Source organism: Streptomyces sp. NPDC014907, from assembly GCF_055562975.1.
Map to the genome: position 1 here is coordinate 1 of NZ_JBVHEG010000005.1, position 50140 is coordinate 50140.

At 75.0% G+C, this 50140-nt stretch carries 24 protein-coding genes and 2 pseudogenes; 8 read left to right on the plus strand and 18 right to left on the minus strand.

Annotated elements, in window-relative coordinates:
• Positions 1-687, plus strand: a pseudogene (locus tag ACZ3IL_RS15375) (hypothetical protein); the annotation flags it as partial.
• A gap of 47 nt (positions 688-734) precedes the next feature.
• On the plus strand, positions 735-1241 hold the full coding sequence (locus ACZ3IL_RS15380) for a hypothetical protein (RefSeq protein WP_467390505.1): 507 nt from the start codon (positions 735-737) through the stop codon (positions 1239-1241).
• 54 nt (positions 1242-1295) lie between these two features.
• Here ACZ3IL_RS15380 and ACZ3IL_RS15385 read toward each other — a convergent pair whose 3' ends face one another.
• The gene (locus ACZ3IL_RS15385) at positions 1296-2822 is read right to left on the minus strand and encodes an NHL domain-containing protein (protein WP_467390507.1); all 1527 of its coding nucleotides are present in this window, start codon (positions 2820-2822) and stop codon (positions 1296-1298) included.
• A 769-nt stretch (positions 2823-3591) separates the two neighbouring features.
• On the opposite strand from ACZ3IL_RS15385, the gene ACZ3IL_RS15390 reads away from it, so the two are divergent.
• Both ACZ3IL_RS15390 and ACZ3IL_RS15395 read left to right on the plus strand, forming a co-directional pair.
• Positions 3592-5043, plus strand: a complete 1452-nt coding sequence (locus tag ACZ3IL_RS15390) for an alpha/beta hydrolase family protein (RefSeq protein ID WP_467390509.1) — start codon at positions 3592-3594, stop codon at positions 5041-5043.
• A gap of 653 nt (positions 5044-5696) precedes the next feature.
• Entirely contained in the window at positions 5697-6791 is a 1095-nt protein-coding gene (locus tag ACZ3IL_RS15395) for a M23 family metallopeptidase (protein ID WP_467390511.1), read from the plus strand.
• A gap of 107 nt (positions 6792-6898) precedes the next feature.
• Here the strand turns inward: ACZ3IL_RS15395 and ACZ3IL_RS15400 are convergent, their stop codons facing one another.
• The 15 genes and pseudogenes from ACZ3IL_RS15400 to ACZ3IL_RS15470 form a co-directional block, all read right to left on the minus strand.
• The gene (locus ACZ3IL_RS15400; RefSeq protein WP_467390513.1) at positions 6899-7717 is read right to left on the minus strand and encodes a 4'-phosphopantetheinyl transferase family protein; all 819 of its coding nucleotides are present in this window, start codon (positions 7715-7717) and stop codon (positions 6899-6901) included.
• A gap of 7 nt (positions 7718-7724) precedes the next feature.
• The gene (locus ACZ3IL_RS15405; protein WP_467390515.1) at positions 7725-9014 is read right to left on the minus strand and encodes an MFS transporter; all 1290 of its coding nucleotides are present in this window, start codon (positions 9012-9014) and stop codon (positions 7725-7727) included.
• A gap of 341 nt (positions 9015-9355) precedes the next feature.
• A complete protein-coding gene (locus tag ACZ3IL_RS15410; protein WP_467390517.1) occupies positions 9356-9736 on the minus strand; it encodes a hypothetical protein in 381 nt (126 codons plus the stop codon).
• Positions 9733-11070, minus strand: a complete 1338-nt coding sequence (locus ACZ3IL_RS15415) for a glutamate synthase-related protein (protein ID WP_467390519.1) — start codon at positions 11068-11070, stop codon at positions 9733-9735. Before ACZ3IL_RS15415 ends, ACZ3IL_RS15410 begins: the two co-directional genes overlap by 4 nt.
• Positions 11067-12080 (minus strand): asparagine synthetase A, encoded by a 1014-nt coding sequence (locus tag ACZ3IL_RS15420; RefSeq protein WP_467390521.1) that lies wholly within the window; start codon positions 12078-12080, stop codon positions 11067-11069. Before ACZ3IL_RS15420 ends, ACZ3IL_RS15415 begins: the two co-directional genes overlap by 4 nt.
• A gap of 142 nt (positions 12081-12222) precedes the next feature.
• Positions 12223-13569: a methylaspartate mutase gene (locus ACZ3IL_RS15425; protein ID WP_467390522.1), complete on the minus strand. Its 1347-nt coding sequence runs from the start codon at positions 13567-13569 to the stop codon at positions 12223-12225.
• 170 nt (positions 13570-13739) lie between these two features.
• Positions 13740-14141, minus strand: a pseudogene (locus ACZ3IL_RS15430) (cobalamin B12-binding domain-containing protein); the annotation flags it as partial.
• Between the two features lie 174 nt (positions 14142-14315).
• A complete protein-coding gene (locus ACZ3IL_RS15435; protein WP_467390524.1) occupies positions 14316-14531 on the minus strand; it encodes an MbtH family protein in 216 nt (71 codons plus the stop codon).
• Positions 14528-21685 carry an amino acid adenylation domain-containing protein gene (locus ACZ3IL_RS15440; RefSeq protein ID WP_467390526.1) on the minus strand — a complete coding sequence of 2386 codons (7158 nt, stop codon included), beginning with the start codon at positions 21683-21685 and terminating at the stop codon, positions 14528-14530. Before ACZ3IL_RS15440 ends, ACZ3IL_RS15435 begins: the two co-directional genes overlap by 4 nt.
• A 286-nt stretch (positions 21686-21971) precedes the next feature.
• Positions 21972-25895 carry a condensation domain-containing protein gene (locus ACZ3IL_RS15445; RefSeq protein ID WP_467390528.1) on the minus strand — a complete coding sequence of 1308 codons (3924 nt, stop codon included), beginning with the start codon at positions 25893-25895 and terminating at the stop codon, positions 21972-21974.
• Positions 25896-25964: 69 nt separating this feature from the next.
• Complete coding sequence (locus ACZ3IL_RS15450) at positions 25965-27833, minus strand: non-ribosomal peptide synthetase (protein ID WP_467390530.1); 1869 nt, start codon at positions 27831-27833, stop codon at positions 25965-25967.
• A gap of 8 nt (positions 27834-27841) precedes the next feature.
• Complete coding sequence (locus tag ACZ3IL_RS15455; RefSeq protein WP_467390532.1) at positions 27842-28876, minus strand: TauD/TfdA family dioxygenase; 1035 nt, start codon at positions 28874-28876, stop codon at positions 27842-27844.
• Positions 28877-28965: 89 nt separating this feature from the next.
• On the minus strand, positions 28966-29751 hold the full coding sequence (locus tag ACZ3IL_RS15460) for a thioesterase II family protein (RefSeq protein ID WP_467390534.1): 786 nt from the start codon (positions 29749-29751) through the stop codon (positions 28966-28968).
• Positions 29748-39293 (minus strand): non-ribosomal peptide synthetase, encoded by a 9546-nt coding sequence (locus tag ACZ3IL_RS15465; RefSeq protein ID WP_467390536.1) that lies wholly within the window; start codon positions 39291-39293, stop codon positions 29748-29750. The genes ACZ3IL_RS15460 and ACZ3IL_RS15465 overlap by 4 nt, the downstream gene beginning before the upstream one ends.
• Positions 39294-39418: 125 nt before the next feature.
• Entirely contained in the window at positions 39419-40801 is a 1383-nt protein-coding gene (locus ACZ3IL_RS15470) for a helix-turn-helix domain-containing protein (RefSeq protein WP_467390538.1), read from the minus strand.
• A 310-nt stretch (positions 40802-41111) separates the two neighbouring features.
• On the opposite strand from ACZ3IL_RS15470, the gene ACZ3IL_RS15475 reads away from it, so the two are divergent.
• Positions 41112-41447: a hypothetical protein gene (locus ACZ3IL_RS15475; RefSeq protein WP_467390540.1), complete on the plus strand. Its 336-nt coding sequence runs from the start codon at positions 41112-41114 to the stop codon at positions 41445-41447.
• Positions 41448-41569: 122 nt separating this feature from the next.
• Here ACZ3IL_RS15475 and ACZ3IL_RS15480 read toward each other — a convergent pair whose 3' ends face one another.
• A complete protein-coding gene (locus tag ACZ3IL_RS15480) occupies positions 41570-44779 on the minus strand; it encodes an AfsR/SARP family transcriptional regulator (RefSeq protein WP_467391329.1) in 3210 nt (1069 codons plus the stop codon).
• A gap of 196 nt (positions 44780-44975) precedes the next feature.
• Here ACZ3IL_RS15480 and ACZ3IL_RS15485 point away from each other — a divergent pair, with 196 nt between their 5' ends.
• On the plus strand, positions 44976-45377 hold the full coding sequence (locus ACZ3IL_RS15485) for a nuclear transport factor 2 family protein (protein WP_467390542.1): 402 nt from the start codon (positions 44976-44978) through the stop codon (positions 45375-45377).
• 106 nt (positions 45378-45483) lie between these two features.
• On the opposite strand, the gene ACZ3IL_RS15490 is transcribed toward ACZ3IL_RS15485, so the two are convergent.
• Entirely contained in the window at positions 45484-46290 is an 807-nt protein-coding gene (locus ACZ3IL_RS15490; protein WP_467390544.1) for a S1 family peptidase, read from the minus strand.
• Between the two features lie 281 nt (positions 46291-46571).
• Here ACZ3IL_RS15490 and ACZ3IL_RS15495 point away from each other — a divergent pair, with 281 nt between their 5' ends.
• Both ACZ3IL_RS15495 and ACZ3IL_RS15500 read left to right on the plus strand, forming a co-directional pair.
• Complete coding sequence (locus ACZ3IL_RS15495) at positions 46572-47774, plus strand: alpha/beta hydrolase family protein (protein ID WP_467390546.1); 1203 nt, start codon at positions 46572-46574, stop codon at positions 47772-47774.
• Between the two features lie 284 nt (positions 47775-48058).
• Positions 48059-49972 carry a CASTOR/POLLUX-related putative ion channel gene (locus ACZ3IL_RS15500; RefSeq protein WP_467390548.1) on the plus strand — a complete coding sequence of 638 codons (1914 nt, stop codon included), beginning with the start codon at positions 48059-48061 and terminating at the stop codon, positions 49970-49972.
• The last annotated feature ends 168 nt before the right edge of the window (positions 49973-50140 follow it).

The window sequence follows — 50140 nt, forward strand, 5'->3', positions numbered from 1 at the left end:
TTCGGCGGCAGCGTCGGCGCGTCGCTCCAGCTCCAGCTCCAGAACCAGCTCCGGCTGGACCTGCAGTCGCAGCTCGCGGCGTCGTGCCAGAACGGAACGGCGAACAAGAGCGCGAACACGGTGACCAACAAGAACAGCAAGGACAGCGTCGGGGTCGACAACGCCAACACCACCGAGACGTCCGCGAGCAGCTCCGCGACGAACTCCTCGTCGAACACGATGACCAACTCGGTGGGGTTCACCACCACGGGCAGCGCCACCGGCAACGCCTCGCTCAACGCCCAGCTGGCCCTGGGCATCGCGGCCACCGTCGGCGGCTCGCTCACCACCAGCTGGGCCTCGAAGTCGCAGATCTCCGGCAAGGTGCCGCCGAACTCCCGCGTGCAGACACTCGTCACCCAGCGGCGCGCCCGCAAGCAGTACACCTACGAGATCCCGGTGACCTTCTCCGGGCTGATCGCGGTGCGGTACGCCGTCCCGGTGGCGGTCCTTGCTCCCCCGCAGCCCGGAACCTACCCCGGCCTCGACCACACGGTCGCCCGCGACATCAACGACCTCGACCTGACCCCCGGCGGCTTCCACATGCACGGGCTCGCCGAGGTCGTCTCCGCCCTGGACGTGTACCACACCCTGCTCGACATCGAGGCCCTGACCGTCAGCCAGCAGACCCTGTACAAGCAGCCCTGACCGCGCGGCACCGCCGCCACGACGAAAACGACCAGAGGGGACCGACCATGGTGTTCGGCAACATCTTCAACTCCGCGGGCAGGAACGCGGGGCTCTTCTCCGTGACCACCGACGGCACGAAGCCCCGGCCGGGCGAGAACGTCGACTTCGAGGACTCCGACGACGACACGTACGACGACACGAGTCCCAGCCTGTTCAGCACCGCGATCCACGGCGCCTCCTCCCGCGCGAAGGTCGTGCAGGAGACGTCACCCGAAGCGCGGGCCGTCCTGGGCTTCCTCGGCTCCTTCATCCAGACCGCCCGGGCGTCCGCCGACGCGCAGGCCCGGTACGCCCAGGACCCCGGCTCAGTGACCGGGGCCGCGTCCGCCGGCATGAGGAAGGCGAAGGCGACGGTGGAGGAGGAGGGCGACCTGAAGAAGGACCCGGACCTGGAGAACAGGCCCGGGAAGGACGACTTCGCCAAGCCGCCCAAGACCCCGGACGCCCCCAAGGCGCCGGAGGCCCCCAAGGCGCCCCGGGCGACCGCGGAGAAGCCTTCCCGTTCCCAGTAGGACCGGGAAGGCCGGGAGGGGTGGGGGCGGGACCGCCCCCACCCCTCCCGCGCGTCACACGGGGAGCAACCGCCACCGGCGGTCCCGGTGGTCGCCCTCCGCCCCGTGCTGCCTGACCGCCGTACGGGCGTTGGTGTCCACCCGCAGCAGCAGACCGCTGTTGCGGTTGGCGATCTCGAAGACCCGCGGGGTCTCGGACGCCGAACCCATCGGGATCAGCCTCCAGTGCTGGTGGTGCGCGTCGCCCCCCTCGTAGGCGCGTTGCGCGACGACCGCTCCGGCCGTCTCCCGTGCTTCGGCGACCTCCAGGACCTTGCCGCTGCGCAGGTTCTCGATCCGGTACAGGACCTCGCCGTCGTCCTGGCCCGCCGCGACCAGCCGCCACCGCTGGTGGTCCCGGGGAGCGGCGAGGGCCTGATGGGCCTCCGCCCCGTCCTTGAGGGACTCACGGTGGACCCCCATCCGCAGCCCGCTGCGGACGTTGGCCCAGGAGACCACCGCACCCGAGTCGGGCATCCCGGCCATCTTCGCCGACGGGATCTTCCGGATCCGGTGATTGCCGTAGTCGGCGACGTAGAGGGTGTCGACGCAGTCCACCGCCAGACCGAACGGGTTGTTCAGCTGGGCCGAGGAGGCCGGTCCGCCGTCACCGCCGAAGCCCGCCGTGCCCGTGCCGGCGACCGTGCTGATCGTGCCGTCGGCCGCGACCTTCCGGACCCGGTGGTTGGCGAAGTCCGCGATGTGGAGGGCGCCGGTGCTGTCCACCGCCAGTCCGATCGGGTTGTTCAGCTGGGCCGAGACGGCCGGTCCGCCGTCACCGCCGAAGCCCGCCGTGCCCGTGCCGGCGACCGTGCTGATCGTGCCGTCGGCCGCGACCTTCCGGACCCGGTGGTTGCCGTACTCGACGATGTAGAGGACGCCCTCGTCGCCCGGCGCCACCGCGTAGGGGAGGTTCAGCCGGGCGGCGGTGGCGGGCCCGCCGTCACCGCCGAAGCCCGCCGTGCCCGTGCCGGCGACCGTGCTGATCGTTCCGTCCGCCGTGACCTTCCGGACCCGTTGGTTGTTGTATTCGGAGAGGTACACGGTGCCGGCGCCGTCCACCGTCACCGCCAACGGCCGGTTCAGCCGGGCGGCGGTGGCGGGCCCGCCGTCACCGCCGAACCCGGCGGCACCGGTGCCCACGGCCGTACTGATCGTCCCGTCGGCCGCGACCCTGCGAATCCGGTGGTTGCCGTCGTCGGCGATGTAGAGGTTGCCCGCCCCGTCCACCGCCACCCCGCGCGGGCAGTTCAGCCGGGCGGCGGCGGCGGGCCCGCCGTCACCGCCGAAACCGGCGGTTCCGTTGCCCGCGACCGTGCTGATCTTCCCGTCGGTGGTGATCTTCCGGACGCGGTGGTTGCTGTAGTCGGAGAAGTAGAGGGTGCCGTTGCCGTCCACCGCGATCCCGTACGGACGGTTCACCCGGGCCGAAGCGGCGGGCTCTCCTTCGCCCTCGAAGCCCGGGGCGCCGGTGCCCGTGACCGTGCTGACCGGAGGGGCGGAACCCCCGTCGCCCGGGGCCGCCGTCTGGGGAGTGCTCATCGTCATCCCTTCGCCGTCCACCGACCGCCCGCTACGGAAGGTCGCGTGATGGTTCCAGAAAGTCACAGGCCCGCCGGGCTGGCAAGATCACCTCCGAGTGATTCTCATGGTGCGCGTTGACGGCGACCACCGGCCCCTCCGCGCGCACCGGAGGGCTCCTTCGGCGCGGTCCCGTCCTGCGGGCCGTCGCGGAGCGACCCGGAACGGCCTCCCGGGAAACTCTCGTCGGGACGTACCGTCGCCGGGACCCGGGGGCTCCCGCCGGGGCCGTCGCCGGACGTCGGCGGCGACCGTACCGGCGGCCGCGAACGGTGCGGCGCCACCGGCCGGGTGCGCGCCGAACGGCCCGCACCTTCATCCGGTGCGGGCCGTTCGACCACCCGGAGCCCGCCGGAGGGGGAGGTCCGGCAGGGCCCCTCATATCCGGAGCGGTCCCATGCGCTCACCACCCGCCTGCCCCCCGTTCCGGCGCTCACACCTCCCGATCGGCCCTGGTTCGCGCCGGACCCGGAGGTGCCGGAATCCGGCCTCCTCGGACAGGACGGGGCAGGTGTCGCAGCGGCGGTCGCGGGGCGGCGTGCGGGCGGGGTCGCCGCGGGCGATGTCCGCCCTTCCGCGGTCCCGTCCGGACCGGTTCCGGTCGCACGGGCGGGGCGTCCGGGTGCGACTCCGGTCGTACGGGGGCGTGCCGCGCGTTACGCCTCCGGTCGCAGACGGGGGCGACCCGGGGCCGATGTGGGCGCCGTGCGTTCCGCCCGAGGATGACGGGGTGACCGAGATCATCACGGGGCCGTCCATGTCCCCTCCGGAGTTCCTCGCCCTGCTGGGCGCCGTCACGCTGGTGGCGGCGCGCTGGCTCCCTCCCGCGGCCCGCCCGCGCGTCACGATCGCGGCGGGGACGCTTCTCGTGCTGTCCGTGGCCGTGCTGGGCGTGGTGGGGGTCCGCTGGCAGATGCTGCCCGTTCTGGCGGGTGCCGCCGTCGCGTCGCCGTTCGCCGTCTCTCCCCTGCTGCGGCGGCGTGCCGGCCGGCCGGTGCGGCGGGCCCGGTGGTGGGTGGCGCTGCCGGGGTCGGTGGTCTGCGTCGCCCTGATCGCCACGGGCCCGGCGGCAGCGTGGGCCTTTCCCGTACCCGTGTTCCCCGAGCCGTCGGGCCGTTTCGCCGTCGGCACCCGTGTGACGCAGTGGACCGACCCGCACCGTCCCGAGAGCTTCACCGCCGATCCGCACGACCGGCGCACGGTCGTGGTCCAGCTCTGGTATCCCGCCCGGAAGAGCCCCGCGGGCACGCCTCGGGCCCGGTACCTCGGGCGCACGGAGGACGAGGCGCGCGTCGTCTCCGAGGCCCTCGCCCGCGGGGCCGGCCTGCCCGCCTTCCTGGTCGACGGCGTCCCGCGCGCCCGCACCCGTTCGGTCGCCGGCGCCCCCATGGCCGACGGGAGCGAGCGGTTCCCGGTCGTGCTGTTCTCTCCCGGGTCGGGCGGGGCGCGCGCCCAGAACACCGCCTGGGCGGAGGAGTTGGCCAGCCACGGCTATGTGGTCGCCGCCCTCGACCACCCCTACGACTCCTCGGCCGTCGTCCTCGCCGACGGCCGGACGATCCGCTCCGCGACCGCCTCCACCGGGGACCGCGACGAGGACGCCGGGTCGGCGGCCGGCTGGACGGCCGTCCGGGCCGCCGACCTCGGGTTCGTCCTCACCCGGCTGGAGCACCTGGACCGCGAGGGGGCCGCCGGTCTGCCGGCCGGGCGCCTGGACACCGGCCGGGTCGCGGTCACCGGCCACTCCATGGGCGGTGCCGCCGCCCTGCAGGCGGCCCGGCGGGACCGCCGGTTCGACGCCGTCGTCGATCTGGACGGCTACCCCCACGGCCCCCTCTCCCCCGCCCTCCACCAGCCGGCGCTCGCGCTCACCCAGGCAGTCGCCCCCGGGACCGACCCGCGTTACCTGCCCCGCCTCACCCGGGCCCTCGCGGCCGGTACCGCGACGAGCTACCGCCTCACCGTCCCCGGCACCACGCACCTCTCCTTCATGGACGGCCCCCTGTACCTGCCGCCCGTGCCCTCGCTGGTCGGCTCCCTGGGCCGCACCGAGAGCACGCGCGTCGTCGCCGGGGCCACCCTCGCCTTCCTGGACGCCACGCTGCGGCACGCGCCCGGCGATCCTGCCGCCGTCCTGTCGGCGTACGGCGACCTGAGCGTCCACCGCCCGGACGGCGGCTGACCGGCCGCACCGCGACGGCCCGGGGGGCCGTCACCGGGCCGAGAGGTCGTCACCGGGCCGACGGGGGAAGGGCGTACGCCCGGGTGCGGCCCACGGGGCGGGGACGACGGGCGTCCGGCGAAGGCGTCCGGGCGGGAAGCGGACGCCCGGCCGGCGGGGGCGGTGGTACGTCTGCCGGGCGGGGCGCCGGCGTGCTCGTCCCGGACCTCCGTGCTCGTCCCGGACCTCCCCGGCGTCTTCGGAACGGCATCCGGAACCGCCTCCGCCCCACCGCCATTGGGCCGACAAATGACGAGGCCCCGACGTGGTTGACGCGCGTTGACAAGGGGCGCCACACTCTCGCAGGTACATGCCAAAAGCGAGGAGGGGCCGGGTCGGCGCGCGAACGCGCTCCGCGCCCTCTCCCCCGGACCACCCGGACCGGCCACCGCCGCGCCCGGTCACCGAACCTTCCCCGGAAACCCCCGACACCGACGCGTCCCACCCCCGGTCCGGAGCGTCCGGACCTCCGGACACGGTGACCGCACCCGCACCGGACCACTGCCCCCGACTCCTTCTCCGCGCCGCCTGCCCGCCCGGCAGGCCCCTCCGTACGAGAGCCGCACGAGAGCCGCACGAGTCCCGCAGGAAACAGCAGGAAAGGGGTACCGCCCATGTTCTCCGGACTGTCCGCGAGAATCGCCGTCACCGCCCTCGCCGTCACCGGGCTGCTCGCCGTCGCGCCTTCGGCGCCGGCGAGCCCCGGGGGTTCGCCCGCGACCCCGGTGGCCGCCGGGTCACCGTACGCCGGGGTCACCGTGAAGATGCCCGCCGCCGTCGCCGACCGCCTCGGCACCGACCGCCGGGAGCTGGTGGACGCCGTCTCCGCCCGCGTCCTCTCGCGGTCCCACGACGCCAGGGGCCTCGCCCCGGAGGCCGCCGTCGACAAGCTCGCCGCCGAGGGCCGCAAGGTGGTCGTCGACGTGCGCGCCGTCTCGGGCGACTGGGCCCGCGGCGTCGCCTACGTCGAGGCGTCGCGGGCGCGGCACGGCGCGCCCGAGGGCTGGCTCTACACCGCCCACCGCGAGGACGGACGATGGGTCCCGGGCCTCGAAGGCGACCGCGCGTTCGCCGACCACGTGGCCGAGTCCCCGCTGATCGGCGCGGCGGAACGGCGGACCATGACGGCGTACGCCCAGCACAGGACGGCGGGGACGGCGGGGACGCAGCTGTCGCCGGCCGGCGCCCAGGCCAACACCAACGGGCTGCTGCTGCCCTGGATGCCCGACTACTACATGACGCTGACCGGCGGTCCGCACGCGCACGACGGCGCGACCGGCTACTGGAGCGCCCTCGACTTCGCCGGCGGCAACGCCAGCGGCCTGGTCCGCTCGTCCCGCGAGGGCACGGCGACCTCGATGTGCGGCGCCGGCGGCGGCTGGACGCGGGTGATCCACCCCGGCGGCTTCTCCACGGACTACTACCACATGCGGAACACGACCTACTACAACGGGACGGCGATCGCCCGCAGCGCCCTGCTCGGCACCATCGGCACCGACACCTGCGCCGGCGGTTCCGCGACCGGGGCCCACGTGCACTGGAGCCTGCGCACGTACGACGCGAACTACGTCGGCCAGTACACCTGGCTGAACGGCCGCACCATCGGCGGCTGGACGTGGTGGAACGGCTCCGGCCAGTACTCCGGCTGCGGCGCCCGCCTCGGCTACACCGCCTGCCCCGGCACCGCGATCTACAACCGCGTGAACTGACGACCGCACCGGGCCTTCGCGCGCGGTCCCGTCACCGCGCGCGAAGGCCCCCCGTCACGGGACCGCCCGGACGGCGGGGCGGCCCACGGCGTCACAGGCGCACGGCGTCACAGGCGCACGGCCACCGCCGCCCGGTGGCCGTCCGGGACGAGGACGTCGGCGAGGAACCACCCCGCCGGCGCGGCGGGGACCGGTCCGGCACCCACGTAGTCGGCCGACGGGTCGGCGCCGAGTCCGGTCCCGAGCCCTTTCAGATAGGCCTCCTTCCTGGTCCACACCCGGGTGAACGCCCCGGGACGGCGGGCCGGGGCGAGGGCGGCGAGCTCCGCCGACTCCGCCGGGTGGAGCACCTCGTCGGCCTCCGCGACCGTGTGCGGCGGCGGTACGCGCTCGATGTCCACCCCCACCGGGGTGGACGCGAGGGCGATCAGGCTCAGCCCCTCGCAGTGGGAGAGCGAGAAGTGCAGGCGCCCGTCGGGCAGGACGGGACGGCCGTGCGGCTCGCCGCAGCAGGGGCAGGGCGCCCGGGCCACCGACACGGCCCGGGGCGCGACCCCCAGCCGGGCCCCGAGCAGACGGCGCAGCCCCGCGTGGGCGCACAGGTAGGTGGCCCGGTCCGCGGGCCGGCGGAACTCCCCGGCACGCGCCAGTTCCGTCCCGTCCAGGATGAGGGACCCGTACCTGCCGACGCTCTCCTGGTGGACGTCGGTGGCCACCAGCCACAGTTCCGGACGCGCGGGCCGGAGTCCGGACGGCCCGGGAAGGGGCCTGGTGAGGAGCGGGAGCGCGACCGGGGCCAGCAGCCCCGCCGCGGGAGGGACGGACGGCGGGGGGACGGGCGGGGACGGAACGGGTGGGGACGGAACGGACGGGGGCCGGGCGGACGGCGGAGGGGCGGACGGGGGCGGAAGAACCAGTCGGGTCATGTCTGCCTCATACGGAAGTGGCGGTGATCTCCGGTGCGGTACGGGCACGGGCGCCGGCGCGCGACGCGGCCGGGTCCGTACCGCCGCCGCGCAGGGCGACGGCCGCGGCGACCGGGGACAGGAGGGCGAGGCCCGCGCAGAGCAGCCAGGTCCCGGTCACCCCGAGGTGCAGCGAGACGGGCGTGAAGACGGCGAGGGAGAGGGGTGCCGCGCCGATGCCGGAGAGCGTGAAGGTGGACATCGCGGCGCCCATCCGGCCTTCGGGAACGGCCTGTTGGTAGGCGGTGACGAGGGCGGGGCCGTTGAGCCCCGACAGGAGGCCGACGACGCCGGCCGTCGCCGCGAGCACCGGGGCCGTGGGGACGAGCGCCATGGCCGCCATGCCGGCCGCGAGGCCGGCCCCGGTGACCACCAGCTTGACGTGGACCGGGACGCGGTGGGCGAGGATCGCGCCGAGCGCGGCGGAGGCGAGCGCGCCGGCGCCGAAGGCGGCCAGGACCACCGCCACGGCTCCGATGCCCCAGCCCCGGTCGGTGGCGCGCAGGGGCAGGGCGACCTCGGCGGGCCACAGGAACGCCAGGTCCATGCAGAAGCAGGCGACGAACATCCACCGCAGGCGCCGGTGGGCGGCCAGGAGGCGGAAGCCGTCACCGCTCCGGGAGAGGAGGGAGGGGCCCTGCGGGGCCCGTTCGGGACGGGTCATGCCACGGGTCACGTGGGCGGCGCACCCCAGCCAGACGGCGCAGCCGACGGCGGCGGCCGTGACGGCGCCGGGAAGGCCCCCGGTGACGACGAGCCAGGCGCCGAGCGGCGACCCGGCGATGGGGGCCAGTCGCAGCACCATGGAGAAGAGGGAGTTGGCGCGGCCGAGCTGCTCCTGGGAGGCGAGGCGGGGCAGCAGGACCCCGGAGGCCGGGCCCGTGAGACCGAGCAGGACGCCGTCGACGAGGGCGACGGCGACCAGCGGCCACAGGCTCTCGGTCGTGGCGGTGACGAGCGCCCCGGCCGCGAGGACGGCGACGCGGACACCGGTCGCCCGGAGCAGGACCGCGCGGGGGCCGAGCACGTCGGTGAGGGCGCCGCCGAAGAGGAGCAGCAGGGCGCGCGGGAGCGTGGCGGCGAGGGTGACCGCCGTGACGGCACCGCGGCCGCCGAGCTGGACCGCGGTCCAGCTCATGGCGATCAGGAGGGCGAAGCTGCCCACCTGGACGGCGGCCTGCCCGACGACGAGGCTGCTGACGCGCGGCCAGTCGACGGAGGGCTCGGTGCCGGGAGGGGCGGGGGTCGTCGTTCCCATGGGGTCGGCTTTCTGTCGTCGGTCGTCGGTGGTCGGTGGTCGCGGGAGCGGGCGGGTGCGCGGAGGGGCGGGCGGGACGAACGGGCGGGGTGGGACGGTCCCGGGTCGGGCGGTCCGGGACCGGGGTCGGGGCCGGGACTGGGGTCGAGGCCGGGGTCGGAGTCGGGGGTCGGGGGTCGGAGCCGGGACCGGGGTCGAGGCCGAGGCCCGGTTGGGGGGCGGGGTCGGAGTCGGGACGAAAGGGGAAAGGCCCGGTTCGGAGCGGCCCGGTCCCGGGCCGGGGCGGGGCGGGGCGGACCCCGGTCGGAGCGAGGGGGCCCGGTCGGAGCCGGCGAGCCCGGTCAGGGCGGTCCGGGAACGGTTCGGGGTGGGGCGGTGCGGGGAGCGGCGGGCGGGCGGACGGCGACGTGGACGCCCGTGGTGTCGCCGCGCAGGCCCGCGGCGACGGCGAGTGCCACGGCGCGGTCGGCGGCCCGGCGGACCGCGCGCCGCCGGCGCGGGCCCCGGGCGGCGGTGCCCGGGGTGCGGAGTTCGACCCGGCCGCCGAGGTGGCTCCGTCCCGCCTCCGCGAGGGCGCGCTGCGCGGTGCGCCGGGCCGCGGCGGCGAGCCCGTCCGTGCCGTCGGGCCCTCCGCCGGGGGCGGTCACGGCGATGCCGGGGAGTTCCCGTACGGAGAAGCGGGCGTGGACGGTGCGGCCGCCGCGCGGTCGCCGCGCGGTCACGGCGTCGCCCCGGCGGGGCCGGGGCCGGCCGGCTCGGGCAGACCGGTGGTGTGTCCGGGCCGGAAGCCGTCCGGGTGGCCCTCGGGCCACCACACGTCCTCCGGGCCGAGCGCGGAGACCGCGTACTTGCCCAGCGCGCTGACCAGCAGCCGCAGTTCGAGGACGATGCTCTCGACGAGTCGTTCCAGACCGTGTTCGGGGTCCTCGTCGACGGCGATCAGGGCGGCCCGGCCGAGGCCGGCGGCGGTGGCGCCGAGGGCGAGGGCGCGCAGGACGCGTCCGCCCTCCCACATGCCCCCGGTGGCGAGGAGGCAGCCGGTGGGCCGGCCGACGCGGCGCAGGCACTCGGCGAGGGGCAGGCCGACCTGGTCGAGGAAGACGCCCGGGGCCCAGCCGGTGCCGCCCTCGGCCCCGTCGACGGTGACGGCGTCCGCTCCGGCGGCCCAGGCGGTGCGGGCGGCGTGGGCGATGTCGCGGCCGGGGTGGAACTTCACCCAGGCGCGGGCCCTGGGGAAGTTGTTGCGCATGAAGCGGAGTTGCTGGCGGAGGATCTCGTCGGTGAAGGTGCCGGGGGTGGCGCAGCGGAGCCGGTGTTCCCCGCCGGGGCCGAAGACCTCGCGGACGGTGAAGCGGCGGGCGAGCTGTTCGGCCTCGGCACGGCCGACGACGGTCATGCCGCCGAGTCCGGGTTTGGCGCCCTGGCCGGTCTTCAGCTCGAAGGCGAGGCGGCCGGACTCCAGGAGGGGGCGGGTGGCGGGGTCGCTGTAGAGGAGGTTCCAGACTTCGGAGTCGGCGTCCTCGGTGGACTGCTGGACGACGATGCCCCCGGTCCCGTCGGGCGCGGCGTCGAGATAGGCCTCGACGCGGGCGAGCAGGGCGGAGCGGGTGGCGTCGCCGGCCCGGCGGTAGCCGTGGACGGGGATCATGTTCTCCCCGATGACCATGGGGATGCCGAGGCGGGCGGCCTGCCGGCTCGCGTGGACGGCGAGGTCGCCGCTGCCGGCGCGGGTGGAACCGAAGGCGGAGAGGTAGAGGGGCAGCCGGGCGGTGAAGCCGCCGGTGCGGGTGGTGAGGTCGACGTCGGTGAACTCCGGTTCGCGCGCGAGGTCGATGAGCTTCTCCAGGCGCTCGGGCATGAAGACGGGCGGGACGATGCGCGCCCGGTCGAGGGCGTCGCCGGGTCCGCATCCGTGTCCGTGGCCGGAACCCGTGCCGCCCGGGCCGAAGAGCCGCGTGCCGTACGCGGCGGGGTCGGGGAAGACCTCCGCGGCGCCGCCCCGGGCCCGGGCGCGTACGGACGCCTCGGGAAAGCCGGGGGCGCCGAGGGCGGTCACGGGGCCACCGCCCCGGGGAGCTTCGGGTAGGCGCTGACCTGCCAGAGGGCGTCGAGCCCGGTGAGGAAGCGGACCAGGCGCTGGAGGCCCATGCCGAAGCCGGCGCTGGCCGGGATGCCCTCGCGGGCCTCCTTGAGGTACCAGGCGTACTTGGCGGGGTTCTCGCCGCTCTCCCGCATGCGGGTGACGATGGTGGCGTAGTCGGACTCGCGTTCGCTGCCGGAGACCAGCTCGCCGTAGCCGTGCGGGGCGATCAGGTCGAAGTTGCGCAGGACGCCGGGGCGGTCGGGGTCCTCGCGGTCGTAGAAGCCCCGGGAGCCCTTGGGGTAGTCGTCCACGAAGAAGGGGCGGTCGCTCTCCAGGGAGAGGAGCCGTTCGCCGGTCCAGTCGATCTCGCCGTCGGGGTTCTGCGGGTGGCCGGAGGCGAGGAGGCGGGCCACGGCCTCGTCGTGGGTGCGGACGTCGTACTTGCCCGCGCGGACGTCGGCGAAGTCCTCCTCCCGCCGGCCGAGGCCGGTGAGGACGTCGGGGACGGTCGTCCAGACGTGTTCGGTGACGTGGGTGAGCAGGCCGGCGGCGATCTCCTGGACGTCCTCCCGGGTCGCGCCGGCGACCTCCACGTCGATCTGGTGGAACTCGACGAGGTGGCGGCCGGTGGTGGCGGTCTCCTCGGGCTCCACACGGACGTTGGGGGCGATGTAGAAGAGCTTCGGGAAGCCGTGCAGGGACGCCTGCTTGTAGAGGATGGCGCTGGTCATCAGCTTGTAGGGGTGCCCGTAGTAGTCGACGTCCAGCGCCTTGGCGCCGCGGCCGCCGGGGTCGGTGACGGGGCCGACGAGCGGCGGCAGGAGTTCGGTGAAGCCCTGGCCGTACAGGAAGTCGCGGGCGGACCTGAGGACCTCCTGCTGGACGCGCATGGCGGACCGCAGCCGCGGTGAGCGGAGGTGCTCGCCCAGCGGGGGCGGCGCGGCCGACGCGGCCGGTGTGCCGGTGGGAAGGGGCTGGTCCATGGCGGGGCTCCTGTTCGTGGTGGGTACGGGGGTCGGGTCGGGGCGGAACGGGCGGGGGCGGGGCGGACGTTCGGGCTGCGGGCGGGGGCGGTACGGGCGGTCGCGGCGGGCGGGCCCCGGTGAGGGGCCGGGCGGCGGGCGGTCAGACGGCGAGCGGGGCGGTCCTCGGACGGCTCCGGCCGTTCCCCTCTCCCCCGTCGTCTCCCTCGTCCCGGGGCCGCCGCGGTCCGTCGTGGCGGTCGGCGACGTGGTGGAGGGAGGCGAGCAGACCGTCCGCCGTGAGGGGGACGGCGTCGGCGGCCGGGTCCGCGGGGATCGGCATGGCGCCGGTGCGGGCCCAGCGGAGCCGGCCCGCGGGGTCGATGAAGCCGCGCGAGCGGCCGGAGTTGTCGGGGTGGAGGCAGAACGGGATGTCGAGGAGTCCCCGGGCGAAGGCGGCCGGCAGGGCGCGGGACAGGTCGGGATGGAGGTCGAGGACGGCCTCGACCAGGGTGCGGGCCTCCTCGTACACCTCGCCGTACGCCCCGCCGCCCGTGTCCGTCGCGGGGCCGGGCGCCGGGGGCCCGGCGAGCGCGGCGGCCGCGGCGGCGGTCTCCAGGGCGCGGACGTTCTCCTCGACGGTGGGGATGCGGTGCGCCTCGGCGGCGGTCTTGACGATCAGCCGCCCCGCCCCGGAGCGCACGGCGAGCCGGGCGGACGCCTCCAGGAGGCGGGTGGCACCGTGTTCGGTGCGGGGGAAGACGCCCATGTACGTGTAGAGGACGACGTGGTGCTCGACGCCGGCGGGCAGGAACTCGGCGGCGAGGCGACGCAGGGCCCGTACGGCCTCCTCGTCCTGGCCGGGGTCGGTCTGCTGGGCGTAGCTCAGGGAGACGCTGCGCAGCCCGTGCCGGGCGAAGAACAGGCACTCCAGGACGCTCGTCGCGACGAGGAGGCCCGGCGGGCAGAGCTGGCCGAGCAGGCAGCCGCCGAAGCTCTCCAGATGGGGGGTGGTGCCGGGGCGGGCCGTGGTGACGAGCAGCTCGCAGGCGCGCGCCCAGGCCTCGACGGACTCCCGCAGGGGGGTGCGGCCGTAGGGCAGGCAGTACGAGACGGGCCCGCCCTCCGTGGCGGTCAGGCCGGCCGCGGTGAGGGCCCGGACGATGGCACCGGGCCGGGCGGAGCCGTGCCGGACCTGGACCGGGAAGTCCTCGTCGTGGAGTCCGTCGAGGAGGTCGCGGGTGGTGGACGGTCCGTGGGTGGCGATCGGGTAGCCGTTGAGGGGGGCGCCCTCGGCCACGGCGGCGCGGGCGGCGGCGAGGTCGCCGACGCGGGTGTAGCTGTCGACGGTCAGGGTGCCCGCGGTGTGGGCGGTGGCGGCCCGCGTCCGTTCGAGTCCGTCCCGCATCCGGCGCGGGTCGCCGAAGCCCATGCGGGGCTGGACGACGAGCCGGCCGGCGGCGGCGGAGTCCGCGACGAACGTCCCGAAGGAGGGGGCGGAGGCGGTCAAACCCGCACCTCCCCGCGTGAACCGGCGGCCTTCCGGCGCGATCCGGTGGTCTCCTGGCGCGATCCGGCCGTCTCCCGGCGCGAACCGGTGGTCTCCCGGGGCATCCCGGTCGTCTCCCGGTGCGGCCCGGTCGTCTCCCGGGGCATCCCGGTCGTCTCCCGGTGCGGCCCGGCGGCTCCTCGGCGCGATCCGGCGAGGAAACCGCGCAGGGCGTCCAGGTCCTCGCCGAGGACGGCGTCGCAGCCCGCCGCGAGCAGGCGCGTGACGTCCGCCTCCTGGGGGCGGCCGGCGACGCCGAGCTTTCCCCCGAGCGCCACGGGCAGGGTGGCGAGGGCGGGTTCCGCGCGCAGCCGGCGGACGGCGGCGAGGCCGTCGCGGTAGCCGTGCCCGTTGACGCTGCTGAGCACCACCGCGTCGGGGGCGTGCCGCAGACAGGCGGCGGCGACGAGGTCGGCGTCCGCGCAGGGCCCGAGACCGACGACCTCGTACCCCAGCTCCTCCAGGAAGAGCCCGAGGTACACGAGATTCCACGTATGGGAATCCGACGCGGTTCCGCTCAAGAGAATCTTCATGCCTGAAGAATAGAGTTCCGTGTGCCCCGGGAGGGGAAGTGGAAGCGGCAGCAAGGACCGGCACTTTCGTTTCCGCATTGCGACCCGGGGGTCCTCGCCAGAGAAAGCGAAAGGCGCCGTGCCTCGCGTGGGACGCGGGGCGCGGCGCCTTTCCGGGTCTTTCCGGCAGGGGCGTCAGGCGTACTGGGCGACGAGGCTGCGCGGCCGGATGTCGGTCCAGTGGGCGGTGATGTACTCCAGGGCCTCGTCCCGGCCGGCGGGGCCGTGGACGCTGGTCCAGCCTCCGGGGACGTCCGCGAAGGCCGGCCACAGGGAGTGCTGGCCCTCGTCGTTCACGACGACGTGGAAGGTTCCCTCGGCGTTGTCGAACGGGTTGACGGAATCACTCATGACTGGCTCCTCGTTTCTTTCTTCTGCAGGGCGGAGAGTTTCTCCGAGAGGATTCTTCCGATGTGTGCGAGTGGCTTCGGTTCGGCCATTTCGAGATGGCCGCATTCAACGGTGTGATTGTCGACGATCCCCCGGGTGAAGGGAATCCAGGTGGCGGCGAGGGCCCCTTCCGGTTCCCCCGGTCTGCGGGCGGTGAAGAACAGCACGTCGGTGTCGGCGACGCCGGGCACGTGCCGGGCCATGAGTCCGGCGTGGGTCTCGGAGGCCTGGAGCACCGCCCGCAGCTCCTCGTCGGAGAAGCCGGCGAGGACGGGGTCCTCGCGGCGGATTCGCGCCATCTCCCCGGCGGGGTCCCCGGAGGGCGCCGCCGTCCTCTCCTCCGGCGGCAGTACGGAGACGCTGCCGGGCCCGGTCCGGTGGACGTCCATCATCCCGAGGAGTTCGACGTGTTCGCCGGCCTCGTGGAGCCGGACCGCCATGGTGTGGGCGACGAGGCCGCCGTAGGACCAGCCGAGCAGCCGGTAGGGGCCCCGGGGCCGGACGCGGCGGATCAGCTCCAGGTAGTCGTCGGCCATCTCCTCCACGCTGCGCGGCCGGTGGCCGGGGTCGCTCAGGGAGCGGGCCTGGAGCGCGTACAGGGGCTGGTCGTCGCCGAAGTGGCGGGCGAGGCCCGCGTAGGCCCAGCCGACGCCGGTGCCGGGGTGGACGCAGAACAGCGGGGGGCGGGTGCCCCTGGTGCTGAGCGGCAGCAGGACGCCCAGGGCCGCGGCGCCGTCGTCCCCGTCCCCGTGTTCGCCGAGGAGGCCGGCGGGGGTGGGCAGGCGGAAGAGGTCGCGGACGGTGCGCTCCACGCCGAGGACGCCGCGCATGCGGTTGACCAGGCGGACGCCGAGCAGGGAGTGGCCGCCCAGGGAGAAGAAGTTGTCGTCGATGCCGACCCGGGGCACGTCGAGGATCTCGGCGAACAGGGCGCACAGCACCTCCTCGCGGGCGTTGCGGGGCCGCCGTCCGCCCCCGGCCGGGGAGGGCCGGTGCGGGGCGGGCAGCGCGGCGCGGTCCGGTTTGCCGTTGACGGTCAGCGGGAGGGCGTCGAGGACGACGACCGCGGAGGGCACGAGGTGTTCGGGGAGCGTCGCGCGGGCCGCGGCGAGCAGTTCGGCCCCGGTGACGGAGCCGCCGGCGCGGGGGACGGCGTAGCCGACGAGGGTCTTCTCCCCGGGCCGGTCCTCGCGGACCACGGCGAGGGCCTGGCCGACGGCGGGGTGCTCGGCGAGCGCCCGCTCGACCTCGCCGGGTTCGATCCGTACGCCGCGCAGTTTGATCTGGCCGTCCGCGCGGCCGAGGAAGCGGAGTTCGCCGCCGGGGGTCCACAGGACGCGGTCGCCGGTGCGGTACATCCGGCTGCCGTCGTTCTCGAAGGGGTCAGGGACGAAGCGTTCGGCGGTCGTGCCGGGCCGGCCGACGTAGCCGCGGGCCACGTGCGTGCCGGCGATGTACAGCTCCCCGGGGACGCCGGGCGGTACGGGCCGCAGCGCGTCGTCGAGGACGTGGCTGCGGGTGTTGTCCATCGGCCGGCCGAGGTGGACGCCGGCGCCCCGCAGGGTGCGCTGCCCGGTGGTGAACCACTGGTTGTGGGAGGCGAAGGTGGTCTCGGTGGGGCCGTAGGAGTGGACGAGGACGGTGTCGGGGCAGTGGGTGAGGACCCGCTGGACGGCGGCCGGGGAGACGGCGTCCCCGCCGGTCCACACTTCGCGCAGGGAGCGCAGGGTGTCCAGGCCCTCGTCGGCCATGACGTGGAACAGGCCCGTGGTGAAGTAGGCGCCGGTGACGCCGTGCCGGTGGACCGCGCGGGCGGTCTCGGTGAGGTCGGTGCCGTCGCCGGCGGTGATCACGAGGCTGCCGCCGCCGAGCAGCGGCACCCAGGTCTCGAAGACGGAGGCGTCGAAGCCGGTCGCGGAGTGCACCAGCATCCGCCGGGTTCCGCCCCTGGCGAGGTCGCGGTCGGCGGCGAGTTCGAGGACGTTGCGGTGGGTGACGCCGACTCCCTTGGGCCGGCCGGTCGAGCCGGAGGTGAACATCACGTACATCAGGTCGTCGCCGGTGGCGCGGGCGGCTCCGGGCTCCTCCTCCCCCGGTGCCTCGTCGTGCCCGGCGGGCGCGTCGACGGTGAGCACGGAGGCGGGGAGGCCGTCCGGGAGGGCGGTGGCGTGCGCCGTGTCGGTCGCCACGAGGCGGGCGCCGGCGTGCTCGGTCATCAGGCGGAGCCTGGCCCCGGGGAGGCGGGGGTCCAGTGGGAGATAAGCGGCGCCGCACTTGAGGACGGCGAGCGCCGTCACCACCAGGGACGTCCCCCGGCCGAGGAGGACGCCCACGGTGTCGCCGCGGCGCGCTCCGGCGGCGCGGAGGCGGGCGGCGAGCGCATCGGCGCGGGCGTCGAGTTCGCCGTACGTGACGGTCTCGTCGTCGGTGATCAGCGCGGGGGCGCCGGGGGTGCGGGCGGCCCGGCGGGCGATCCGCTCGTGGACGGTGCCGGGGCCGGCGGGCGGCACGGTGGCGGTGTCGTTGTACTCGCCGGTGAGCAGGAACCGGTCGGCGCCGGTGAGCGGGGCGATGTCCCCGATCCGCGTGCCGGGATCGGCCGCGGCGGCGCGCAGGGTCCGGTCGAGGTGGCCGGCGAGCAGGGCGGCGGTGGGGGCGTCGAACAGGTCCGTGGCGTACTCCAGGCCGCCGGTCAGGCCGCCGGGGCCTCCTTCCGCGTCCCTCCGCTCCGTGAGGGCGAAGGTCAGGTCGAACTTGGTGGAGACGGTGTCGAGGAGGGCGGGCCCGTCCTCGCGGAAGAGGCTCCGCGCGGCGGCCGTGCCGGGCGCGTCGCGGGTGTAGTCGTGGTGGAGCTGGACGACGATCTGGGCCAGCGGGTGGTGGGCGGTGGTGCGGGCGGGGTTGAGGTGTTCGACCACGCGGTCGAAGGGGAGTTCCTGGTGGGCGTAGGCGGCGAGGTCGGTCCGCCGGACCCGTTCGAGGAGTTCGGCGAAGGTGGGGTCGCCGGAGGTGTCGGTGCGCAGCACCAGGGTGTTGACGAAGAAGCCGATCAGGTCGCCGAGGTCCTCGTCGTCGCGTCCGGCGGTCATGGTGGCGAGGGGCAGGTCGGTGCCGGCGCCGTGCCGGGTGAGGACGGCGGCCAGGGCGGCCTGGAGGACCATGAGGAGGGTGGTGCCGGTGTTCCGGGCCAGGGTCTCCAGGGCGCGGTGGGTGGCGGGGTCGACGGTGACGGGGGCGTGTCCGCCGCGGTGGGAGGCCTCGGCGGGGCGGGGCCGGGCGCAGGGCAGTTCGAGCACGGGCGGTGCCCCGGCCAGGGTCTTCTCCCAGAACTCCAGATGGGTCCGGGCGGCCGGTCCGCCGGTCAGGTCCCGCTGCCAGAGGGTGTAGTCGGCGTACTGGAGGGGCAGCGGCTCCCAGTCGGGGGCGCGGCCCGCGGCGCGGGCGAGGCAGGCGGTGGTGAGGTCGGCGAGCAGCGGTCCGGTGGACCAGCCGTCGGCGGCGATGTGGTGGACGAGGACGACGAGGACCTGGCCGTTGTCGCCGGGCCGTTCCCCCCGGCCGTCGGGCAGGAGGAGCGTGGCCCGCAGCGGGGTGTCCCCGGCCAGGTCGAAAACGTGCCCGGCGGCCTCGGCGACGGCTTCGGGGAGTCGTGCGGCGGGGACGGTCCGTACGTCGAGCGGGGGGCGGACGCCGGTGAGGACCTCCTGGTGGGGTTCGCCGTCGACGGTCCGGTAGCGGGTGCGGAGCACTTCGTGGCGGTCGGAGAGGTCGGTGAGGGCGCGGGCGAGGACGTCCGGGTCGAGGGGGGTGGCCGGCCGCAGGACGAGGGGGATGTTGTAGGAGGCGCCGGGGCCTTCGAGGGCGTCGACGAACCACAGCCGGCGCTGGGCGTACGAGAGGGGGAGGCGCGCGGGCCGGTCCGGGCGCGGGACGGGCCGGGGCCGGGCGGTCCCGGCGGGGCCCGCGCCGTCGGCCTGCCGGGCGGCGATGCGGCGGGCGAGCGCGTCGGGCGTGGGGGCGAGGAGGAGGTCGCGGACCTGGACGTCGGCGCCGAGGCGGGCGCGGACGCGGTTGGCGAGGCGCACGCCGCTCATGGAGTGGCCGCCGATGGTGAAGAACCCCTCGTGCGGGCCCACGTGGTCCAGGCCGAGGACTTCGGCGAAGAGCGCGCGGAGGGCGTCGACGTGGGCCGGGGGCGGCTCCTCGGCGGTGCGCGCGGCGGACCGGGCCTCCTCCCGCACGGTCTCGGCGGCGCGGGCGCGCCGCCCGTCGAGGGCGAGCCGGTCGGCGGGGGTGACGAGCGCGGTGTCCCGGACCCGGTCCCCGGGGCGGTCGGCGGCGGTGCGCAGGGCCCGTTCCAGGGCGGTGAGGAGGAGCCGGGCGGTGGACTCGTCGAGGACGTCCGTGGCGTACTCCAGGGCGATCCGCAGCCCGGCGGGGGTGCCGTCGGCGTCGCGGAGCTCCTCGCAGGCCGCGGTGAGGTCGAACTTGGTGGTGGCCGGGCCGTCCGCGGCGAACCGGCCGCCGGCCCCGCCGAACCGGAAGGTCTCCTCGCCGGTCCCGCCGGTCCGCAGGGTGAGCATCACCTGGAAGAGGGGGTGGACGCCGGGGGTGCGGGGCGGGTTGAGGTGTTCGACGAGGAGGTCGAAGGGGAGTCCCTGGTGTGCGAAGGCGGCGAGGTCGGTGTCGCGGACCCGTCGCAGGAGGCCGGTGAAGGAGGGGTCGCCGGAGGTGTCGGTGGGCAGGACGAGCGTGTTGACGAAGAAGCCGACCAGGTCGTCGAGGGCCTCGTCGTCGCGTCCGGCGACGGGGGTGCCGAGGGCGACGCGGTCGCCGGAGCCGGACGCCCGCAGGGCGAGGGCGAGGGCGCCCTGGAGGACCATCAGCAGGCTGGCGCCGTGTTCCTCGGCGAGGCGCGCGAGGCGCGCGTGGACGGCGGGTCCGAGGGTGGTGGTCACCTGGGCGCCGCCGTGGTCGCGGACGGCGGGCCGGGGCCGGTCGAGCGGCAGGCCGGTCGCGTCGGGGAGGCCGTCGAGGGCGGCCCGCCAGTGGGCCAGGCCCCGGGCCACGAGGGAGTCGGAGTCGTCCTCCGCGCCGAGGACGTCGTTCTGCCAGAGGGTGTAGTCGGCGTACTGGACGGGCAGCGGCTCCCAGTCGGGGGCGGTGCCCCCGGCGCGGGCGGCGTGGGCCCGGGCCAGGTCGGTCATGAGGGGGGTGAGGGACCAGCCGTCGCCGGCGACGTGGTGGAGCAGGACGGCGAGGGTGGCGCCGGGCCCCTCGTCGGGGAGGAAGAGGGCGACGCGGAGCGGGAGTTCGCGGGAGAGGTCGAAGGTCTCGGCGGTGAAGGCGGCGACCCGGCCGGGGAGTTCGGCCGCGGGGCACTCGACGGTGCGGAGCCGGACGGTGGCGGGCGGCAGGACGTGCTGGTACGGCTCGTCCCCGGGCGCGAGGAACACGGTGCGCAGCACCTCGTGCCGTTCGGCGAGGTCGGTCACGGCGGCGGCCAGGGCGGTGCGGTCGGGTGCCGCGTCCAGGTGGAGGACGACCGGCATGTTGTAGGCGGCGGACGGGCCGTCGAACTGGTTGACCAGCCAGAGCCGTCGCTGGGCGTGGGAGAGGGGCACCCGGTCCCCGGCCGGGAGGGGTTCCTCGTGGACGACGGGCAGGCGCGGGTCGGTGGTGCGCAGCCTCTTGCGGTCGATCTTTCCGGAGCTGGTGCGGGGCAGGGCGACGACGACGCTGACGGCGGGCACGGCCGCGGGAGGCATCTGGTCCCGCACCCAGGCGCGCAGTTCCTCCGCGCCGGTGCCGCCCCCGGTGACGACGAAGGCGACCAGCCGCTTGACCCCGTCGTCGTCCTGCTGGGCGACGACGGCGGCCTCGCGGACGGCGGGGTGCCCGGCGAGGACGGAGTCGATCGCGGCGGGGTCGATGCGCTGGCCGCCGATCTTCACCTCGTCGTCGAGACGCCCGTGGTAGAGGATCTGCCGGTCCTCGCCGAGGGTGACGAGGTCGCCGGTGCGGTAGGCGCGTTCGCCGTTCAGCGTGGTGAAGCGGCGGGCGTTCAGTTCGGGGCGGTGCAGGTAGCCCCGGGTCAGGCCGCCGCCCAGGAGCCAGAGTTCGCCGCCGACGACGGCGGCGCGCACGCCCGGCAGGGGGCGGCCGATGGGGACCGGTCCGCTCTCGTGCCGGGTGAGGTCGGCGACGGTGGCCACGACGGTGGTCTCGGTCGGGCCGTAGCCGTTGAGCAGGCGGATCCGGTCGCCGGCGAGTCCGCGCCACTGGGCGATCCGCTCGGGCAGGACGGCCTCGCCGTAGACGATCACGGTGCGCAGCCGGTCCGGGAGGCGGACGGAGCCGGTGGTGAGGACGTGGACGAGTTCGTGCCAGTAGGCGGCGGGCAGGTCGAGGAGGGTGATGCCGTGCCGCTCACAGCCGGCGAGGAGTTCGCCGACGTCCAGCATGTCGTCGGTGCGCAGGACGAGGGTGCCGCCCGCGCCGAGGGTCGCGAAGACCTCCTGGACGCTGGCGTCGAAGTGCAGCGGGCTGAACTGGAGGACCCGGGAGTCGGGGCCGATGCCGTAGGCGGGGATCGCTCCGGCGACGAAGTGGGCGAGGGAGTCGTGGGCGACGACGACGCCGTTCGGGGTGCCGGTGGACCCGGAGGTGTAGATGACGTAGGCGGCGCCCGCCTCCGTGCCGGGTCCGCCGAGGACGAGTTCGCCGTGCCGGGCGACTTCCGCCGGGGTGGGGGCCAGGTCGCCGCAGGCGTCCCTGAGGATGGCCTCGTTGCGGGCGTCGGGCGCCTGGACGTCGAGGGGCAGGTAGGCGGCGCCGGTGCTGAGGACGGCGAGGAGTCCGACGATCGCGTCGGCTCCCCGGGGCCGGTGCAGGGCGACGAGGCGGCCGGGGCCCGCGCCCCGGGCGGCGAGTTCCCGTGCCCTCGCGTCCACGGCCTCGGTGAGCTGCGCGTAGGTCAGCCGGGTGCCGGCGTGGACCAGGGCGGGGGCGCCGGGGCGGGTGCGCGCCTGATGGGCGATCAGGTCGAGCACGGGCGGGGCGGGGGCGGGAGAGGGTCCGCCGTCGAGCAGGTCGTCCGTTCCACTGGGGGGCATGCTGGGTTCCTCCGGTAAAGGGCCGAGAGACCGGGGCGAACGGTTCCTCTCGCCTCCGTGCCCTCCACGCTAGGCGCGGCGCCCCCGCTTCCGGGGCAGTCGGTCCGGCAGCTCCGGGCGGCAGAAGGGGCCGTCCGGAGCTGCCGGTGCGGAAGCGTCGGCGGGGCCGTCGGCGGGCCCGGTGCGGGGCCCTCCGGAGCTGCCGCTGCGGGCCCGGCGCGGGCCCCTCCGGAGCTGCCGCTGCGGGGCCGGCGCGGGCCCCTCCGGAGCTGCCGCTGCGGGGCCGTCAGCGGGCCCGGCGCGCGCCCGCCCTGGTGCGGCGGCGCAGCGCCGGGGCGGCCGGCGGGCGGGGTGCCGGTCCGCCGGGGGCGGACGGGGCGGCCCTGCCGGAAGAGGTTCCCTCGGCGGCGGTCCCGCTCCCGGTTCCGGCGGCGCCGTCCAGGCGCCGGGCGAGGGAGGCCGCGGTGGGGTTGCGGAACACGTCCCGCAGGGTGAGGTCCCGGGCGAACTCGGCACGGATCCGGTTGAGCAGTCTGACCGCGAGGAGGGAGTGGCCGCCGGACTTGAAGAAGTTGTCGTTCCGGCCGAGGGGCCGGCCGCCGAGGACGTCCCGGAAGAGGGCGAGCAGTTCCTCCTCCCGGCCGGCCGGGGCCGCCGCGCCCCGTTCCTCTCCCCCGGGGCGGGGGGCGGGGTGTTCGCCGGGAGCGGGCAGCCGGTCCACGACGACGACGCGGGCGGGGACCAGGTATTCGGGCAGCTGTTCGGCGGCCCGGTCGCGCAGTGCCTCCTCGCCGGGGCCTCCGGGCCCGCGGGTGACGTACGCGTACAGCCGGTCGTCGTGGACGGCGACGGACGCGCCGGTCACGCCGGGCCGTGCGGTGAGGACGTCCTCGACGCGGCCGGGCTCCACCGGGTAGCCGCCCGCGGTGAGGGTGGCGACGGGGCGCAGGGTGCCGTCGGCGGCGGGGAAGGCCCGCCGGCCGGTGGGCCGCGAACCGCCGCCGGGGGCCGGGGCGTACACCTCGCCGGGCACCCGTACGGGGACGGGGCGCCCCTTCTCGTCCCGTACGGTCTCCGGGCCCGCGGGGGCCTCGGGGCCGTACCGCAGCCCGGACAGCGGGAGCCCGGGGTCGGCGGCGAACGCGTCGAGGGTCTCGGCGAGGCGCCGGGCCAGGAGGCGGGCGGTGTCCTCGTCGTAGAGGGCGGTGGCGTATTCGAGGACGCCGCGCAGCCCGGCCGGGGCGCCGTCGGCGCCGGTCAGTTCGGTGAGCGCGAAGGTGAGGTCCGACTTGGCCCCGGCGGCGCGGAAGGCGACCGGTTCGCCGTCCAGGACGTTCGGGGTGCCCGTGGCGGCCGTTCCGGTGGCCGCGGCGTGGACCTGGAGCATCACCTGGACGAGCGGGGCGTGGGCGGCGGAGCGGTGCGGGCTCAGGTGCTCGACGAGCCGGTCGAAGGGCAGGTCCTGGTTGCTGTAGGCGGCGAGTCCCGCCTCGCGGACGCGGTGCGTCAGGTCGGTGAGGGCGGGGTCGCCGGAGGTGTCGGTGCGCAGGACCAGCGTGTTGACGAAGAAGCCGACGAGGGGGTGCAGGGCGTCGTCCGCGCGGCCGGCGACGGTGGTGCCGATCGCGATGTCGGTGCCGGCGCCGTGCCGGGTGAGGAGGGCGGCGAGGGCGGCCTGTACGACCATGAAGAGGGTGGCGCCGCCGCTCCGGGCGTGGCGCAGCAGGGCCCGGTGGGTGGCGGCGCCCACCTCGAAGGCGGTGAGGGCGCCGGCTCCGTCGCTCTCCGCCGGGCGCGGCCGGTCGGTGGGCAGGGCGAGCAGCGGCGGCATCCCGTCGAGGGCGGCGCGCCAGTGGGCCAGCTGCGCTCCCGCGAGGCCGCGCCCGCCCCGCCCGCCGTCGTTTCCGTCTCCCCCGCCGTCCTCGCCGCCCCCGCTGTCCTCGCCGCCCTCGCCGTCGAGGAGGACGTGCTGCCAGAGGGTGTAGTCGGTGTACTGGACGGGCAGCGGCTCCCAGTCCGGGGCGCGTCCCCCGGCGCGGGCCCGGTAGGCGGTGTCGAGGTCGGCGAGGAGGCACGGGGTGGACCAGCCGTCGCCCGCGATGTGGTGCAGGAGCAGCACCATCACCTGGCCGCCGTCGCCGTCGGTCACGAGGCGGGCCCGGAAGGGGATCTCGGCGGCCAGGTCGAAGACGTACCCGGCGGCCTCGTCGACGGCCGCCCGCAGCGCGTCCGGGCCGTCGGCCCGGACCTGTTCGAGGACGGGCGCGACGCCGTCGAGGACGTGCTGGTGGGGTTCGCCGCCGGTGGAGCGGTAGACGGTGCGCAGCACCTCGTGCCGGGCGGTGACGTCCGCGAGGGCCTCGGCGAACACGGCCGGGTCGACCGGGCGGCGGAGCCGGATCGCGAGGGGGATGTTGTAGGTGGCGCTCGGTCCTTCGAGGCGGTTCAGGAACCACAGCCGGCGCTGGGCGAAGGAGAGCGGTATCCGTTCGGGCCGCGCCTCCTCCGGAACGGGCCGCAGGGCGGGCCGGGCGGGTCCGGTGCCCCGCTCGCCGAGGCGTCGCAGGAGCCGGCGCGGGGTCGGGGCGAGGAAGACGTCGCGGAGGGAGGCCTGGAGGCCCAGGGCGCCGCGCACGCGGTTGGTGAGCCTGCCCGCGAGCAGGGAGTGCCCGCCGAGCTTGAAGAAGTTCTCCTCCGGCAGCACCTCCTCCCGCCCCAGGACCTCCGCGAACAGGCCGCGGAGGATCTCCTCGCGGGGGTCGGCGGCGGTACGCGCCCGCTCGTCCTCGCGCTGCTCCTTCCCGGTGTCCGCGCGGCGCCGTCCGGCCGCCGCCAGGGCCTCGTGGCGCCGGTCCAGTTCCCGGCGCTCCGCGCCGGTGAGCAGACGGGCGGCGTCGAGGCGCGTGTCGGCGGGCAGTTCGGCGAGGGCCGTCAGCGCCCGCCGGAACAGGCCGAGGAGGAGGAGCGCGGTCTCCTCGTCGTACAGGTCGGTCGCGTACTGCAGTCCGAGCCGCAGGCCGGCCGGCCCGCCGTCCGGGCCGGACCGTTCCAGGCAGTCGAAGCCGAGGTCGAACTTGGCGGCGGCGAGGTCGGCGCCGTCGAGGACGGCCGGGATGCCGCCCAGGCCGTACGGGGTGTCCTGATCGGTCCGCGTGCCGACCACGACCTGGAAGAAGGGGTGCCGGCCGAGGGTCCGTTCGGGGTTCAGGTGCTCCACCAGGAGGTCGAACGGCAGGTCCTCGTGCGCGAACGCCGCCAGGTCCGCCTCCCGCACCCGGTCCACCAGTTCGGCCGGTGTGGGATCGCCCGACAGGTCGGTCCGCAGGGCCAGCGTGTTGACGAAGAACCCCACCAGGTCGTGCAGCGCCTCCTCGGGCCGCCCGGCCACCGGCGTTCCCATCACGACGTCCGGTCCCGCGCCCGCCGCCCGCAGCGCGAGGGAGAGGGCGGCCCGCACCACCATGAAGAACGTCGCCCGCCGGGCGCGGGCGAGCCCGGTCAGCGCCCCGTGGACTCCGGCGTCCAGGTCCAGGGTCACCACCGCGGCCCGCTGCCGTCCGGGTTCGGACGGCCTCGGCCGGTCGGCGGGCAGCCGCGTCTCCACCGGGACGCCGTCGAGCGCCCCGCGCCAGAAGGCGAGCTGCTCGTGCGCGGTGCTGCCGGGGTCCCCGGGGTCCCCGAGCATGTCCCGCTGCCACAGGGCGTAGTCGGCGTACTGGACGGGCAGCGGCTCCCAGTCCGGGGCGCGTCCCCCGGCGCGGGCCCGGTAGGCGAGGTCCAGGTCCCTGAGCAGGCAGTCCACCGACCAGCCGTCCGTGGCGATGTGGTGGATCAGCAGCACCAGGACCGCCGTTCCATCCTCCACGCCGAACAGCCCGGCCCGGACCGGCGGTTCGGTGGTCACGTCGATCGGCGTCCGCGCGAAGGCCGTCGCCCGCGCCCGCACGTCCCCGGCGGCCGTGTCCCGTTCGACCTCGACCCGCACCGCGGGCGCGTCGAGGATCCGCTGGTACGGTTCGCCGTCCCGTACCGGGTACACCGTCCGCAGCACCTCGTGCCGCTCCGTCACGTCCCGGACCGCCGCCTCCAGCGTCCCCGGGTCGGGCATCGCTTCCAGGCGGAGCACCACGGGCGCGTTGTACGCCGGCGACGGGCCTTCCAGCCGGCTCAGGAACCACAGCCGGCGCTGGGCGTAGGACAGGGGGATCACGGTTGCTGCTCCTCGGGGTGACGGGTCGGGCGGGGCCGGGGACGGGGGCCGCGGTGGCGCGTGCGGCGGTCAGGCGTCCTTCGCGGCCCTCAGCTCCTCGATGTGGGCGGCGAGGTCGCGCAGTCGCGGGTGGGCGTAGACGGCCTTGACGGGCAGGGCCACGGAGAGTTCGGCCCGCACCCGGGAGACCAGTTTGATGGCGAGCAGGGAGTGGCCGCCGAGCTTGAAGAAGTTGTCGTCGGGGCCGATCGACGCGGCGCCCAGGACCTGTGTCCACACGCGGGCGATCAGTTCCTCCGCCGGGCCTCCCGGCGTCCCGGCCGCGGCGTCCCCGGCGGTCCGGGGCGCGGGACCGGCCGGGGCCCCGGCGCGGGTGGGGAGCGTAGACCGGTCGAGCTTGCCGCTGGGCGTCGTGGCGAACGCGTCCACCGCGACGTACGCGGACGGGACCATGTACGGCGGCAGCGCGGCGGTGAGCGCGGCCCGGAGCGCGGTGGCGTCGCCGCCCCGGTGGTAGGCGATCAGGCAGGGGGTGCCGCCCGCGTCCTCGCCGAGGATCACGGCGGCCTCGGCGACGCCGTCCAGCCGGGTGAGGGCGGCCTCGATCTCGGGGAGTTCGACGCGGTGTCCGCGCAGCTTGACCTGGCCGTCGGCGCGGCCGAGGTAGGCGAGCCGTCCCCCGGGGAGCAGCCGGCAGCGGTCGCCGGTGCGGTACATGCGCCCGCCGGGGGCGCCGGACGGGTCGGCGACGAAGCGTTCCGCCGTCAGGCCGGGACGGTGCCGGTACCCCCGCCCCACGCGCGGGCCGGCCAGGTACAGCTCGCCCGCCTCCCCCTCCCCCACGGGGGCGAGGTTCCGGTCGAGGAGCCGCATCCGGAGCCCGGGCAGGACGGCGCCGATGTGCGGCTCGTCCGGGCGGTCGATCCGGGCGAGGGTGGCGTCGACGGTGCACTCGGTGGGCCCGTACAGGTTGAAGGCGTTCAGGAGGCCGGAGGCGTGGGCGGCGGCCAGGCGGTTCCAGAGCGCCGGGCCGATCGCCTCGCCGCCCACCAGCAGGGTCAGCGGGCGCGGTCCGCCACCGGGGGTGAGCAGGTCGAGCAGCGGGTCGGCGTGCGACGGGGTGACGTCCAGGTCGGTGAGGGCCTGTTCGTCGACGAGTGCGGCGAGGAGCGCCGGGTCGCGGCGGGTCTCCTCGTCGATCATGACGAGGGTGTCGCCCCGGCAGAGCCGTACCCACTGCTGTACGGACGCGTCGAACGACGGGGAGGCGTTCCAGCCGACCCGGCGGCCCTCGCCGGTGGCGACGCCCGCCCCTTCGAGCTCCCGCAGCAGCAGGGACGCGGCGCCGCGTCCGATCTCCACGCCCTTGGGGCGGCCGGTGGAGCCGGAGGTGTAGATGACGTAGGCGAGGGTGCCGGGGGTGACCGGGGCGGGCGCGTACGGGGCGCCGTCGCCGGCGCCGGTCAGTTCGGCGACGGTCACGGCGCGGGTGCCGGGGGCCGGGGAGCCGGCCGTGCCGTCCGTCACCACCAGGTCGGCGCCGGAGTCCTCCACGAGGTAGCGGCGGCGCTCGGCGGGCAGCGCGGGGTCGACCGGCAGGTAGGCGGCGCCCGCGGTGAGGGTGCCGATGAGCGCGGTGACGAGGCCGGCGCCGCGCGGCAGGCAGAGTGCCACGACGCTCTCCGGGCCGGCCCCGAGGGCGGCGAGCCGGGCCGCGACGGCGGTGGCCCCGGCGCGCAGTTCGTCGAAGGTGAGGGTGCGGTCGTCCGCGACGACGGCGGTACGGCCGCCGGGGACGGCGGCGAGCCGGGCCAGCAGGTCGGCCGCGCCGGTGCCGGCGGCGGCGCAGGCCCCGCAGGGGCAGGCGCCCGCGGCGTGCTCGCGCGGGAGGAGGACGGCGGGCCGGGTGGCGGGGCGCTCGGGGAGGACGGCGGTCACGGCGGGGTTCACCTTCCGTACGGGGCGGTGGAGGGGGCGGAGGTCGGGGAGCAGGCGGACAGCGGCACCGGCTCGCCCATGGCGACGAGGATGCTGCGGTCCCCGGTGTACGACTCGCGGCCGTGGGCGCAGAGGATGTTGTCGACCAGCATCAGGTCGCCGGCCCGCCAGCTCTCCCGCACGGTCACCGCCTGGTAGGCGTCGTTGACGGCGTCCACCTCGGCGTCGGTGAGGGCGGTGCCGTCGCCCAGGAGGGTCTGGAAGGGCAGGCCGTCCTCGCCGAACGTGTCGGTGAGGACCTCGCGGACGTCCTCGTCGAGGCTGCGGGCGTTCCAGAACGCGAAGTGGTTGAACCAGACGCGCTCGCCGGTCACCGGGTGGGTGATGATCGCGGAGCGGCGCTGGCGGGTGCGCAGGGTGTCCTCGTCCAGCCATTCGTAGCCGATGGCGTGGGCGTCGCAGTACGCTTCGGCGCCCGCCGGCTCGTCCGAGGAGAACGCCTTGCGCCAGGGCATGCCCGCCAGGTCGGAGTAGTTGCGCACGAGCAGCCAGCCGGCTTCGGCGAACCGGTCGACGAGGTCGCGGGGGAGCAGGGCGAGGGCCTGCCGCATGTCGCCGACGGTGGTCGCGCCGCCGGTCTCGGGGGCGGTGACGCAGCCGAAGAGCAGCACGCCGGGGAAGTCGAGGGTGTAGCTGTTCTCGTTGTGCAGGCGGATCGGCTGGGCGGCGGGCAGGTCGGTGGAGGAGAAGACGCCCTCGCCGAAGTCGGTGCGCGGGGTGGCCTTCTCCTTGTACCCGGCGCGTTCGGCGATCAGCGCGTCCCGCGCCTCGGCGAAGGTGGCCGCGTCCGTCACGGGCAGCCCGCGCAGCATGAGGGCGCCGGAGCGGTGCAGTTCGGCCTGGATGTCGGGGCGGCGGGCGGACAGCCACGCGGTGGCCTCGGCCATGGTGCCGAAGGCGGGCGTGTGGAGGACGGCCGGTTTGCCGGGCTCCCGGACTACGGTGACGCCGGCGGTGGCCGGGCTCGGGACGAAGGTGGTCATGGCGGGTTCCTCGCCTTCCGTGGGAGGGGGTTCGTGTGGTGGCGGCGGGCCGGACGGGCGCGGCGTGCGGTCCTGCCGTACGGGGCGGGTCAGGCGGCCGTGGTCGCGGAGGCGCACAGGGCCTCGACGACCGGGTTCAGCCGGGTGAAGAAGCCGGGCAGGTCCTGCTGGAAGTAGAAGTGGTCGCCGGGCAGGACCTCGGGCTCCACGGGGTGTCCGGCCACGAGGGACCAGCCGCCGAGCATGCCGACCGGGACGATCGGGTCGGCGTCGCCGCCGAACACCGCGACCGGGCAGTCGAGCCGTACGTCCGGGGCCGTGCACCGGTAGTCGTCGTCGACGGCGAAGTCGGCGCGGATGGACGGCAAGACGATCTCGCGGAGCTCCGGGTCGTCGAGGATGCCGTCGTCGGTGCCGCCGCGCTCCTTGATGGCGGCGACGAGCTGGTCGTCGTCCAGCCCCTCGGGACGCACCGGGCACTGGTTGGGCAGGACGGGCGCCCGGCAGGCGGAGGCGATCAGTCCTTGCGGGGTGCGGCCGCCGGCCTGGAGGGCCCGGGCCACCTCGAAGGCGACCAGGCTGCCCATGCTGTGCCCGAGGACCACCAGGGGTCCGGTGTCGGCGGGGAGGGCGTCGACCACGGGGAGCGCCAGGTCGTCGACGGACTCGGGCAGGTCCTCGCTGTAGCGGGCGCCCCGGCCGGGGTACTGGCCGATCAGCAGCCGGACGTCGGCCGGCAGGTGCTCGCGCCACGTGCTGTACGCGTGGGCGTTGCCTCCGGCGTGCGGGAGGACGAGGAGCGACAGGCGGTGCGGGGCGTCTCCGGGGAGGTCCCAGACGATGTCTTCGGGGGCGGTGTCCGGGGAGGGGTTCATGAGCTGATCCGTTCTGTCTCGGTGCGGCGGCGGAGGGCGGGTCGGGCCTTCTTCGCCGGGACGGTGGTGGTCCCGCGTGCTTCTTCGAGGGCTTCGATGTGCGCGGCGAGCCGGGCGGGGGTGGGGTGCTGGAAGACGTCGCGGACGGTGAGGCGCACGTCGAGGGCGCCGGCGATGTGGTTGGTGAGGCGGGCGCCCAGGAGGGAGTGGCCGCCGTGGTGGAAGAAGTCGTCGTCGACGGTGAGGGCGTCGGTCGTGTCGAGGACGCGGGCGAAGAGGGCGAGCAGGGTCTCTTCGAGTGGGGTGCGCGGGGCGCGGCCGGAGGCGGCGACGGCGGCCGGTGCGGGCAGGGCCCGCTTGTCGATCTTGCCGTTCGGGGTGAGCGGCAGCCGCTCCAGGAAGGTGAGGTGGGTGGGGACGAGGTGTTCGGGGAGCCGGTCGGCGACGTGCCGCCGGATCGCGTCGGGGTCGGTGTCGGTGTCGCCGTCGGTGACGACGTAGGCGGCGAGGCGGTCGTGGTGGACGGTGACGACGGCCCGGGTGACGCGGGGGTGGGTCAGGAGCGCGGCTTCGGTCTCCCCCGGCTCGATCCGGAAGCCCCGGATCTTGATCTGGTCATCCGCACGCCCCTCGTAGAGCAGGTGACCGTTCCGGTCGAAACGGACCAGGTCACCGGTCCGGTAGAGACGCCCGCCCGCCGGCCCGAACGGGTTCGGCACGAAACGGGACGCCGTCAGGTCCGGACGGCCCAGATAACCGTGGGCCAGGCCTTCGCCGCTGAGGTAGAGCTCGCCGGTGACGCCCGGCGGGCACAGGTTCAGGTGCGCGTCGAGGACATAGCCCCCCTTGTTGACGAGTGGAGTTCCGATCGGGACGAGGGCGGGCGGCTCGTCGCCACGGGCGATGGGGTGGGTGGTGGTGAAGCCCATCGACTCGGCGGGCCCGTACCCGTTGACGACCTCGATGCCGGGCCTGAGTTCCTGGAGCTTGTGCACGTGCGCGGGGGAAGCGGCCTCGCCACCGGTGAAGGCGACCGTGACCGTGTCGAAGGCCTCGGGGTGCTCGTCGACCAGGAAGTTGAACAGACTCGCCGACAACTGCAGCATCGTCACCCCGTGACGGCGGGACAACTCGCTGATCAGCGCGGGTTCGGGCCGCTGCCCCGGCTGGAGTACCGAGGTCCCGCCGTGCAGCAGCGCGCCCCAGAACTCCAAACTGAACGCGTCCCAGGAGACCGGCGAGCACTGCAGGAACACCTCGTCCGGACCGAACCGGCCGTAGGACTGACCACTGACCGTCGACACCAGATTCCGGTGCGACGACAAGATCCCCTTCGGCCGCCCCGTCGAACCCGACGTGAACATCAGGCAAGCGGAGTCGTCGGGGCCGACGGGCAGGCCGGGGTTGGCGGAGTCGAGGGAGGAGAGTTCGGCCGGGGCTTCCGTGTGGGTCGTCCAGGGCCCGTCGACGCGCGGGGCGAGGGACGGGCAGGTGAGGAGGTGGCGGATGCCGGCGTCGGTGGCGGCCGAGCGCAGCCGCTCGTCGGGGAAGTCCGGGTCCAGGAGCGTGTAACCGGCCCCCGTCTTGACCACCGCGATCACGGCAGCCGCGAAGTCCGCACCCCGCTCCAGCAGGACACCCGCCATGTCACCCCGGCGCAACCCACGTGAACCCAGGTGACGGGCCCAGCGGTTGGCGGTGGCGTTCAGCTCGGCATACGTGACCCTCCGCTCCCCGTCGATCAGGGCGATACGGTCCGGATGACGGGCGACCTGCTCCTCGAACCGCTCGACCAGCGACACGTCCCCCACATCGGCCACCGCCCCGGCCCACGAACCAGTCAGCGACTCACGCTCCACACCCGACAGCACCTCAAGGCCCGAGAGCCGGACACCCGGCTCGTCCAGCACCTGGACCAGTACGTCCCCGAGGACCCTCGTCATGCGCCGTACCGTCGCCTCGTCGAACAGCTCGGCGGCGAAGAGGACCGCGCCGTGCAGGCGCCGGCCGTCGTCGGAGCGGAGGAGGAACTCCAGGTCGAACTTGACCGAGCCGTTCGCGAGGCCCGAGACCTCGGAGGTACGGACTCCGGCCAGCTCCACCCGCGGTGCGGTGCCCGCCTCAAGGCCGAGGCAGATCTGGAAGAGGGGGTGGCGGGAGAGCGTACGGGTGGGATTGACCGCCTCCAGGACGAGATCGAAGGGGGTCTCCTGGTGCGCGAAGGCGTCCAGGTCGGCGGTACGCACCCGGCCCAGCAGTTCGCGGAACGTCGGATCACCCGAGCTGTCGGTGCGCAGGACCAGCGTGTTCACGAAGAACCCGACCAAGTCTTCCAGCGCCTCGTCCCCGCGCCCCGCCACCGGCGAACCGATCGCCAGGTCCGACCCCGCACCCAACCGGGCCAGAGCCGCCACCAGCGCCGCGTGCACCACCATGAACGGCGTGCACCCCTCCTCCCGCGCGAAAGCGCTCACCCGCTCGAACACCTCCGCACCGAAGTCGACCTCGATCTGGTCGCCCAGGTGAGATGCCTTCGCCGGCCGGGGCCGGTCCAGAGCCAGCCCGTGCTCCTCAGGGAGGCCTTCCAGCGCATCGCGCCAGAAGCCGAGGTCCCGGCCCAGCACACTGTCCGGATCGTCCGCCGATCCCAGCGCCCGCTTCTGCCAGACCGCGTAGTCGGCGTACTGGACCGTCAGCGGCTCCAGCTCATTGCTCTCCGCTCCCCCGACGCGGGCTTCGTAGGCCCGTTCGAGGTCAGTGAAGAACACCCCGCTCGACACGCCGTCCGTCGCGATGTGGTGCACCACCAGCAGCAGCACCGCAGGGCCGTCGCCCAGGTCGAACACCACCGCCCGCACCGGGAGATCCACCGCCAGGTCGAACACCCGGCCCGCCTCCGCCGCCAGCTCCGCGTCGAGGAGACCGGTTCGGGTCCGGCGTGTTTCCACGCTCACGCGGGCCTGTTCCGGCGGAAGGACGCGCTGGTGCGGTTCGCCGTCCACGGTCTCGAAGACGGTCCGCAGCGGAGCGTGCCGCTCCACCACGTCCCCCAGCGCCGCCTCCAAAGCCCCGACGTCCAGACCTCCGCCCTCAAGCCGCACCACCATCGGCACGTTGTAGGCGGCGCTGTCCCCGTCGAGCTGCGAGAGGAGCCACAGCCGCCGCTGCGCGAACGAGGCCGGCGGCAGCGCACCGTCCTCGCCGGACCCCTCCCCCGCCACCAGCGGCGGAAGGGCGTTCCGTACGCCTTCCTGCGCCGCGATCAGCTCCGCGAGGCCCGCCGGCGTCGGGTGCCCGAACACGTCCCGGATCGTCAGCCGCACGCCCAGCGCCTCCGCGACGCGGTTCGTCAGCCGGGCCGCGAGCAGCGAATGACCGCCGTGGTGGAAGAAGTCGTCGTCGACGGTGAGGGCGTCGGTCGTGTCGAGGACGCGGGCGAAGAGGGCGAGCAGGGTCTCTTCGAGTGGGGTGCGCGGGGCGCGGCCGGAGGCGGCGACGACGGCCGGTGCGGGCAGGGCCCGCTTGTCGATCTTGCCGTTCGGGGTGAGCGGCAGCCGCTCCAGGTCGATGACATGCACGGGTACGAGGTGTTCGGGGAGCCGGTCCGCCACGTGCTTGCGGATGTCCTGCGGGTCGGTGTCGCCGTCGGTGACGACGTAGGCGGCGAGGCGGTCGTGGTGGACGGTGACGACGGCCCGGGTGACGCGGGGGTGGGTCAGGAGCGCGGCCTCGGTCTCCCCCGGCTCGATCCGGAAGCCCCGGATCTTGATCTGGTCGTCCGCACGCCCCTCGTAGACGAGACGACCCTCACGGTCGAAGCGGGCCAGGTCACCGGTCCGGTAGAGACGCCCGCCCGCCGGCCCGAACGGACTCGGCACGAAACGGGACGCCGTCAGGTCCGGACGGCCCAGATAACCGTGGGCCAGACCCTCACCCGCGAGATAGAGCTCGCCGGTCACCCCCGGCGGGCACAGGTTCAGGTGCGCGTCGAGGACGTAGGCGCCCTTGTTCACCAGGGGCGTCCCGATCGGGACGACGGCATGGGGCAGGTCGGCCGTTTCGATGGGGTGGGTGGTGGTGAAACCCATCGACTCGGCGGGCCCGTACCCGTTGACGACCTCGATGCCGGGCCTGAGCTCCTGGAGCTTGTGCACGTGCGCCGGAGAGGCGGCCTCACCGCCAGTGAAGGCGACCGCGACCGTGTCGAAGGCCTCGGGGTGCTCGTCGACCAGGAAGTTGAACAGACTCGCCGACAACTGCAGCATCGTCACCCCGTGCCGGCGGGACAACTCGCTGATCAGCACGGGCTCGGGCCGCTGCCCCGGCTGGAGTACCGAGGTCCCGCCGTGCAGCAGCGCGCCCCAGAACTCCAGACTGAACGCGTCCCACGACACAGGCGAGCACTGCAGGAACACCTCGTCCGGACCGAACCGGCCGTAGGACTGACCAGTCACCGTCGACACCAGATTCCGGTGCGACGACAAGATCCCCTTCGGCCGCCCCGTCGAACCCGACGTGAACATCAAGCAGGCCACGTCGTTCCCGGTCAGTCGCGTACCCAGGTTCCCTCCGGGCAGGCCGTCCAGCTCTCCGGGCAGGCAGGAGACGGCCTGCCACGGCCCCTCCAGGCCTCCCGCGAGGCGGGAATCGGTGACCAGGACACCGATGCCGGCGTCGGTGGCGGCCGACTTCAGCCGCTCGTCGGGGAAGTCCGGGTCCAGGAGCGTGTAACCGGCCCCCGTCTTGACCACCGCGATCACGGCAGCCGCGAAGTCCGCACCCCGCTCCAGCAGGACACCCGCCATGTCACCCCGGCGCAACCCACGTGAACCCAGGTGGCGTGCCCAGCGGTTGGCGGTGGCGTTCAGCTCGGCGTACGTGACCCTCCGCTCCCCGTCCACCAGCGCGATACGGTCCGGATGACGGGCCACCTGCTCCTCGAACCGCTCGACCAGCGACACGTCCCCCACGTCGGCCACCGACCCGGCCCACGAACCGGTCAGCAACTCGCGCTCCGCACCCGACAGCACCTCAAGACCCGAGAGCCGGACACCCGGCTCGTCCAGCACCTGACGCAGCACCTCTCCGAGGACCGAGGCCGTGCGCCGTACCGTCGTCCCGTCGAACAGGTCGGCGGCGAAGAGCACGGTGGCCCGGAGGGACTTCTCGTCGTCGGAGCGGAGGAAGAACTCCAGGTCGAACTTGGCGGAACCGCTGGAGACCTTCTCCACGGGCCCGGTCCGTACGTTCCGCAGCGCGAACGCCGAACCGTCGCCGGTCTCGAGGGTGAGGCAGATCTGGAAGAGGGGGTGGCGGGAGAGCGTACGGGTGGGATTGACCGCCTCCAGGACGAGATCGAAGGGGGTCTCCTGGTGCGCGAACGCGTCCAGGTCGGTGGTACGCACCCGGCCCAGCAGTTCGCGGAACGTCGGATCACCCGAGCTGTCGGTGCGCAGGACCAGCGTGTTCACGAAGAACCCGACCAGATCCTCCAGCGCCTCGTCCCCGCGACCCGCCACCGGCGAACCGATCGCCAGGTCCGACCCCGCACCCAACCGGGCCAGAGCCGCCACCAGCGCCGCGTGCACCACCATGAACGGCGTGCACCCCTCCTCCCGCGCGAAAGCGCTCACCCACTCGAACACTTCGGAACCGAAGTCGACCTCGATCTGGTCGCCCAGGTGAGATGCCTTCGCCGGCCGGGGCCGGTCCAGAGCCAGCCCGTGCTCCTCGGGAAGGCCCTCCAGCGCACCGCGCCAGAAACCCAGTCCCCGGCTCAACACACTGTCCGGATCGTCCGCCGACCCCAGCGCCCGCCGCTGCCACACCGCGTAATCGGCGTACTGAACGGCGAGGGGTTCCAGGACGCCGCTCTCCGCTCCCCCGACGCGGGCCTCGTAGGCCCGCTCCAGGTCCGCGAAGAACACCCCGCTCGACACGCCGTCCGTCGCGATGTGGTGCACCACCAGCAGCAGCACCGCAGGGCCGTCGCCCAGATCGAACACCACCGCCCGCACCGGGAGATCCACCGCCAGGTCGAACACCCGGCCCGCCTCCGCCGCCAGCTCCGCGTCCAGGTCCTCCGTCTCCACCCGGCGCCGCCGAACCGTCACCCCCGCGCGCTCCGGCGGGAGAATCCGCTGGTGCGGTTCGCCGTCCACGGCCTCGAAGACGGTCCGCAGCGGAGCGTGCCGCTCCACCACGTCCCCCAGCGCCGCCTCCAAAGCCCCGACGTCCAGACCTCCGCCCTCAAGGCGCACCACCATCGGCACGTTGTAGGCCGCACTGTCCCCGTCGAGCTGCGAGAGGAGCCACAGCCGACGCTGCGCGAACGAGGCCGGCGGCAGCGCACCGTCCTCGCCGGACCCCTCCCCCGCCACCAGCGGCGGAAGGGCGTTCCTTACGCCTTCCTGCGCCGCGATCAGCTCCGCGAGGCCCGCCGGCGTCGGATGCCCGAACACGTCCCGGATCGTCAGCCGCACGCCCAGCGCCTCCGCGACGCGGTTCGTCAGCCGGGCCGCGAGCAGCGAATGACCGCCGAGCGCGAAGAAACTGTCGTCGATGCCGATCGGTTCGGCCGTCTCCAGCGTCGCGCCGAAGAGGGCGGTGAGGATCTCCTCCGTGGGGGTGCGCGGGGCCCGCCGTGTGCCGGGGAGGGCCACCGGTGCGGGCAGGGCCCGCTTGTCGATCTTTCCGTTGGGGGTGACGGGGAGCCGGTCGAGGGACGTCAGGTAGGTGGGGACGAGGTGTTCGGGGAGCCGGTCGGCGACGTGTGTGCGGATCTCGTCGGGGTCGGTGTCGCCGTCGGTGACGACGTAGGCGGCGAGGCGCTGTTCGTGGACGGTGACGACGGCCCGGGTGACGCGGGGGTGGGTCAGGAGCGCGGCCTCGGTCTCCCCCGGCTCGATCCGGAAACCCCGGATCTTGATCTGGTCGTCCGCACGCCCCTCGTAGACGAGACGACCCTCACGGTCGAAACGGACCAGGTCACCGGTCCGGTAGAGACGCCCGCCCGCCGGCCCGAACGGACTCGGCACGAAACGGGACGCCGTCAGGTCCGGACGGCCCAGATAACCGTGGGCCAGGCCTTCGCCGGCCACGTACAGCTCCCCCGTGGTGCCGGGCGGGCACAGGTTCAGGTGGGCGTCGAGGACGTAGGCCGGTTTGTCGACCAGGGGGGTTCCGACCGGGATCGCGGCGTGGGGGCGTTCGCCCGGCTCGACGGTGTGGGTGGTGGCGAAGATCATCACCTCGGCGGGTCCGTACCCGTTGAGGACCGTGATGCCGGGCCTGAGCCGCTGGAGCTTGTGCACGTGCGCCGGGGAGGCGGCCTCGCCGACGGTGAAGGCGGTGGTGACGGTGTCGAACGCCTCCGGGTGCTCGTCCGTCAGGTAGTTGAAGAGGGTCGCGGACAGCAGGAGCGTGGTGACGCCGTGCCGGCGGGCCAGCTCGGTGACGAGGGCGGGTTCGGGCTTCTGTCCCGGCTGGAGCACGACGGTGCCGCCGTGGAGGAGACCGCCCCAGAACTCCAGGCTGAACGCGTCCCACGACACCGGTGAGCACTGGAGGAACACCTGGTCCGGGCCGGTGGGGAGGTAGGGCTGGCCGATCAGGGTCGACACCAGGTTGCGGTGGGTGGACAGGATGGGCTTGGGGCGGCCGGTGGAGCCGGAGGTGAACATCAGGCAGGCCGGATCGTCGGGGGTGACGGGGAGGCCGGGGTTGCCGGGGCCGTGGGAGAGGAGTTCGCCGGGGGCTTCGGTGTGGGTCTCCCAGGGGCCGTCGAGGCGTCCGGCGAGGGCCGGGCGGGTGAGGAGGTGGCGGATGCCGGCGTCGGCGGCCGCCGCGCGGAGGCGTTCGTCGGGGAAGTCGGGGTCGAGCAGGACGTGGGCGGCGCCGGTCTTCAGTACGGCGAGGAGGGCGGTGGCGAAGCGGATGCCGCGTTCCAGGAGGACGCCCGCGAGGTCGCCGCGGCCCAGGCCCCGTGAGGCCAGGTGGCGGGCCCACCGGTTGGCCGCGGCGTTGAGTTCGGCGTACGTGATCGTCCGTTCGCCGTCGATCAGCGCGGTCCGGCCGGGGTACCGGGCCGCCTGCTCCTCGAACCGCTCCACGAGGGTGGTGACGGCGGTGCCGGCCAGTGGTCCGGCCCACGGGCCGGTGAGCAGGGCGCGTTCGGTCTCCGACAGCACGTCCAGGTCGGCGATCCGGCGTTCGGCGGGCCGGTCCGGGGCGAGGGCGGTGGTGAGGAACGCGGCGAAGCGGTCCTGGTGGGCGGCGGCGGCCGTGACGTCCACGCCCTCGACCGGGGTGTCGAAGTCGATCCGCAGCCCGTGGTCGGCGCCGAGGTCGAGGACGGCGACGGCGAGGTCGTCCACCGGGCCGTTGCTGATGTTGTGGTTGAGGGTCGGCCGGCCGCACACGGTGAGCTCCGCGTGGAAGCCCATGATGTTGAGGACGGGCGCGGCCAGGCGGCGGGAACCGTCGATGACACCGGCGTCCCGGCACAGGTCCTCGTACCGGGTGAGCTGGTGGCGCAGCCCGTGCTTGATCTCGGCGGCGGCCGAGCGGGCCAGGGCGCCGAGCGTCTCCCCGGGCCGGACCCGGAGCCGGAGCGGCACCACGTTCGACGTCATGCCGGGCGTGCTGCGCGCCCTCGGGGTCGTCCGGCCGGTGACGGGCAGGGCGAGGACCAGTTCCTCGCGGCCCGTGACGCGGTGCAGGTAGACCGAGAAGAGCGCCACGAGCAGGACGGACCAGGAGACCCGTTCGCCGCGGGCGACCGTCCGCAGCCGGTCGGCGTCCGCGGCGGACACCCGTACGCTGCGGCGCGCGAAGGGCAGGCCGCCGTGGGCGGCGGGGGCCCGGCCGGCGCCCCGGACCAGGCCGGCGGGCGCGTCCGGGGCACCGGCGAGGTGTTCCCGCCAGGCGGCCAGGTCGGCGGCGGCCCGTTCGGAGCGCCGGTACGCGTCGTCCTCGGCCAGCAGGTCGGCGAGGCTGCCGAACGGGGAGGGGCCCCAGGGTTCGCCCGCGACCGCCCGCTCGTACAGCTCGACCAGACGTGCGAGCGCCATGGACACGCCCACGCCGTCGACGACCAGGTGGTGGAACCCGTAGAAGTAGAAGTACCGTTCCTCGCCCAGTTTGATCAGCGCGCAGCGGACCGGCGGGCGGGTCAGGTCGAAGGGGGTGGTGATCATGTCGTCGATCAGCCGCCGGGCCTCGGCCTCCGGGTCGTCCGCCGTGCTCACGTCGGTGAACGGGAGGGTGCGGGCGCCGACGGTGTGCTCGACGATCTGCCACACCTGTTCGCCGTCGTCCTCGAAACCGCCGACCCGGAGGAAGTCGGCCTCCTCGGCGAGCCGGCGCCAGGCCGCCGCCATCAGCTCCGGGTCGACCGGGCCGTTGATCTCGCGGCACTCGCCGACGTTGTACCTGATGCCGGTGGGATCGAGGGCGTGTGCCGTCCAGATGTCACGCTGGGCCACCGAGAGCGGCAACCGGACGGCGGCCGGAGCGGGTGCGACGGGCGTGTCGAACGGCATGGAGGGCTCCTGGGAGGAAGGCGCGGCGGGCTTCGGGCGGGGCAGTGGCCATACAACCCGTGGGCGCGGGCGGGGAGCGGCAGTTGGCCCGGCGGTACACGAGCGGTTGGGCGGGGCGGCGGCAGTCAGGCGGCAGCGGTTCCGGCAGGAGCGGCGGCGTCGGTAGCCGTCGCGGGCGCGGGGGCGAGGAGCGCCGGGGCGGCGAGGGCCCGGACGACGCACAGCACGCGGAACGCGGACCGTCCGCCGTCCGTGCTGGACCGGATCACGCCGCCGACCAGCAGGTCCCGGATCGCGCGTCCGCAGTGCGACAGGGGCAGGCCGGTCAGCCGCACGACGTCCTCCAGGAGGAATTCGTCCCGGCCGGCGGCGCACAGCTCGGCGATCAGGCTCCGGTGCCCCGCGGGCAGTCCGGCCAGGGTCCGGCCGACGCTCTCCCGGAGGCGGGACCCCGACCGGCCGTCGGCCAGGTGGTCGAGCAGCGGGGCGGGGTCGGAGTCGACGATGCCCCGCAGGGTGGGCAGGTCGCAGACGGTGAGCCAGGAGGCGGCGGCGGCGAGGGCGAGCGGGTGTCCGTCGAGGCGGTGGCAGACCCACGCGATGTCCGTCAGGGCCCGCTCGTCGGGGACGACGTCGGGGCGGACGTGGCGGAGCCGGCTGAGGAAGAACCGGGTGGCGGGGGCGTCGGGCCGGGCCGTGCCGGACGGGGCGGGCGCCTCCAGGGGGGCGAGGAGGAAGAGGCGTTCGCCGGGTACGTTCCAGGGCGCGTCGGAGGTGACGAGGAGGCGCAGTCCGGGCAGTTCGCGCAACAGCCGCCCCAGCCGCTGGAAGTCGAGCGTCCCGGTGTCGGCGCCGTCGAGGACGAGGAGTGCCTCGCGGTCGCCGAGCAGGCCCGTGAGGGCGGGAGGGACGGTGCCGGCCGGCCCGTCGCCGCGCAGGAAGCCCGCGCACTCGGCGGCCGGGACGCCGAGCGGGTCGTCGTCGGCCGGCAGGCAGTCGGCGACCGCCCCCGGGGCCGTGTGCCACAGCACGGGGAGGCCGGCGTCGTGGAGTCTGGACGCGGCCTCCAGGGCGAGTCTCGTCTTGCCGACGCCGCTCAGGCCCACGACGGTGATCAGCCGTTCGGTCCCGGAGCGCAGTTCCTCCGTGACGACGGCGGCCTCGGCCCGCCGTTCGATCAGCGGGTGCAGGGGGACGGGCGGTGCCGACCGCTCCGGGGACGGGTACCGGGGCGCGCCGTTCCGGTGGCCGCGCCGTCCCGCCTCCTCCAGGGCCGCACGGGCCCTGGGGCCCAGGCGCAGGGCGTCGGCGATGAGCCGGACCGTGTCCGTCCTCGGCCGCTGTGCCTTCCCCTTCTCCAGGTCCCGGATGGCCCGCACGCTGATGGTGGAGAGGTCGGCCAGCTCCCGCTGGGTGAGGCCGATGCGGAGCCGGTGGTCCCGTATGAGGGTGCCGAGCGCGGCGGTGGCCGCCGTGCCGTCCTCCGGGGAAAGACTGGTCGTCGCCATGAGAAAGCCCCCACTGGTCGAGTCGGGGCGAGGACCCCGGCCGGCGGTCCGGGTCGGGCCGCCGGCCGGTGCAAGGGTCTCGCCGTCTTCTGCTCTCCATCGTGAGGACGGGACTATCCGGGGGGCATCCCGTGGCTAACTCCCTGGTGGGAGGGGTACGAGGGCTTCGGTGAAAGCGGATCGGGCGGCGGTGAAAGCGGGGGCCGCGCCGCGATAGCGGAGTGATAGGGCAGCGGGCGGTCCGGTGAATCCGGTCGTTCCTAACGTGGTGGTCACAAGGAAGCAGCGCCTCGCCGAGAAGGAGAATCCGATGTCGAAGGCCATCGCCCGCACCGCGTTCCGCACCGCCGCCGCCTCCGTGCTGATCGTGCTCGCCGCCGGTGTCGGCGCGGGGACGAGCTGGGCCGGGGAGCCCGTGGGCGCGACGACGGCGGCCTCGTACGAGAGCGGCACCGGGACCGGGGACGGCGGGACCACCACCGGCACCACCACCGGCACCGGGACCACCGACGGCACCACGGGCACGACCGGCGGCACGGGGACCACCGACGGCACCACGGGCACGACCGGCGGCACGGGGACGACCGGCACCACCGACAACAACCCGTGGGACAACAACCCGTGGGACAACAACCCGTGGGACTGACCCGGTACGAGCGGGCCGCCTCCGCGGACCCGGCGTTCCCCGGTCCCCGGCGCTCTCCGGCGTTCCCCGGCGTCAGCCGTCCCCGGTCCCGGCCGGCTCCCGGCTCCTGAGGCCGCCGGACGTCACCCCGTTCCGAGCAATCGTTTCGCCTCCGCCAGTTCCCGCTCCATCCGCCGCTCGCGGAACACCTCGACGGCCGGCGCGAGCAGTTCCCGGGAACGTCCCGGCTCCTCGATCAGCCGGGCGAGGTCCAGGCGCGCCAGCGCGCCACCGCTCAGGTCCATGATCCCCTCCCGCGCGGCCACGGCGCGGTCGTAGAAGTCCCTGGCCCGGTCGGGACGGCCCATCACGGCGAACGCGTTCCCCAGGTCGCGCAGCAGATGGCCCTCGCCGATCACGTCGCCGGAGTCCCGGCAGAGTTCGAGCACTTCGGTGAAGGTCAGGACCGCCAGGTCGCTCCGGCCCTGTTCGAGGAGCAGTTGTCCGACGCGCCGCAGGGTCCGTGCCCTGCCGCCGGTGTAGCCGACCCCCTCGTATATCTCCAGCGCCTCGTCTAGCTGGGTCTTCGCCGCCTCGATCGCCCCCTGGCGCATCCGGATGTGGGCACTCTGGGTCAGGACGATCGCGCGGCCCACCACGTCGCCGGCCCGGTCGAAGTCGGCCAGGGACCTGCGGTACAGCTCCAGGGCCGAGGCGTCGTCGCCGTTGGTGCGGGCGATGAGCGCCATGTCGCGCCGGCACAGGGCCTCGCCCATGGGCTCGTCGAGCGCCTGGAAGACGTCGAGCGCGGAGTTCAGCGCCTGGCGGGCCGTGTCGAACTGGTTCCGGCTCATGTAGAGCGAGCCGAGCGACGCCCGTACGGCGGCGGTGCCCCGCAGGTTGCCCGCCTTGCGGACCGCGCTCAGCGCCTTCAGGTGCGTCCGCTCCCACAGGTCGTAGTGGCCGCGCACCTCGAAGAGCGTGACGAGGGAGGTGGCGAGGTCCCAGCTGAGGTCGTGGAGCCCTTCGTCGGCGGCGTGTTCCACCATCCGGCACAGGGCGGTCTGTTCCGCGTCGAGCCAGCTCAGCGGGGCGGCCAGGACCTCCTCGGTGGAGGAGGCGGGCGGTTCCCAGCGCGGGGCGTCGCCGTGCAGGACGGTGAAGTCGCCCCCGTACACCGCGCGGTGGGCCTGCTGGGCCAGGTGCATCCAGCCGCCCGCCATCCGGGCCAGTGCCTCCCGCCGCACCTCCGGCGGGTGGTGCGCCGCCAGTTGTTCCCGCGCGTACACCCGGATGATCTCGTGGAAGCGGTACCGGAAGCCTCCGGTCCGCTCGATTCCGTCGACGTCCAGCATCTGCACGTCGACGAGCGGTTCCATGAGGTCCGAGGGGAAGGGGCGGGGATCGTCGAGCAGGGCGCCCGCCAGCCAGCTGGGCAGGGTGGGCGTCTGGGCCATGCTGAGGAGCCGCAGCAGCCGCCGGTCGTCCGGACCGAGCCCCTCGTACGTGAGGGACAGGCTGGCCCGCATCGTCATCTCGCCGTGCGTCAGTTCGTCGAGCCGGTGCCGTTCGCTGGCCAGGCGCTGCACCATGGACGCGAGGGTCCAGTGCGGGCGCGCCGCGAGCCGGGCGGCCACGATCCGCAGGGCCAGCGGGAGACGGCCGACCGTGCGGACCAGGGCCTCCGCCGCGGACGGCTCCCCGGCGACCCGTTCCCGGCCGATGATCCGGGAGAGCAGTTCGAGGGCCCGGTCCTCGTCGAAGACGTCGAGTTCCACCCGGTGGGCGCCGGGGAGCGCGGTGAGGCGGGCCCGGCCCGTGACGAGGACGGCGCAGTCGCGGCTGCCCGGCAGCAGAGGCAGCACCTGGCCCTCGCCGGCCGCGTCGTCGAGGACCACGAGGACCCGGCGGGAGGCCAGCCGGGTGCGGTACATCTCGGCGCGCTCGTCCAGGGACTCCGGGATCAGCTGGCCGGGGATGCCGAGGGCCCGGAGGAAACGGCCGAGCACCTCGGCGGGGGTGGTCGGGGTGCCGGTGGTGCCGCGCAGGTCGCAGTAGAGCTGGCCGTCGGGGAACCCGCTCTCGGCCAGCGTGTGCGCGACGTGCACGGCGAGGGTCGACTTGCCGGTGCCCGGTTTGCCGGTGATGGCGGCGAGTCCCACCGTGGTGCGGCCCGTCCCCCCGGTCAGTGCCCGTTCGAGGGCGGCGACCCGGGCGTCGTCCGCCACGAAGTCGGCGGCCGCGGCCGGGAGCTGGTGCGGGACGGTGTCCTGCCGTACGGCCTCGGGGGCGGTGTCCGTCCCGGGGACGGAGGCGGGTAACGAAGCGGGGACGGGTGCAGGGGCGGGCACGGCGTGCGGTCCGGACGCGGGCCCCGGAGCGGCCGGGCCGCCGTCGTCCTCCGGGGCCCGTGCTCTCCCGTCGCCCGCGGTTCCGCCGGGCGGCGTGCCGCGCCCTTCGCCGGGAGCCGCGCCGGTCTCCTCGCGGGCGGCGCCGGCCGTGTCGCGGGCCGCGCCGGTCGTGTCGCGGGCCGCGCCGGCGGGCGTGCGGGCCGTACCCGCGCCCGCGGGCGGGGGGAGCGTGCCGGCCAGGATCGCGGACTCCAGTTCGCGGAGTTCCCGGCCGGGCTCCAGGCCCAGTTCCTCGGCGAGTATCCGCCGGCCGGTGCGGAAGGCCTCCAGCGCCTCGGCCTGCCGGCCCGACCAGTACAGGGCCTGGATGAGCTGCCCGCGCAGCTTCTCCCGCAGCGGGTGCTCGTGGGTGAGCATCTGCAGCTCCCCCACCACCCGGTCGTACCGGCCCAGTTCGAGTTCGAGCTGGATGCGGAACTCGACGGCGGTCAGCCGCTCCTCGTTCAGCCGGCGCGCCCGGTTCGCCAGCGGACCGCTGTCGAGGCCGGACAGGCAGTCGCCCTGCCACAGCCTCACCGCGCTCCGCAGCAGGCGCACGGCCTCTTCGGGAGCGCCCCGTTCCTGCAGCCGCCGGGCGCGCAGCACGAGGTCGGTGAAGAGGGCCGCGTCCACGTTCTCCGCCTCGGTGTGCAGCACGTACCCCGGGGGCCGGGTCGTGATCGTGGCCTCCCCGTCGGCGGCGGCCAGCAGTTTCCGCAGGCGCGACACGCAGATCTGCACCTGGGTGCGGGCGGTCTCCGGCGGGTTGTCCTCCCAGATGAGGTCCACCAGGTGGTGGGTGGCGACCACCCGGTTGGCGTCGAGGAGCAGGGCCGCGAGGATCACCTCCTGACGGCCCGGGGGCACCCGCAGGGGCCCGCCGGGGGCGTGCACCTGGAGCGGTCCGAGAACCCGGAAGGGAAGGCGCGACGCGTCCGGGGGCCCCGGGTCTCCCTCTCCCACGACGTCAGCCACCGATTCCCCCACGAAAACAAATGAGTTGACCCTGGAGACCCAAGTGAGGACAGTCTCCACACCCGCCCCCGGTCTGTCCATGCCGTGAAGATCCCGGTCGGAGTCGCCGGAGATAGAGGGGTGATAACCCGGAGTTGGCGGCACCCCCGAGAATCCTGTAGCGAGAGCGAAAGGGGCTCAGCCGTTGAACCGCCACGATGACACGACCACCGTCGGCCCGCCCGGACCCGTCGACCTGGTCACCGCAGCAGGCATCGACCACGTGCGTCTCGTCTACGACTACCTCGACGCCGGTGATCTGGACTCGTGCGCCTCCCTGCTGCACGACGGCGTGGTGTTCGAACTGCCGGGCATGCCTCCCGTCCGCGGCCGCACGGCGGTCCTGCGCGCCCGGCTCGGACACACCGCGCCGAGCGGCCGCCACGAGATCGACCACGTCGTCGCCCAGGACCGGAGCGTGGTGGCCACGGGCCGGTGCGTGGACCCGGACGCCGGCGGACGGGAACTGCGCTTCGTCGACCTCTTCAGCATCACCGACGACGGCATGGTCCGCGCCTGCACCCGGTACTACCACGTGACGCCCTGAAGGAGCCGGGGCGGACGGCGCCCGGTCCCACCGCGTCCGGACGCCCCGGGCACGCGCGGTGGCGGTTCCGGAACGCCGGCGCGGTGGAACGGAGCGGCGGGCGCGGCTACTTCGGGACGACGTGCCCGAGCCCGTAGGAGGCGAGGACGCCGCGGAACGGCTTCCAGACGCCGGGATCGGCCAGGTTCGTGAACAGCCCGGTGCAGGTGTTCGTCTCGCCGGTCACGAGGCCGTACACGACCGCCTTGCCGTGTCCTTTCGTCTCGAACAGGGGCCCGCCGCTGTCTCCGGGCGCGACCCGCGTCTCAGCGGTTCCCGCACAGATGAAGTCCTTGGACCAGATGCCCCCCTCGGTGTCGAACTTCTGGACGGGCAGGAGGGCTTCCCGCAGCCGGGACGGCTTGGCCTCGTCGTCGAAAACGGTCCGCCCCCAGCCGGCGGCGCGCAGGAGACGGCCCGGCCGCGGCTTCTCCCCGAGGGAGGGCAGGACCGCCGGGGTCCGGGACACCGGGCCGTCGAGCACGATGAGCGCCAGGTCCGTGTTGGTCGCGGTGCTGAACCCGGGGTGGCTGTGGAGGGAGAAGCGGTCGCCGGTCACCACGCTCCCTCCGGGGGTGTTCGAGTCGGCCCGTCCGAAGACCAGCCGGATCGTCGCCCCGCCCCGTTCCGCGGAACGGGCGCAGTGTGCCGCGGTGGCCACGACGCGGCTGTCGACGAGCACCGCACCGCAGTGGTGCGACCAGGTGCCGTCCTCCTCCCGCAGTTCGATCCGCACGACGAAGGACCGCTTCCCGTCCGCGACCGGCGTCCCCCCGACGATCGCCGAGGCGGAGGGCGCCAGGGCGGACACGCCGCCGACCGTACAGGCCCCTGCGAGGGAGACGGCCGCCAGTCGGCTTGCTGACCTGCGCATGAGTGACCCCATTCCTGTCTGCCGCCCGGGCCGCGCCCCGGCGGACTCGTCCGGTGGACGGCACGAGGACGTCCTTCCGGCGGATCATGGAGCCGTCATCCGTCCGGCCGGCCTCGCCGACGTCTCCGCCACGTCTCGGACTCCCTTCGGCCGCGTAGCGGTACGAGAGCGACGTCCGTCCCGGGACGAGGGCGGCGTCCGTCCCGGGACGTACGCCCCCGGCGGCGGTTGCGACCGTGGGAGGACGCCGGGGCGGGGGCCGGGGCCGTAGCGTCCCTCGCATGAACAAGCCGACCCGGGCGGTCACCGCCCTCCTCCTCGCCTGCGCGGTCGCCTTACCGGCCGCCGCCACCGCCACCGCCGCCGTTCCCGCTCCGCCGCGCACCGCCGCGGTCTCCCCGGAGCGGCCGGCCGGCCGCATGCCGCTGCCGGCCCCCACCGGGCCGTACGGGGTGGGGAGTTCCGTCCTCCACCTCGTGGACCGCTCCCGCACCGACCCCTGGGTGCCCGGGGCCGGCGGCCGGGAACTCATGGTCACCCTGCACTATCCCGCGGCCCGTCCCGCGCACGCCCGGCACACCCCGGGGCGCCCCGCCCCGTACGCCACCCGGGAAGAGGCCCGGCTGCTGCTGGAGGGCGTGTCGGTGCGGGACCCGGAGTCGATACGGCAGGTGGCGGAGGCCCGTACGCACAGCGCGGCCGACGCGCGCCCCGCGCCGGGACGGCACCCGCTGGTGGTGCTCTCGCCCGGCTTCGGGCTGCCGCGGTTCACCCTCACCGGCCTCGCCGTGGACCTCGCCTCCCGCGGCTACGTCGTCGCCTCGCTCGACCACGCCTACGAGTCGTCCGGCACGTCGGTGCCGGGCGGGCGCACCCTGACCTGTGTGGCCTGCACCGTCATGGAGGAGAACGACTGGACCGAGGGACACGTGGTGACCGGGGCCCGCGCCGCCGACACCCGGTTCGTCCTGGACCGGCTGACCGGCCCCCGGCCCGCCTGGCGGTACGCGTCCTCCATCGACCCGGCGCGGATCGGCATGGCCGGCCACTCGATCGGGGGCGCGAGCGCGGCCGCCGCCATGGCCGCCGACCGGCGCATCGACGCCGGTGTGAACATGGACGGCTCGTTCTGGGACGCGTTGCCCGCCGGCGGGCTCGGCGGACGTCCCTTCCTGTTCCTCGGCACCGACGAGTTCCACCGGCCGGGCGGCGGGGACACCTCCTGGGACACCACCTGGGCGGCCCTGGGCGGTGAGAAGCACTGGCTGACCGTGGAGGGCTTCGACCACCTCGCCTTCTCCGACGCGCCCGTGCTCCTGAACCACCTCGGCCTTCCCGGCGGCGCCGTGCCGGCGCCGCGGGCGGCGGAGGTCACCCGCGCCTACGTCGCCGCCTTCTTCGACGCGTACCTGCGGGACAGGGACGAGCCGCTCCTCGACGGTCCGGACCCGGCCCATCCGGAGGTGCGGTTCCACCGTCCCTGAGGCGGGGGCGGACGACCGCACGCGGGGCGGGCGCACCACCGGGCCCGTCCCGCACCGGCGCACGCCCCGGGCGGGTACGGGCGCCCTGTGGCGCCCGGCGGCGGGGGGGGCGCCCGTGACGCGTCCCGGCCCGCCCCCCGCGCGTTCCACGGGCCCTCACCCCCGGTTCACACCTCTGAGTGAGGCGGGCGGCTTCGCGCCGGACGCCGTCCCATGATCCCTAAGGTGAGCGTGCGGGCGGCCGACGGCCGCCCGATCGGCACGTCTCATACACGGGAGCCCGCGTGGCGCAGCAGCACACGACCCTCCGCCAACGCCTCCGGTACCGGTTCGACAATCTGGTGGCGGGAGGGACCGCCGCGCTGATCGGATGGCTGACCCTGGCCTGTCTGGCCGTCGTCGTCCCCGCGAGCACGGTTCTGGTCTGGGCCGACCGGAAAGCCCCGGCCTCCCTGACCGGCCGGCTCCAGGCGGTGTGGGTCAGCGTCGGGCAGACGCTCAAGATCGGCGGTGCCGTCGGTTCCCCGCTCTACGTCCTGACCTCCGTGGCGCTCGCCCTGGTGGCCCTGCTGTTCGTGTCGACACTGGTCAGTCTGATCACCACGGGCATCGACCAGCGCATCAGGTCGCTCCGTCTGGGCCGTTCCACGGTCCTGGAGGCCGGGCACACCGTCATCCTGGGCTGGTCCGACCAGATCTTCCCGGTCATCGGGGAGCTGGTCTGCGCCAACGCCAACCAGCGGCGGGCGGCCATCGCCGTTCTCGCCCCCAGGGACAAGGTGGAGATGGAGGAGGGGATCGCCACCCGCGTCACGGACCCCGGCACGACCCGGATCATCTGCCGCACCGGCCACCCCACCGACCCCCCGGTCCTGTCCAGGGTCAGTCCGCGGACCGCCAAGTCCGTGCTCGTCCTGCCGTCCGAGGACGAAGACGGCGACGCCCACGTGGTGAAGACCCTGCTCGCCCTCGGCGCGGTCGCTGCCGGCGACGGGAAGGCGGTGGTGGTCGCCGCCGTCCGCGACGCCCGCAACCACCTCACCGCCCGGCTGGCCGCCGGGCCGCGCGGACACGTGCTGTGCATCGACCACGTCGTCGCCCGGCTCCTCGTCCAGACCGCCCTCCAGCCGGGCCTCTCGCTCGTGTACCAGGAGCTGCTGGACTTCGAGGGCGACGAGTTCTACACCACCCCGGCGGGGGACCTGGCCGGACGCCCCTTCGGCGAGGCCCTGCTGGCGTTCACCACGTCGTCCGTGGTGGGCCTGCTGCACGCGGACGGCGCGGTCGCCCTCAACCCCGACCCCGGTTCCACGATCGGCGCGGACGACCGGATCGTCGTCATCACCCAGGACGACGACACGGCCGTACCGGACGACGCGTCCTCCCACGTCGACGAGGACGCGATCGTCACCGCCCGCCCCCGGACGCCCGTCGCCGGGCGTCTGCTCCTGCTCGGCTGGAACCGGCGGGCGCCGCTCGTCGTGGAGCAGCTCGGCCAGTACGTGAGCCCCGGGACCGTCCTCGACGTCGTGGCGCGGGGCGACGACGCCGCCGCGGGCGACGCCGTCCGCGACGTCCCGGCGCGGGATCACCTCGAAGTCACCTTCCGCTGCGGTGACATCACCGATCCAGGGGTACTGGCCGCGCTGGACGTGGTGTCCTACGACGGCGTGATCGTCATGGGCGACACGGGTCTGCCGACGCGGACGCGGCGGGGCACGGAGACCGGACCGGGGTCGGACGACCGCACGCTGGTCACCCTGCTGCACCTGCGGGCGATCGGGGACGCCGCGTCCCGGGAGCTCGCCCTCACCACGGAGATGTCCGACGACGGCAACAGGCTGCTCGCGCCCGTCCGGGCGGGCGCCGACTTCATCGTGAGCGGCAGGCTGATCAGCCTTCTCATGACGCAGATCTCGGAGAGCGATTATCTCGCCACGGTCTTCGAGGAGTTGTTCACCGCCGAGGGGAGCGAGTTCCACCTGAAGCCGGCCGGGGACTACGTCCGGCTCGACCGGGAGGTCTCCTTCGCCACCGTCGTGGAGTCGGCGCGCCGGCGCGGTGAGTGCGCCGTCGGGTACCGGCGGCGCGCGTCGGCCGCCACGGCCCCCGACTACGGCGTGCGGGTCAACCCCGACAAGAGGGGCCGGGTCCGGTTCGTCGCGGGCGACTGGCTGATCGTGCTGGCCGAGAGCTGACCCCGGCGGACCGGCGCGGTCCGTGGGCCGTGGGCCGTGGGCCGTGGGCCGTGGGCCGTGGGCCGTGGGCCGTGGGCCGTGGGGCGGGGCCCGGGGGGCCCGCCCCCCGCCCCCCCCCCCCCCCCCCGGTCCAGCCCAGGGGCCCCCCCCGCGGCGGAGACCCGCCCA

Coding starts and splice junctions, on each gene's coding strand:
- ACZ3IL_RS15460 (WP_467390534.1), bottom strand. CDS start 29,751: ATGAACCCCTCCCCGGACACCGCCCCCGAAGACATCGTCTGGGACCTC.
- ACZ3IL_RS15420 (WP_467390521.1), bottom strand. CDS start 12,080: ATGGACCAGCCCCTTCCCACCGGCACACCGGCCGCGTCGGCCGCGCCG.
- ACZ3IL_RS15440 (WP_467390526.1), bottom strand. CDS start 21,685: ATGCCCCCCAGTGGAACGGACGACCTGCTCGACGGCGGACCCTCTCCC.
- ACZ3IL_RS15455 (WP_467390532.1), bottom strand. CDS start 28,876: ATGACCACCTTCGTCCCGAGCCCGGCCACCGCCGGCGTCACCGTAGTC.
- ACZ3IL_RS15475 (WP_467390540.1), top strand. CDS start 41,112: ATGTCGAAGGCCATCGCCCGCACCGCGTTCCGCACCGCCGCCGCCTCC.
- ACZ3IL_RS15465 (WP_467390536.1), bottom strand. CDS start 39,293: ATGCCGTTCGACACGCCCGTCGCACCCGCTCCGGCCGCCGTCCGGTTG.
- ACZ3IL_RS15495 (WP_467390546.1), top strand. CDS start 46,572: ATGAACAAGCCGACCCGGGCGGTCACCGCCCTCCTCCTCGCCTGCGCG.
- ACZ3IL_RS15385 (WP_467390507.1), bottom strand. CDS start 2,822: ATGAGCACTCCCCAGACGGCGGCCCCGGGCGACGGGGGTTCCGCCCCT.
- ACZ3IL_RS15490 (WP_467390544.1), bottom strand. CDS start 46,290: ATGCGCAGGTCAGCAAGCCGACTGGCGGCCGTCTCCCTCGCAGGGGCC.
- ACZ3IL_RS15380 (WP_467390505.1), top strand. CDS start 735: ATGGTGTTCGGCAACATCTTCAACTCCGCGGGCAGGAACGCGGGGCTC.
- ACZ3IL_RS15405 (WP_467390515.1), bottom strand. CDS start 9,014: ATGGGAACGACGACCCCCGCCCCTCCCGGCACCGAGCCCTCCGTCGAC.
- ACZ3IL_RS15400 (WP_467390513.1), bottom strand. CDS start 7,717: ATGACCCGACTGGTTCTTCCGCCCCCGTCCGCCCCTCCGCCGTCCGCC.
- ACZ3IL_RS15470 (WP_467390538.1), bottom strand. CDS start 40,801: ATGGCGACGACCAGTCTTTCCCCGGAGGACGGCACGGCGGCCACCGCC.
- ACZ3IL_RS15435 (WP_467390524.1), bottom strand. CDS start 14,531: ATGAGTGATTCCGTCAACCCGTTCGACAACGCCGAGGGAACCTTCCAC.
- ACZ3IL_RS15395 (WP_467390511.1), top strand. CDS start 5,697: ATGTTCTCCGGACTGTCCGCGAGAATCGCCGTCACCGCCCTCGCCGTC.